This is a genomic window from Peribacillus sp. FSL M8-0224 (genome assembly GCF_038003055.1).
GTDB lineage: Bacteria > Bacillota > Bacilli > Bacillales > DSM-1321 > Peribacillus > Peribacillus frigoritolerans.
Genome location: NZ_JBBOOJ010000001.1, coordinates 1,787,820 through 1,845,490, shown reverse-complemented (window position 1 = coordinate 1,845,490; position 57,671 = coordinate 1,787,820). Strand labels below are relative to the sequence as shown.

Annotated in this window: 49 protein-coding genes and 4 pseudogenes (2 of these 53 cut by a window edge); 11 read left to right on the top strand and 42 right to left on the bottom strand. The window is 37.9% G+C overall.

The window, feature by feature from the left end:
* On the bottom strand, positions 1-518 hold the beginning of the coding sequence (locus tag MKX49_RS08920) for an alkaline phosphatase D family protein (RefSeq protein WP_340876145.1). Its footprint begins 1,225 nt before the window's first position; the window shows 518 of its 1,743 coding nt (coding positions 1-518); the start codon lies at positions 516-518; the stop codon falls past the left edge of the window.
* A 541-nt stretch (positions 519-1,059) separates the two neighbouring features.
* Between MKX49_RS08920 and MKX49_RS08915 the strand changes: the two genes are divergently transcribed.
* The 3 genes and pseudogenes from MKX49_RS08915 to MKX49_RS28400 all read left to right on the top strand — a co-directional run bounded on the left by MKX49_RS08915 (position 1,060) and on the right by MKX49_RS28400 (position 2,162).
* Positions 1,060-1,227 (top strand): aspartyl-phosphate phosphatase Spo0E family protein, encoded by a 168-nt coding sequence (locus MKX49_RS08915; RefSeq protein WP_340878506.1) that lies wholly within the window; start codon positions 1,060-1,062, stop codon positions 1,225-1,227.
* A 477-nt stretch (positions 1,228-1,704) separates the two neighbouring features.
* Positions 1,705-1,860, top strand: a pseudogene (locus MKX49_RS08910) (IS5/IS1182 family transposase); the annotation flags it as partial.
* A 5-nt stretch (positions 1,861-1,865) separates the two neighbouring features.
* Positions 1,866-2,162, top strand: a complete 297-nt coding sequence (locus MKX49_RS28400; RefSeq protein WP_445670118.1) for a Spo0E family sporulation regulatory protein-aspartic acid phosphatase — start codon at positions 1,866-1,868, stop codon at positions 2,160-2,162.
* Here MKX49_RS28400 and MKX49_RS08905 read toward each other — a convergent pair.
* The 3 genes from MKX49_RS08905 to MKX49_RS08895 all read right to left on the bottom strand — a co-directional run bounded on the left by MKX49_RS08905 (position 2,065) and on the right by MKX49_RS08895 (position 4,656).
* Positions 2,065-2,421: a hypothetical protein gene (locus tag MKX49_RS08905; RefSeq protein ID WP_340876144.1), complete on the bottom strand. Its 357-nt coding sequence runs from the start codon at positions 2,419-2,421 to the stop codon at positions 2,065-2,067. The two genes, MKX49_RS28400 and MKX49_RS08905, sit on opposite strands and share 98 nt — an antisense overlap.
* A gap of 24 nt (positions 2,422-2,445) precedes the next feature.
* Positions 2,446-3,027 (bottom strand): hypothetical protein, encoded by a 582-nt coding sequence (locus MKX49_RS08900; RefSeq protein ID WP_340876142.1) that lies wholly within the window; start codon positions 3,025-3,027, stop codon positions 2,446-2,448.
* 708 nt (positions 3,028-3,735) lie between these two features.
* On the bottom strand, positions 3,736-4,656 hold the full coding sequence (locus tag MKX49_RS08895; protein WP_340876140.1) for a patatin-like phospholipase family protein: 921 nt from the start codon (positions 4,654-4,656) through the stop codon (positions 3,736-3,738).
* A gap of 249 nt (positions 4,657-4,905) precedes the next feature.
* Between MKX49_RS08895 and MKX49_RS08890 the strand changes: the two genes are divergently transcribed.
* Positions 4,906-5,409: a DinB family protein gene (locus MKX49_RS08890; protein ID WP_340876137.1), complete on the top strand. Its 504-nt coding sequence runs from the start codon at positions 4,906-4,908 to the stop codon at positions 5,407-5,409.
* Between the two features lie 157 nt (positions 5,410-5,566).
* Here the strand turns inward: MKX49_RS08890 and MKX49_RS08885 are convergent, their stop codons facing one another.
* From MKX49_RS08885 to MKX49_RS08870, 4 genes are all read right to left on the bottom strand, one after another.
* Complete coding sequence (locus MKX49_RS08885; protein ID WP_340876136.1) at positions 5,567-7,981, bottom strand: heavy metal translocating P-type ATPase; 2,415 nt, start codon at positions 7,979-7,981, stop codon at positions 5,567-5,569.
* 75 nt (positions 7,982-8,056) lie between these two features.
* Positions 8,057-8,263: a copper chaperone CopZ gene (gene copZ / locus MKX49_RS08880; RefSeq protein WP_230156554.1), complete on the bottom strand. Its 207-nt coding sequence runs from the start codon at positions 8,261-8,263 to the stop codon at positions 8,057-8,059.
* Between the two features lie 16 nt (positions 8,264-8,279).
* Entirely contained in the window at positions 8,280-8,618 is a 339-nt protein-coding gene (locus MKX49_RS08875) for a metal-sensitive transcriptional regulator (protein ID WP_340878505.1), read from the bottom strand.
* Between the two features lie 407 nt (positions 8,619-9,025).
* Positions 9,026-9,922, bottom strand: a complete 897-nt coding sequence (locus tag MKX49_RS08870) for a LysR family transcriptional regulator (protein ID WP_340876133.1) — start codon at positions 9,920-9,922, stop codon at positions 9,026-9,028.
* Positions 9,923-10,041: 119 nt separating this feature from the next.
* Between MKX49_RS08870 and MKX49_RS08865 the strand changes: the two genes are divergently transcribed.
* Both MKX49_RS08865 and MKX49_RS08860 read left to right on the top strand, forming a co-directional pair.
* Positions 10,042-11,082 (top strand): YeiH family protein, encoded by a 1,041-nt coding sequence (locus MKX49_RS08865; RefSeq protein ID WP_445670117.1) that lies wholly within the window; start codon positions 10,042-10,044, stop codon positions 11,080-11,082.
* A gap of 383 nt (positions 11,083-11,465) precedes the next feature.
* Positions 11,466-11,642 (top strand): hypothetical protein, encoded by a 177-nt coding sequence (locus MKX49_RS08860; RefSeq protein WP_158226102.1) that lies wholly within the window; start codon positions 11,466-11,468, stop codon positions 11,640-11,642.
* A 474-nt stretch (positions 11,643-12,116) separates the two neighbouring features.
* On the opposite strand, the gene MKX49_RS08855 is transcribed toward MKX49_RS08860, so the two are convergent.
* From MKX49_RS08855 to MKX49_RS08800, 12 genes and pseudogenes are all read right to left on the bottom strand, one after another.
* A complete protein-coding gene (locus tag MKX49_RS08855; protein ID WP_340876131.1) occupies positions 12,117-13,301 on the bottom strand; it encodes an acetyl-CoA C-acetyltransferase in 1,185 nt (394 codons plus the stop codon).
* 215 nt (positions 13,302-13,516) lie between these two features.
* Positions 13,517-14,551: pseudogene (meaB, locus tag MKX49_RS08850) on the bottom strand (methylmalonyl Co-A mutase-associated GTPase MeaB).
* A 38-nt stretch (positions 14,552-14,589) separates the two neighbouring features.
* Complete coding sequence (gene scpA / locus MKX49_RS08845) at positions 14,590-16,719, bottom strand: methylmalonyl-CoA mutase (RefSeq protein WP_445670116.1); 2,130 nt, start codon at positions 16,717-16,719, stop codon at positions 14,590-14,592.
* Positions 16,716-18,797, bottom strand: coding sequence for a methylmalonyl-CoA mutase family protein (locus tag MKX49_RS08840; protein ID WP_340876129.1), 2,082 nt, complete (start codon positions 18,795-18,797; stop codon positions 16,716-16,718). The genes scpA and MKX49_RS08840 overlap by 4 nt, the downstream gene beginning before the upstream one ends.
* Before the next feature lie 158 nt (positions 18,798-18,955).
* Complete coding sequence (locus MKX49_RS08835) at positions 18,956-20,506, bottom strand: acyl-CoA carboxylase subunit beta (RefSeq protein ID WP_340876128.1); 1,551 nt, start codon at positions 20,504-20,506, stop codon at positions 18,956-18,958.
* A 38-nt stretch (positions 20,507-20,544) separates the two neighbouring features.
* Positions 20,545-21,036 (bottom strand): acetyl-CoA carboxylase biotin carboxyl carrier protein, encoded by a 492-nt coding sequence (gene accB, locus MKX49_RS08830; protein WP_340876127.1) that lies wholly within the window; start codon positions 21,034-21,036, stop codon positions 20,545-20,547.
* A gap of 175 nt (positions 21,037-21,211) precedes the next feature.
* Positions 21,212-22,567 carry an acetyl-CoA carboxylase biotin carboxylase subunit gene (accC, locus tag MKX49_RS08825; protein ID WP_340876126.1) on the bottom strand — a complete coding sequence of 452 codons (1,356 nt, stop codon included), beginning with the start codon at positions 22,565-22,567 and terminating at the stop codon, positions 21,212-21,214.
* 116 nt (positions 22,568-22,683) lie between these two features.
* A pseudogene (locus MKX49_RS08820) lies at positions 22,684-22,917 on the bottom strand (electron transfer flavoprotein subunit alpha/FixB family protein); the annotation flags it as partial.
* A gap of 490 nt (positions 22,918-23,407) precedes the next feature.
* Positions 23,408-24,550 carry an acyl-CoA dehydrogenase gene (locus MKX49_RS08815; protein ID WP_340876124.1) on the bottom strand — a complete coding sequence of 381 codons (1,143 nt, stop codon included), beginning with the start codon at positions 24,548-24,550 and terminating at the stop codon, positions 23,408-23,410.
* A gap of 128 nt (positions 24,551-24,678) precedes the next feature.
* On the bottom strand, positions 24,679-25,470 hold the full coding sequence (locus tag MKX49_RS08810; RefSeq protein ID WP_340876123.1) for an SDR family NAD(P)-dependent oxidoreductase: 792 nt from the start codon (positions 25,468-25,470) through the stop codon (positions 24,679-24,681).
* A gap of 220 nt (positions 25,471-25,690) precedes the next feature.
* On the bottom strand, positions 25,691-26,167 hold the full coding sequence (locus MKX49_RS08805) for a 2,4'-dihydroxyacetophenone dioxygenase family protein (RefSeq protein WP_340876122.1): 477 nt from the start codon (positions 26,165-26,167) through the stop codon (positions 25,691-25,693).
* Positions 26,168-26,343: 176 nt separating this feature from the next.
* Positions 26,344-27,132, bottom strand: coding sequence for an SDR family NAD(P)-dependent oxidoreductase (locus MKX49_RS08800; RefSeq protein WP_340876120.1), 789 nt, complete (start codon positions 27,130-27,132; stop codon positions 26,344-26,346).
* Positions 27,133-27,276: 144 nt separating this feature from the next.
* Here MKX49_RS08800 and MKX49_RS08795 point away from each other — a divergent pair, with 144 nt between their 5' ends.
* Positions 27,277-28,182, top strand: a complete 906-nt coding sequence (locus tag MKX49_RS08795; protein WP_340876118.1) for a LysR family transcriptional regulator — start codon at positions 27,277-27,279, stop codon at positions 28,180-28,182.
* A 212-nt stretch (positions 28,183-28,394) separates the two neighbouring features.
* On the opposite strand, the pseudogene MKX49_RS08790 reads toward MKX49_RS08795, so the two are convergent.
* The 4 genes and pseudogenes from MKX49_RS08790 to MKX49_RS08775 form a co-directional block, all read right to left on the bottom strand.
* Positions 28,395-28,522: pseudogene (locus MKX49_RS08790) on the bottom strand (succinyl-CoA--3-ketoacid-CoA transferase); the annotation flags it as partial.
* 526 nt (positions 28,523-29,048) lie between these two features.
* Complete coding sequence (locus MKX49_RS08785; protein ID WP_158226103.1) at positions 29,049-29,204, bottom strand: hypothetical protein; 156 nt, start codon at positions 29,202-29,204, stop codon at positions 29,049-29,051.
* Positions 29,205-29,241: 37 nt separating this feature from the next.
* Positions 29,242-30,525, bottom strand: coding sequence for an MFS transporter (locus MKX49_RS08780; protein ID WP_340876117.1), 1,284 nt, complete (start codon positions 30,523-30,525; stop codon positions 29,242-29,244).
* Between the two features lie 114 nt (positions 30,526-30,639).
* Positions 30,640-31,695: a TauD/TfdA family dioxygenase gene (locus tag MKX49_RS08775; RefSeq protein ID WP_340876116.1), complete on the bottom strand. Its 1,056-nt coding sequence runs from the start codon at positions 31,693-31,695 to the stop codon at positions 30,640-30,642.
* A 465-nt stretch (positions 31,696-32,160) separates the two neighbouring features.
* Between MKX49_RS08775 and MKX49_RS08770 the strand changes: the two genes are divergently transcribed.
* Positions 32,161-32,934 carry an SDR family NAD(P)-dependent oxidoreductase gene (locus tag MKX49_RS08770; RefSeq protein WP_063593137.1) on the top strand — a complete coding sequence of 258 codons (774 nt, stop codon included), beginning with the start codon at positions 32,161-32,163 and terminating at the stop codon, positions 32,932-32,934.
* A gap of 108 nt (positions 32,935-33,042) precedes the next feature.
* On the opposite strand, the gene MKX49_RS08765 is transcribed toward MKX49_RS08770, so the two are convergent.
* The 8 genes from MKX49_RS08765 to MKX49_RS08730 form a co-directional block, all read right to left on the bottom strand.
* Complete coding sequence (locus MKX49_RS08765; RefSeq protein WP_340876115.1) at positions 33,043-33,990, bottom strand: alpha/beta hydrolase; 948 nt, start codon at positions 33,988-33,990, stop codon at positions 33,043-33,045.
* A gap of 138 nt (positions 33,991-34,128) precedes the next feature.
* Complete coding sequence (locus MKX49_RS08760) at positions 34,129-35,127, bottom strand: TauD/TfdA family dioxygenase (protein ID WP_340876114.1); 999 nt, start codon at positions 35,125-35,127, stop codon at positions 34,129-34,131.
* 173 nt (positions 35,128-35,300) lie between these two features.
* On the bottom strand, positions 35,301-36,593 hold the full coding sequence (locus MKX49_RS08755) for an MFS transporter (RefSeq protein WP_340876113.1): 1,293 nt from the start codon (positions 36,591-36,593) through the stop codon (positions 35,301-35,303).
* A 91-nt stretch (positions 36,594-36,684) separates the two neighbouring features.
* Positions 36,685-37,740 (bottom strand): TauD/TfdA family dioxygenase, encoded by a 1,056-nt coding sequence (locus MKX49_RS08750; RefSeq protein ID WP_340876110.1) that lies wholly within the window; start codon positions 37,738-37,740, stop codon positions 36,685-36,687.
* 33 nt (positions 37,741-37,773) lie between these two features.
* On the bottom strand, positions 37,774-39,294 hold the full coding sequence (locus tag MKX49_RS08745; RefSeq protein ID WP_340876109.1) for a long-chain-fatty-acid--CoA ligase: 1,521 nt from the start codon (positions 39,292-39,294) through the stop codon (positions 37,774-37,776).
* 476 nt (positions 39,295-39,770) lie between these two features.
* The gene (locus tag MKX49_RS08740; protein ID WP_202187446.1) at positions 39,771-40,073 is read right to left on the bottom strand and encodes a hypothetical protein; all 303 of its coding nucleotides are present in this window, start codon (positions 40,071-40,073) and stop codon (positions 39,771-39,773) included.
* 138 nt (positions 40,074-40,211) lie between these two features.
* Complete coding sequence (locus MKX49_RS08735) at positions 40,212-41,462, bottom strand: ABC transporter permease (protein WP_340876107.1); 1,251 nt, start codon at positions 41,460-41,462, stop codon at positions 40,212-40,214.
* Complete coding sequence (locus MKX49_RS08730) at positions 41,455-42,354, bottom strand: ABC transporter ATP-binding protein (protein ID WP_264640950.1); 900 nt, start codon at positions 42,352-42,354, stop codon at positions 41,455-41,457. The genes MKX49_RS08735 and MKX49_RS08730 overlap by 8 nt, the downstream gene beginning before the upstream one ends.
* Positions 42,355-42,709: 355 nt before the next feature.
* Between MKX49_RS08730 and MKX49_RS08725 the strand changes: the two genes are divergently transcribed.
* Positions 42,710-43,468, top strand: coding sequence for a GTP cyclohydrolase II (locus MKX49_RS08725; protein ID WP_340876103.1), 759 nt, complete (start codon positions 42,710-42,712; stop codon positions 43,466-43,468).
* A gap of 1,045 nt (positions 43,469-44,513) precedes the next feature.
* The gene (locus MKX49_RS08720; RefSeq protein WP_340876101.1) at positions 44,514-45,128 is read left to right on the top strand and encodes a hypothetical protein; all 615 of its coding nucleotides are present in this window, start codon (positions 44,514-44,516) and stop codon (positions 45,126-45,128) included.
* On the opposite strand, the gene MKX49_RS08715 is transcribed toward MKX49_RS08720, so the two are convergent.
* From MKX49_RS08715 to MKX49_RS08685, 7 genes are all read right to left on the bottom strand, one after another.
* On the bottom strand, positions 45,019-46,461 hold the full coding sequence (locus tag MKX49_RS08715) for a 6-phospho-beta-glucosidase (protein ID WP_340876099.1): 1,443 nt from the start codon (positions 46,459-46,461) through the stop codon (positions 45,019-45,021). The two genes, MKX49_RS08720 and MKX49_RS08715, sit on opposite strands and share 110 nt — an antisense overlap.
* Positions 46,462-46,559: 98 nt before the next feature.
* Positions 46,560-48,434 (bottom strand): beta-glucoside-specific PTS transporter subunit IIABC, encoded by a 1,875-nt coding sequence (locus MKX49_RS08710; RefSeq protein ID WP_340876097.1) that lies wholly within the window; start codon positions 48,432-48,434, stop codon positions 46,560-46,562.
* A 117-nt stretch (positions 48,435-48,551) separates the two neighbouring features.
* Positions 48,552-49,385, bottom strand: a complete 834-nt coding sequence (licT, locus tag MKX49_RS08705; protein ID WP_340876096.1) for a BglG family transcription antiterminator LicT — start codon at positions 49,383-49,385, stop codon at positions 48,552-48,554.
* Between the two features lie 298 nt (positions 49,386-49,683).
* Positions 49,684-50,691: a zinc-dependent alcohol dehydrogenase gene (locus tag MKX49_RS08700; RefSeq protein WP_340876095.1), complete on the bottom strand. Its 1,008-nt coding sequence runs from the start codon at positions 50,689-50,691 to the stop codon at positions 49,684-49,686.
* Positions 50,692-50,711: 20 nt separating this feature from the next.
* Positions 50,712-51,452: an SDR family NAD(P)-dependent oxidoreductase gene (locus MKX49_RS08695; protein WP_340876093.1), complete on the bottom strand. Its 741-nt coding sequence runs from the start codon at positions 51,450-51,452 to the stop codon at positions 50,712-50,714.
* A 224-nt stretch (positions 51,453-51,676) separates the two neighbouring features.
* Positions 51,677-52,981: an MFS transporter gene (locus MKX49_RS08690; RefSeq protein ID WP_340876091.1), complete on the bottom strand. Its 1,305-nt coding sequence runs from the start codon at positions 52,979-52,981 to the stop codon at positions 51,677-51,679.
* A 670-nt stretch (positions 52,982-53,651) separates the two neighbouring features.
* Positions 53,652-54,143, bottom strand: a complete 492-nt coding sequence (locus MKX49_RS08685; RefSeq protein WP_340876089.1) for a 2,4'-dihydroxyacetophenone dioxygenase family protein — start codon at positions 54,141-54,143, stop codon at positions 53,652-53,654.
* A 130-nt stretch (positions 54,144-54,273) separates the two neighbouring features.
* On the opposite strand from MKX49_RS08685, the gene MKX49_RS08680 reads away from it, so the two are divergent.
* Positions 54,274-55,185: a LysR substrate-binding domain-containing protein gene (locus MKX49_RS08680; protein WP_340876087.1), complete on the top strand. Its 912-nt coding sequence runs from the start codon at positions 54,274-54,276 to the stop codon at positions 55,183-55,185.
* Between the two features lie 339 nt (positions 55,186-55,524).
* Here the strand turns inward: MKX49_RS08680 and MKX49_RS08675 are convergent, their stop codons facing one another.
* The 3 genes from MKX49_RS08675 to MKX49_RS08665 all read right to left on the bottom strand — a co-directional run.
* Positions 55,525-56,538, bottom strand: a complete 1,014-nt coding sequence (locus tag MKX49_RS08675) for a bifunctional metallophosphatase/5'-nucleotidase (RefSeq protein WP_340876085.1) — start codon at positions 56,536-56,538, stop codon at positions 55,525-55,527.
* A gap of 82 nt (positions 56,539-56,620) precedes the next feature.
* Positions 56,621-56,812, bottom strand: a complete 192-nt coding sequence (gene tatA, locus MKX49_RS08670) for a twin-arginine translocase TatA/TatE family subunit (RefSeq protein ID WP_340876083.1) — start codon at positions 56,810-56,812, stop codon at positions 56,621-56,623.
* 57 nt (positions 56,813-56,869) lie between these two features.
* Positions 56,870-57,671, bottom strand: the 3' portion of a protein-coding gene (locus MKX49_RS08665) for an alkaline phosphatase PhoX (RefSeq protein WP_340876082.1). Its footprint extends 644 nt past the window's final position; 802 of the gene's 1,446 nt are visible here — the last part of the coding sequence; its start codon lies off the right edge, out of view; its stop codon occupies positions 56,870-56,872.

Below are 57,671 nucleotides of genomic sequence, written 5' to 3'. Positions count from 1 at the left end.
GCGAATGACAAGCTCGAAACACTTGAACCTATTGGCGGAAGTGTTTTCGTTTTCCCAGTCTGACTTACTTCCCCGCCGCTTTTAAAACGGTAAAAATAGACTTTATCAGGTTTTAACCCGCTTACTTCCACATGTATGGAGTGGCCAAGTTCCGGCCTGGCTATTTCCTTGCCTTGCTGGACAATCTTTCTGAAATTCTCATCCTTTGCCACTTCCCATTTAACCGAAATGGCTTCTTTTGGCATTCCCCCTCCATTCAACGGATCCGGTGCCAACCTTGTCCATAAAACGACACTGTCCGAGAGCGGATCTCCTGAAGCAACACCGAGAGTAAATGGATAATCACTGAATTTCGGGGCAGCATTCACTTCAATACCGCCCATTGATTGGGCAAGAGCAAGACCTAATGAAAGTCCGGCAAGCTTACTCGCTCCCTGGATAAAATTTCGGCGGTCCATATTCTTACCTAATTCGCTCCAATTCTTAATTAAATCATCCATTGCTCTTTCATTATTCATTGATCTTTCCCTCCTATTATTTGAATCTGGTTCAAGTATAGAAGGCCATTTTTAAAGGTGTATGAAGATGTGTAAATCAATAAATCAATAAATTAGGAATTTTTAGGCAGGTCTTATGATACCCATTGAATACAAAAAGAGTTTTGATTCACTCATACATTTACATAGACCTACAAACTTTTACATATAACGACAGTCTTTCAGCCTAGTTCTCTTAACGAATCATTTATTTAATCGTTACAAATAACTTCCATGGGCTATTTTTACAATAAACCTTTAAAACTATAAAAGCCTAAAGAAGACAGCGAAATAATGGAATAAAAGAAAGATCGCCATTACTTGGTTGGATCCCACCGCAGTAAGGAAACCTTGATTCAAAGGAAGGTTTAGAACTCATCATAGTCATCTGTAATCGGACAATAATGCTTCAGCAATATTTTTATAAGTGAATACTCACTTTTTGTTTAAAAACATCCTAATTTATGTAATAATAGTTTCATAACAAAAAAAGAAAGCACTTGAGGATTCTGCATTGGAGAGTATGGAAGCATTATTTGAAAAAATTGAGATATTGAGGAAAGAACTAATAACCACCGGATTGATTTATGGATTTACTGCCCCAAAAACATTACATAAAAGCCAGAAACTAGATGAACTGTTGAATTTACTTACATATGAAAAAGAACCAAATGATTTAGAATATGTCTAAAAAGCGGAATAAAGCCTGATTGATTTTTCTACTAATACTTCATGGAATCATCACTATGTAGTTCATGCTTCTCTTACCTCTTATATTTTTCTTGGACTCGTGGTCTAATTTTTATGTATTATCCGTTAAATCATTAGGATAATTTTTAACATCGTCACTCTTCCTAATTAAAAAGCATCCAAAATGAATGGATGCCTCAGACTGTAGACAAACTCGAGAATTTGTCTACAATTTTTTTTGCTTGTACAAATTTGGAAGTTGATTGGAACGTAGGGCACTCTCTTTCCGTGGGCGGTCCGCCCTCGGCGCACTTGCGCCTGTGGGGTTTCCCTTGGACTCGTTATTCCCGCAGGAGTCTCTCACACCCGCTCCAATCAACTATGTTTAAAAATTTGTATAATACTCCTTTTGCCTACAGTCTTTTTTGTTTTAAAATAGATTTATTAAAACTTGAGATGATGAGTTTGCTTTCTAAAAATGATTCATTCAGCGAGATCAACTGGAATGATTTCTTTAGACCCACTGGTGCCAGCGAACCATTGAGTTCGTAAAATGGAGACTGCCATTGATTTCTCTTTCATTTATGATTTAGTGAAAGATATGTATTCAGAGAAAGGAAGTATTAATCCAGTTAGGTTTTGAGGGGATTTTTATTGAACAGTATTGGACTGCTACAAAAAAAAATAGAGACAATGAGGAAAGAAATAATAAATACGGCATTTAAACATTGGATCACTTCACCAAAAACTTTACATATAAGCCAGGAACTAGAAAAACTGTTGGAAAACTGGCTGTTTTTCGTCGGGAAATTCCCCAATTTCATAAGTCTAGCGTTTTCTAAGCATTCATTTTCCTATATCTTACGGTCATATCAACGATTGTCAATAATAAAACAAACCACAACATTGGATTATTCAAAGAGATTCCTACAGTAGATTTTCCGCCCATTACCGTTAATACACCTATTAGCACTAACATAAAAAAAATAAATACTGCTTCTCCAATTAATGAATTTTCACAATTTTTTTCAGTCTTTCGATTAATGACAATATAGACAACCGCTAATGGGACCATTCCAATTGTCAGTGCAGTTTTAGGAATGTCTTTGAGAACGAGATGAGGGAAATAATCAAAAATCATAAGAAAAGAAAATAATAAAAAGATACCTATTCTCAATAATATTTTCAAATTCATCTTATTCCCCATTTCCTCGATTTATTATTTCCCAAACCAGTAATTGCATTGGAAATATTGAACTGATTTAGGTGATGTGTAATTACTTTTGCCATAATGAACCACTGTCGCATGATAATTTCTTTTCTTTTCTACAATGCTATATGAACTTGATACCCAAGAACCAACGTAAGTTGGACTAATTTTGGACCAGCTATTTAACTTTACAAAAAGCCAATTAGCGAATACACTATCTGTCAATTTTTCAGGAATCCTTTTCATCATATATGCAAAAATTAGATTTTTGGCTTCATTTACACCGGTATTTTTGTAGGTTCTATAAATAGGAGCTATTTCAGTTTTTGTTGATCCACCTGAAATAGGTCCATATGCAGTTATACCACTAGAGTTAAGTGTATTAATACTCATAACTTCATTATATAGATTTTCAATCTCTTGCTCCGGTAAAATTGTATTACTTATTATTTCTAGTTCATTAAAAGAATAGGCATGTTCGTTTACTTCTTGTGTCGATGTCTCGTTGCTAACCTCTATACTTGCAAAGGAAGGAGCTACAAAACTAAATAAAATAATCAACGATAATGAAAAGGCATATATATATTTCATAATATTCTATTCCCCTTCTAGTAGATTTTTTCTTAACATTTTTCCTACATTTAAGAAATAAATTCTCTCATAGAAGATGCTGTTTATGGAGTGATCTAAGTAGAGACTGAAGGACAAAGGTTTAAGGCTGAAGGCTGAGGCGGGAACAGTTCCGATTTCTGTATCTGTTTATAAAATCCTCTCCTTTCCATGATTAGGTATTATCTACCACTTTATATTAACACGAGTGTGAAAATATAACTATATTTATTATATTTTTATAAAAATATATAAAAAACAGGGGTCTGAAGAATCATTATTCAAATTATCATTACCTCTTTTATAAGCTGTGGGATTTTACGAGTTCATTCAAACTTGGAATATGTCTCGGTCAAGATTTTTTTCGAAAGAAGTAGTTTTTTATGTTCGGACAATTCTTTTACTGGTTCACATAGACGTCGTAAAAGATACTATTTATTATGACTTCTAATAATTTTTAAATGTCTCATTTCCTCATCATTTAAATACTTTCATAATATTTGTTAAGCAATATCAAAATATTAATATTTTACGATATCGCAATAACGCTTATTGCTTTTAAAAAGCTCAAGACAATTATGCCTCATGTAAAATGATTGATTCGTTCATTCAATAAGAAAAAGAGCCGTTGTAACAGCTCCTTGTCCCCTCTTTCCCCCTTTTGGAACGAATGATAGAGGTATATTTCGCCTACTCATTTTTGACTCTTTGCAAGCGTTTGACCTTATATTGTTCAAAATCCCAATTCGACAAAAATTCTTTTGCAGAAGTATAGCCTGATTTATAGAGAAAGTTGATTTCTTCCTCATTCAGTTCAAAATCCGTTGCATTGATGCCGCCAACAGGAATTTGAATCGTGCGTTCAATCGTTTCTTCGTTCATATGTCGTAAATCATGGGCTTGGAGCATCGTTTTAAATATATTTTTGAAAAGGTGGATGGGCGTTGGGATAACCCCGCCTATGTTAACTTCATCTTTCACAAAATGGAATCCGAATGTTGGAAAACGAGGATTGTCGGTATCAAATATCCATATCGGGAAGTTACTAAGTAAACCACCATCTAAAATGTAGGATTTTTTCCGGTCTTTTGATTTCCAAATAACCGGACGGAAGAAAAATGGTAAGGAGGCACTCATCATAACAGCAGTTGAAACTTTTAAATCAGCAGGAGACATACCATAGCGGTCCAAATCATCTGGCAAAATAAGCATCTTTCCATTCGAAACATCAGAAGCAATGATCTTCAACTTTCCATCTGGAAGATCCGCGAATGTCTTTATCCCTTTTTCTGAAAGAAGTGAATCTACCCATGTCTCCAAATAATCGTTTTTGTAAATCCCAAGATGAACCATAAGTTCCAAAAAGAAGCCCAAAATGGGAATTCGATTCAGAATTGTCCTGCCTCGAAACTTTGAGTAATTGATTTCACTAAACCGTTCTCTAATTTCATGGCTTTTATAGCCACTAGCCAAAAGTGCAGCTATTACTGCTCCTGCTGATGTCCCAGCAAGTCTTTCCCATTCGACATTTTCCTCTTCCATTGCTTGAATTGCTCCAATAAAAGCAATTCCCCTGACCCCCCCACCTTCAAAAACGGCATCTGCTTTCATTTTTTTCCACCTCTCGATAAGAGTTATTATCATATTAACAATATTTGAAAATAATGTGAATTTTCACACTCTTTAACCCTTTGATGGCAATCTAACGTAATAACAATAGTAGGATAGCTTCTATTATCATGGTATGTAGAAAACGAAGCATTTGCATGGACAAATTATCAGATTAGGAAGCAGCCTTTGATAAAGGAATTCTTTAAATGATGTCGAAAAGGAAATGTAACAATTGAAGGGAGTGAAAAAATGGAAAATAACCGTGCCAAGAAAATGTATGATTACCATGTTTGGGCTAATCAGCAAGTGTTCCAAAAACTAAAACAATTACCGGACGGAGTTTATGGAGACACGATAAAAAGTGTCTTTCCATCCATCAAGGAAGTCCTTGTTCACCTTTACGCAACAGATATTACCTGGTTGGAGATAATGAAAGGAAGCACAGTTCAAGAAACTTTTAAAAAAGTTGAACAGCGGCGGAAAGAAGTGGAAGGAATCTCATTAAATGAACTGGAATCCTCATATGATGAACTTGCAAAGGATTATGACAATTTTCTTAATTCGCAGCCTGATCTTGAACGGACCATTGTAACCGAACATCCGAAAATGGGAGCTTGTGAGTTTGTACTTGCCGACCTCATCCATCATGTAGTGAATCATGGGACCTATCATCGCGGTAATGTATCAGCGATGCTCCATCAACAAGGTGAGAATGGGGCACCAACAGATTATGTATTTTACTGTTTAAAATAAGCGGTTTGACAACCTTTAGGAGTTGCAGTAACATTGCCGCTCATTCCAGATGAAAGCCGATGGTCCTCTTGTGAAGGAATCATCGGCTTTATTTGGATGATTAAAATTCATACGCCCGTAGTCAGTACAACTTTCTTCTATATATGTTACATGACCTTTAAAGCTTTATCCGTTGAAGGCGAAGTGCATTCAATACGACTGACACAGAACTGAAGGCCATGGCAGCACCCGCTAACCACGGGGCAAGCAGTCCGATTGCCGCAATTGGTATTCCGATTACATTATAGGCAAATGCCCAGAATAGGTTTTGTTTGATGTTTTTCATCGTCTTCCTGCTCATGAGGATGGCATCTGCAATACTGTTCAAATCACCCCGGATCAAAGTGATATCGGCAGCTTCCATGGCTATGTCCGTCCCGGTTCCTATTGCCATTCCTATATCGGCTAGTGCCAGCGCGGGCGCATCATTTATCCCATCGCCGACCATTGCCACTGTTTTACCGGCGGCCTGCAGTTTTTTCACTTCTTCCGCTTTCCCTTCAGGTAGGACTTCTGCGATTACATGGTCAATGCCAACTTGATGGCCGATGGCATTTGCTGTTCTTTGATTATCCCCGGTTATCATGATGACCTGGATATCCATTGCTTTTAACCTTTTAATCGCCGCTAGTGAGCTCTCTTTTATCGTATCCGCAACAGCAATGAGTCCTGCATATTCCCCTTCAATGCTAGCGAGCATTGCAGTCTTCCCTTGCTCTTCAAATTCTCCCATCGCTGTTAGCGCCTTAGTAATATCCACGTTATTTTGCTTCATCAATTTACGGGTTCCGATGAATATCACTTTTTGATCCGCCACAGCTCTAATCCCGTATCCAGGCATCGCTTCAAATTCCTCAACAGCTGCAAGTGAAATCTGTCTTGCTTGAATTCCTTGAACGATTGATTGAGCAAGAGGGTGTTCAGATTGTTTTTCAGCTGCACCGATTAATGATAAAAACTGTTCTTCCTCCATACCATTCTCAATGAGGACATCTGTCAACACAGGGGTACCATTCGTTACCGTTCCCGTTTTATCCAAGATGACCGTATCAATATGGTGGGTGGTTTCCAGATGTTCCCCGCCTTTAAATAAGATCCCGAATTCGGCAGCCCTTCCAGACCCTGCCATGATAGAGGTGGGAGTGGCCAGGCCTAAAGCACATGGGCAGGCTATGACTAGCACTGCAATCATCGCTTCAAAAGCAGGTGTGAATTCTCCAGGGTTAACCCAAATCATCCAAACCAGAAAAGTTAAAAGGGCGATTCCGACAACAATGGGAACGAAAACACCGGAAATTTGGTCAGCAAGCCGTTGAATCGGCGCTTTCGAACCTTGAGCATCTTCGACGACTTTAATGATTTGGGAAAGAGCTGTATCCCTTCCTATTTTAGTCGCTTTCATTTTGAGAAACCCATTCTTATTCAATGTTGAACCGATCACAGTATCCCCGTTTGTTTTATCGACCGGGATGCTCTCACCCGTTAACATGGATTCATCGACGGCAGAGTTCCCTTCGATTACCTTGCCATCGACAGGGATCTTTTCACCCGGCTTCACCAAAATCGTATCCCCTACGATGACTTCTTCAAGTGGTATTTCCCGTTCTTCCCCATTTCTTAGAACCAATGCCGTTTTGGCCTGAAGCCCCATCAATTTTTTGATGGCCTCGGAAGAACGTCCTTTTGCTTTTGCTTCAAACAGCTTACCCAAAAGTATGAGGGTGATAAGAATCGAACTTGTTTCGAAATAAAGTTGTGCCGTATTGTGATGGGAACCCATCGAGATGATCGCCTGATAAACACTGTAAAAATAGGCAGCGGATGTTCCCATCGCGACTAATACATCCATATTGGCACTTTTATTTCTCAAGGCTTTATAAGCTCCAACATAGAACTGCTTTCCAATCAAAAATTGCACCGGGGTTGCGAATGCCATCTGCACCCAAGGATTCATGAGGAAATCAGGCATATAGATAAACGAAGTAAAACTAAAATGGCTTACCATCGCCCATAACAATGGGAATGATAAAATGACTGAAAAGATGAATGTATTCTTTTGTTTTTGTATTTCTTTTTGCCGGAAATTCACGGATTCCATTTTATCTTCCTTAATGATCGCCCCATAACCCAGCTTCTCCACCCGTTGAATGATGTCAATTGGGGAGGCTTGGGAAGGATCATATTCGACGGTCGCATTTTCAAGCGCTAGATTGACATTAGCCATGCTCACCCCATCCATCTTATTTAACCCTTTTTCTATTCGGTTTGCACAGGCAGCGCAGGTCATGCCAGTAATCGTAAATTCCTTTTTCTCTTTTACTACATCATAGCCAAGATCCTGAATTTTCTTTTCGAGGTCCTGGTTGCTTACTTTTTCCGAATCATATTTAATAACCGATTTCTCAAGAGCCAAATTAACGGTGGCTTCCTCAACGCCTTCCATTTTGTTTAACCCTTTTTCAATTCGGTTTGCACAGGCAGCGCAAGTCATTCCTGAAATCTGTAAACTTGTTTCTTTTATTTGGCTGCTCACTTCATCCCGCCTCCCTATACCGCTATGGGGTATATTTCTTTGTAAAAAAGAAGTGCTTAACAGCACTCTCATAACTTACTCGACATCGTAGCCTTGATCATCGATTGTTTCTTTTATTTTCTCAAGTGATACTTTTTCCTTGTCAAACGCTACATCTACTTTTCCTGCATCCAAATGCACCTTTACGCTTTCAACACCCGAAAGTTTTCCTACATTCCCTTCAACTGCATTCACACAATGACCACAAGACATTCCACTTACATTCAATGTTACATTTTCCATTTTATCCACTGCTCCTTTATTTTTTCATTAATTTTTGTATCGTTACAAGCACTTCATCTATAACCTCTGTATCTCCTTCATTCAGGCGTTCAACCACACAATTCCTTAGATGCCCTTCCAATAAAATCTTGGCCACACTATTCATCGCGCTTTGTGTAGCTGCTATTTGGGTGATCACATCATCACAGTACGTATCTTTTTCAATAAGACCCTTTATACCGCGGATTTGACCTTCAATTCGATTTAACCGGGTCGTTAAGTTCTTTTTTACTGCTTCTGAGTGATGACTCTTTCGGCCGTGGGAAGAGGTCGTACAGCATTCTTCTTCATTAATCGCATCTTGCCCATTCATCATTTCATCCATTGCCCATCCCTCCTCAAAAATTAATATACCATACCCTCCTACCCTATGCAAAGAGAAAGATTTATGTGCATCATTTATTACTATCCGTATTTTAACATTTTCTATTCTTAAGCTAAGAAGCGCACATTTTGTGAGTTGAACAATCCAGATCCTTGCCCGCCAAGAACCTTTTTAAGAATACAATTAGTTAACACAAAACACTGCGATACTAATGTACCCTCAGCCAGACTGAAGACAAACTTAAAGAAAAAATTCAGTATATATATTCTTATTCATAGAAACCCTCCGTCCATTCTCATTACACTTATTGAAACATAAAAAACCCCGGATAAGGGACACTTTTTTATGTTTGTCCCTTATCCGGGGTTTTTATATTTTTGTTAATATATCAAATAGTTCTATTGCAATAATTGGTTCTCTAGATATTTTTCTATTAATTCAATAAATAAGTTCATAGATTTCGTATGCAATTCCTCAGATTCTGTTATAACTGAAAAATTTCTTTTTATCGGTGTCCCTTTTACATTTAATACTTGAATGGTACCAAGCATTCTTTCTTTTTTTACAGTAAGTTCAGATAAGTAACTAATTCCAAGCCCGGCTTCAACTGCTTCTTTTATAAGTTGTGTGCTGCCGAACTCCATTAGCTTGGAAGGACATATTTGTAAAGATTGAAATAATGTTTCTGTTGCCTCTCTTGTACCAGAACCTTCTTCTCGGACAATCCAATTCTCTTGTTCCACCTGTCTCCTTGTAACTTCCTTATTGAAATAAATTGGATATTTCCCCCCTGCCACGATATACATTTTGTCGGTGGAAACCGATTTTATATATATATTTCGAAGAGAAATTTCCCCCTCTACAATTCCTACATCAATCTCATGACTTGTGATTGCCTTGGCTATATCCCTTGTGTTGCCAATCTGTACCGAAGGGAAGATATTAGGAAATAGGTTTTTCATTCTTGCAAGTATATGTGGTAATACATACTCTCCAAAGGTATAGCTGGCACCAATTTTTAATGATCCTGTTGGCTCGTTATTTAATTCATTCACTAACATTGACATTCGTTTATATAAACCTGTTATTTCTTTAGCATGTAAATAGACTATTTCTCCTGCTTTAGTTAGCTGGACAGATTTGTTTGTTCGCAGAAGTAATTTTGCCCCTACATGTTTTTCCAACTGTTGAATTTGCTGGCTGACTGCAGGCTGAGTCAAATGAAGCTCTTCCGCTGCTCTGGAAAAGTTTCTTTTATCAGCTACAGATATAAATACAGATAATAGTTGATCCATATGTTCCCCTTCTCACTATCGTATTTACTTATTATAACTATAATAATCATTTATTTTCCTTATTGTAAAACATTAGTTACGATAAATTATAAATAATCCAACTAAGGGGTTGAAAAAGATTGGAACAAAAAGCGTTAATAACTCCCAGTCCAAATAAGCAAAAAAAAGCGAAAAAAAAGCTAAATGTTTCTTTGATTTCTGGAATTGGTTTTACATTGATCATAGCTGTGTTAGGTTTTATTTTGGCAGCGTTGCCAGGTCTAAATCATATTGGTCCTCTTGCGTGTGCCATTTTACTAGCTGTGGTTTACAGACAGGTTTTTGGATATCCACAAAAATTACGTACTGGTATTCAATTTTCATCAAAAATACTATTGAGATTTGCCATCATACTTTATGGTTTAAAGCTTAACATGATTGTGATATTTCATCAGGGTTTCCCCCTATTGCTAAGAGGGACAATAACGATCATTTTTTCAATTGCTGTTCTTATGATCATTGCAAAATGGCTGAAGGCAGATTTTAATCTTTCTTTATTATTAAGTCTCGGCACAGGCATTTGTGGTGCGGCTGCCATCGCGGCCGTATCGCCAATTATAAAAGCAAAAGATGAAGATACGGCTATGGGAGTAGGCATCATCGCATTAGTCGGCACAGTGTTTTCAATAATCTATACGTTAATATATCCTTTTTTATCAATTGGTCCTATTAACTACGGAAATTGGGTTGGAATCAGCCTGCACGAGATAGGCCATGTTGCATTAGCTGCTGCCCCGGCAGGACAGGATGCTCTTGCTCACGCATTACTTGCCAAACTTACACGAGTATTCCTATTAATTCCGGTTTGCTTTATCCTCATGCTTTGGATGAAAAAGAAAGGAAAAATGGAAGGGGAGGCAAGATTCGAGTTTCCATGGTTTTTAATTGGCTTTATCGTTATGAGTTTCGTGGGAAGCTATATCATTGGTAATAAGGTATTAGTATCACAAAAAGTGATGTCTTATATATCAGACTTCACATCTTTTATGTTAACAATGTCAATGACTGGATTAGGATTAAATATTTGCTTGAAAGAATTACGGACAAAAGCAATACGTCCACTTATTGCCATTATTATTACATCAGTTCTTTTATCATGGTTATCGTATATTAGTCTTTAACAAGGAATAAAAGTGTGAATTTTTACACACTGCAATACATATACGTCAGAAAATGTTCAAACCGAATATTTTTTTCTTTATTTAACTCATTAAAGATTCATGGATCATAGCAATATCGTAATTTTCCTTATTGGAATTTTGAATAATATCTGTATGGTTTTGCCCAACTAACTCAAATTTAAATGCTATTTCACTATTTTTGGAATTAAAATTTACCATGATTTCTTGAAGTATACCTTAGATAATGGGAGTAACTCCTTGTTTGTTGCATACAAGGTCTTAACAGGTCATTTCACCGCATCCCGTCGTCATATTTTTTAGCATAAAATTAAAATATTTAGTGAATTAATAATTTCGTTAATCTGATAAAAAAGGAGATGATTATGAGTATGATTGAAAACCCATTGAATAAAGAGAATGGTGAAACCTCTGTAGAGTCAGTTGAAGGTGAAGCTGCTATCAACTCTCCTAATGAGCGATACGACGCCCCTCCAACAACTCAGTCAAAAGATCCTGAATTCGATCTTTTCGGCACAGGTTTAAATGGGTATCTGTTTTAATTCAAAAAAAAATCACTAAATTAATTATTAGTAAGACAAGTTTTATCAACTTACTATAGATGACATATCTAAGTAATATAAGTAAGGCTACTCAGGATGAGTCGTTATCTTATGTCGAACTCTTCCAAAAAAAATCAATTATATGATTTTAAAGATGCTTATCCATACTTGTTTGACAAAAGACCTATAAAAACTCACAAATGCGGAATCAAACTAATAGCCTAAATCTATTTGTAAGGATAATGTGAGTATAAATCATCAACTTTGATTATTAAAAGCTTAAAGGACCATCTGAGATGGTCCTTTAAGCTTTTAGGCCTACCATTAGATCCTGGTGCAAATATGACCTGTTAGAAACATAGAATCTCATTATCCTTTCATCTAAGAATTATGAGGCTGCTCCAAATAATTTATTTCTGAATTGTAGCTGTAAACTATTCATAACCATCACCTCGTTTTATTTTATTCACATGTTCATAGAGCCTCAATGATTACTGAGATTCCTTGTCCTCCTCCGATACAGAGGGAGGCTAGTCCAAATTTCTTTCCTCGATTCCTTAACTCTTGGGCCAATGAATATATAATTCTAGCTCCACTGGCCCCGACTGGATGACCTAATGCGATTGCTCCGCCATTGACGTTTACTTTTTCCCGTTTCAATCCAAGCTCTCTCTCTACTGCAAGATACTGGGCAGAGAATGCTTCATTGATTTCGAACAAATCGATATCTTCAATATTGAGTCCTACTTTCCGTAAAGCTAATTGACTAGCAGGAACTGGTCCAATGCCCATAATATTTGGGTCTACCCCCGCAATCCCCCAGGATATGATTCTTGCCAGTGGTTTCACATTGTGATTTTTTTGTAGGAAGGATTCACTTCCAAGTATTAAGGCAGCTGCCCCATCATTTATACCACTTGCATTACCTGCCGTTACGGTCCCATCCTTTTTAAAGGCTGGTTTCAGTTTCGCTAATGCTTCAATTGAAGCATTATGGCGAATATGTTCATCTTCTAAAATGGTTATTTCCTTTCCTTTTTTGGTGAATATCGTGACAGGGGAAATCTCTTGTTGAAATCGCCCCGTCAGCTGGGCCTTTGCTGATTTTTGGTGTGATTGGACAGCCAAACTATCTTGATCGTCTCGGGTTAGTTCATATTTTTCAGCAAGAGTTTCCGCTGTTACTCCCATCCCACACCCTATATATTCATCGCTCAAAGTCTCCCAAAGCATGTCGTCCATTTGTGGAGCCTGTAAACCCGTACCAAAGCGGACATCTCGTAATACGTGAGGAGATTGGCTCATATTTTCGGTGCCCAGTGCTAGGGCGACATCAGCATCCTTTAAAATAATCGACTGAGCTGCCGATACGACCGCTTGCAATCCAGAACCGCATAAACGATTGAGAGTTAAAGCGGGGCTCTCGATTGGAACCCCAGCTTTCAAAGCAATATGCCTGGATAGATAGGAGGCATTTTTCGAAGTATGTATCACATTCCCTGCAAAAACATGCTCAACCTCATCAACTGAAATATTACTTTTTTCAATGGCTCCTTTACTTGCGATAACTCCAAGATTGATGGCAGAAACATCCTTTAATACCCCTCCAAAACTCCCGAATGGCGTCCTGGCTCCACCTAAAATATAAACATGACTCATAATTCATTCTCCTTTATTGAAGGTTGTTTGATTCGATTTGATGGACCGAATACATCTTTTCCATTTTTATTTTACCTTCTGACTTTATACCATTGTTCGGACATGATATTAATCAACGGTATATTGTATATTTTAAATGTTCCGTTAATTAACTTTAACCGTCAAAATAAATGTTGCAGGAGTACAATTGATTGCGTACCCATTCCTTCTTTTTCCTAGCCATTTTCATCATAAATGTTGAATAATTGTTGGACTGCGAGTGTGGGAGAAGTATGGCCGTTAAAAAGCAATTCTTCCATTTTAGTCATGTTTTTTTTCATCGATGGATTACCATAAAATCTCGCCTTTAATTGGTCTTCTATCATAGAATGAACCCAGTCAATCATTTGTTCTTTTCTTCTTTTTCCAAAGAATCCATTCCTACTGGTAACTTGTTTATATTTCTGAATGACCTTCCAAATGTGAGATACGCCTTCCCCTGTTAAGGCAGATACAGTAAATGCTTTGGTTTCCCAACCCTTGGTAATTGGCTGTAAGAAATGAAGGAGGCGATTGTATTCCACCTTTGCATTCATGGCAGCTTGTTTGTTTTCGCCATCCGCTTTATTAATGAAAATAGCATCAGCTAATTCCATCACCCCTTTTTTCATTCCTTGTAGCTCATCCCCTGCACCAGTCAGCATAATAACTAGGAAAAAATCCACCATGGACCGGACGGTTATTTCACTTTGGCCGACTCCGATGGTTTCGACGATTATTACGTCTTACCCTGCTGCCTCACAAATAAGAAGGGTTTCACGGCTTTTTCTAGTGACCCCTCCTAAAGTCCCGCTTGACGGTGACGGTCGAACATATGCATGTGGGTGGCGAGAAAGATGTTCCATTCTTGTTTTGTCACCTAGAATACTTCCTTTAAATACACTGCTAGTTGGGTCAACGGCTAAAACCGCTACACGGTGATTTTGCTCACAGAGCATCATACCAAAGGATTCAATTAACGTGCTCTTACCAGCCCCAGGAACGCCTGTAAAGCCGATTCGAATTGATTTCCCTGTATATGGAATCAGTTCTTTCAGCACTTTTTGTGCCATTTCCATGTGTTTGGGTAAATTGCTTTCAACTAAGGTGATCGCTTGAGCAATAATTGCACGATTTCCATTCATCACACCCTGCACATAATCATCAACCGTAAGGTGGATTCGTCTTGACGGTAAGAGTTGTTTGGATTGAATGCTTTCTTTTTCTGTCATTTAAGTAACCAATCCGAGGCGACGATTTAATTCTTCTATCACCTGTTGTTAACCGTTCCTGGTCCAAATATGGCAACTGCTCCTTTTTCTATTAAGTAACTGTAATCTTGAGCAGGAATAACACCGCCAATCACGACGGCAATATCTTCACGGCCTAAACGCTTCAGCTCTTCCACGACTTGAGGAAGTAATGTTTTATGACCAGCAGCAAGAGAGCTCATCCCTAGAACATGTACATCATTTTCCACGGCCTGTAAGGCTGCTTCCTCTGGGATTTGGAATAAGGGACCAATATCAACATCAAAACCAAGGTCTGCAAATGCAGTCGAAATCACTTTAGCTCCACGGTCATGTCCGTCCTGTCCCATCTTTGCAATCATAATCCGGGGGCGCCGGCCTTCATTCTCTTCAAATTGATCGGACATTTCACGGGCAATTTTCACTTGTTCCTCTTCCCCAAAGTCTGCACTGTACACTCCGCTAATAGAACGAATAATTGCTTTATGTCTCCCTACTACTTGTTCGTATGCATTCGAAATTTCTCCTAGGCTCGCTCTAGCGCGAGCTGCATTTACCGCTAGCTCTAAGAGGTTGCCTTCTCCAGTTTCAGCCGCTTTTGTAATCGCTTGAAGTGCTGCCTCTACCTTTGCTTTATCTCTTTCCGCCCGGAGCTGTTCTAAGCGGCGAATTTGCGCTTCACGGACAGCAGTATTATCAATATCTAATATCTCAAGCGGATCCTCTTTTTCTAAACGGTATTTATTCACTCCAATGATCGATTCTTTACCAGAATCAATATGCGCCTGTCTTCTAGCAGCTGCTTCTTCAATTCTCATCTTTGGCAGGCCTGTTTCAATAGCTTTTGCCATTCCGCCAAGTGCTTCGATTTCTTCAATATGTTCCCAGGCTTTTTCAAGTAATTCAGCCGTAAGTGACTCTACGTAATAGGAGCCGCCCCATGGGTCCAATACGTTGGTTAACCCCGTTTCATCCTGAAGGTATAATTGGGTATTTCGAGCTATTCGGGCAGAAAAATCGGTTGGTAAGGCAATCGCCTCATCCAGTGCGTTCGTATGCAGGGATTGTGTATGACCAAGAGCAGCAGCCATCGCTTCAATACAGGTACGTGAAACATTATTGAATGGGTCTTGCTCTGTTAAACTCCATCCAGATGTTTGCGAATGGGTTCGAAGTGCTAACGACTTTTCATTTTTCGGGTAAAACCTTTTCATTAGCTTCGCCCAAATTAAACGAGCTGCGCGCATTTTAGCCACTTCCATATAGTAATTCATTCCGATTGCCCAGAAGAAGGAAAGACGTGGAGCAAATCGATCAATATCAATCCCTGCTTTTAAACCTGTTTTGACATACTCTAATCCATCTGCAAGGGTATAGCCCAACTCTATATCGGCCGTAGCCCCCGCTTCTTGCATATGATAACCGGAGATGCTAATTGAATTAAATTTCGGCACATGCTTGGATGTGTATTCAAAGATATCTGCTATAATTTTCATTGACGGTTCTGGAGGATAAATGTACGTATTACGAACCATATATTCTTTTAATATATCATTTTGTATTGTTCCAGAAAGCTTCTCTTGGGGTACTCCTTGTTCTTCAGCAGCCACGATGTAAAAAGCCATGATTGGCAGGACAGCTCCGTTCATCGTCATTGAAACAGACATTTGGTCTAATGGAATTCCATCAAACAAAATCTTCATGTCTAGTATGGAATCAACGGCAACGCCGGCTTTACCCACATCGCCAACGACTCTAGGATGATCCGAATCATACCCACGATGTGTAGCTAAATCAAAGGCGATCGAAAGCCCTTTTTGTCCTGCAGCTAAGTTTCTGCGGTAAAACGCATTACTTTCTTCCGCCGTAGAAAAGCCAGCATATTGACGAACCGTCCAAGGTTGTGATTTATACATAGCTAGGTAGGGACCTCGAAAGAATGGTGCGATCCCTGCCATATAATCCAAATGATTCATTCCTATTGTGTCCATATTTGTGTAAAGAGGTTTAACATCAATTTTTTCATAAGTCGGAAAAGCTAAATTATCAAAATGCATATCAGAAATTTTCTCGGCATGTTTACTCCACTCGCTAAATTCTCCTTCTATTTCATCTGTATATGCTACTTGGGTAAAATCTGGTTTTGTCATGAAACAGCCACACCTTTCTTCTGTAGAAGTTGACTTAATATGTCATAGCAATTGGAGCCAACATGAACAAATTCAGTTATTCCAGCCTCTTTAAATCTGACTTCATCTACTTCGCTAGGCTTTCCTGCTAATAATACGGTTATTTGTGCATCTGTTTTTTTTATAGACATTGCAAGTGGAATGGCAGCTTGTTGATAGTCTTCATCTTTTCCACAAATGATTACAAAATCTGCCATGGACGCAACGACTGCCTCGGCTGCTTCTTTTATAGAACCAAATCCATTGTTTTGAATAACATCGAAACCACCTACTTCAAAAAATCCTGCAGCAAAATCTGCTCGCACTTTATGATCTGAAATAGGTCCTAAGTTTGCTAGAAATATAATCGGTCGTTTTCCAGTTTTCTGTGCCATTTCATCAATGGATTGACGAAGTTCTTCAAACTGAAGTGTACCTCTGGTTGGCTTGATTGCTTTAACACAAACCGCAGCTTCTGACTTCCTACCTGTTGCTTTGGCTATTTCACCTAACGATGCACCTTGTTTTGCTGCTCGGATCGCGGTCTCTGTTTTATTTGAGCTTACGGATAAACTTCCTACCGATATATGTGCTCGGCCAACTACTTGATTAATATGATCATTAATTTGGGGCGTTTCATTTAACGCTATCCAATCTACCTCTTTTTCTGCCAAATTCACATACATATTGGTGCCAACGAAAATATCTTTTCGGTGAGCGATGTTCCTCACTCGCTTTGAAGCTGTTTGTTGAACCACATTTTGTGGGAATTCTTTTATTAATGTCTGGATAATCCCACCTTTTCGCTCTGTTTCCTGGAAAAGTTCCCATGCCTTTTTGGCCACCTCATTTGTCAGTACTTCTACGTACCAAGAGCCACCGGCTGGATCGATTGTCTGCGCAATATGAGCTTCTTCTTTTAAAATAATGGAGGCATTCCGTGCAATTCGTCGCGAAAAAGCGGTAGACTTTTGAATCGCTTCATCAAAGCAACTAACATGAATGCTGTCAGCTCCACCGACTGCTGCAGAAAATGCTTCTGTTGTAGCACGCAGCATATTCACATAGGGATCAAAAACAGTTTTTGTCCATGCAGATGTTCGGGCATGCATCGTCATCTTCTGGGCTTCTTCATTCCCACCAAACGTTTCTACAATTCTGGCCCAAAGAGTCCTTGCGGCCCGAAGTTTGGCAATTTCCATAAAATAACCGGATCCGATTGAGAACGAAAAACGAATACTGCTGGCGGCTTTATTTATATCAATTCCTTGGGAAGTTAGTGCTTGTAAATATCCAACACCTGTTGATAAGGAAAAAGCTAATTCTTCAACCGCACTACTTCCACCGTCATGATAGACATTTCCATGGATTAGAACTGTTTGTAAATGGGGGGTATTCTCATTTGCCCATTTTGTTATGTCTGCCATCAATATATAACAATCTTCCAACTCGTAAGCCAATGTTCCACTTGCTACCAGTTCCGAGATTGGATCCATTCCTATACACCCATGTAAATCCTCCACTTGTCGTCCGGACTGTTCTAGATGAGCGATAATCAAAGCAAGGATTGGCAATGAATTTGCCCCAGCACCTACGTGAATAGGAACTATACTTAAGTCAATATCTTTTAGTGCATCGGCTATATCGGTTACCCCTGAAATCGATAGTCCTGCTTTCCCTACTTCTGAAGTAGCTTCACTCGCATTTATTCCACGTTTCGTTGGTGTATCAAGGACAATATTTAATGAGGTTTGACCCTTGCTAAGGTCATGCCGTGCTACTTTATTAAAAGAAGTAGGTATTCCAACATTGATTTCCTGATTGATTTCCCATCCATCTATAAGCGTTTTAGTGCCGCGAGTAAAAGGAGCCATATCTGGCAAAGACTGCAGAAAGGGAAGATTGGCGGCATCCTCCTTTCGATACATCGGCTGAAGTAAAATTCCTTCATATGTTTCTGTAATGAGTCTTTTTTCAAAAGAAGCTCCTTTTAAAGATTTTTCTGTTAGGTCACGCCACTGTTCATAACTTGGGATCTCAAATTCTGAAAATTGGTCCACTAATTTTTTATCCATTTTAAGTTGCGGTAAGCATCAATCACCATGCTATCGCTCTCTCCCTTCTAAACCATTTAACGGTAGGCGTTTTTTTCATTTGTCGTCTTTACACGTTTTTCTTCTATTAATATAGGTAGTTCATAACCTATTAAAGAAAAGATTTATAAAGGGATATTTCCATGCCTTTTCTTAGGTAATGCTTTCTTCTTGTTTTTTAGCATTTCCAATGCACTAGCGATACTTTTTCTCGTATCCCTCGGGTCAATTACATCATCAACAATGCCATTAGCTGATGCGACGTAAGGATTGGCAAAGCGTTCGCGATATTCATTTATTTTTTCTTGCCTAAAGGCCTCCGGATCTATACTTTCACTAATCTCTTTTGCAAAAATGATATTGGCCGCTCCAGCTGGTCCCATAACCGCAATTTCTGCATTAGGCCAAGCAAATACTAAGTCTGCCCCGATTGCTTTACTGTTTAAGGCAACGTAAGCCCCACCATATGCTTTTCGAAGAATCACGGTAATTTTGGGAACCATAGCTTCCGAATAGGCATATAAAATTTTCGCTCCATGCCGGATTATCCCGCCATGCTCTTGTTGAATTCCTGGGATAAACCCACTCACGTCTTCAAATGTAATTAGAGGAATCTTAAAGCAATCACAGAATCGGATAAAGCGAGCACATTTGTCAGATGAATCAATATCAAGTCCACCAGCCATCATCTTCGGATTATTTGCGATAATACCGACTGTATCGCCGTTTATACGGCCAAAGCCAACGACAATGTTTTTAGCGAATTTCGGCTGAACTTCCATGAAATTTTGATCATCGACAATTAAATGAATCACCTTACGCACGTCATAAACCTTCGTTCCATCAATCGGGACAACATCAAGTAGTTCATCGATTCTTTCAGCTAAAGGAATTTTATTTACTGGCTCTTTGTAAGGTGGCTTTTCTTCATAGTTTGATGGCAAGTAGCCAATTAATCTCCTGACTTGGTTTAATACATCTTCTTCTGTTGGTCCAGTAAAATGGGCATTTCCACTTATTGTGGAATGAACGGACGCGCCACCTAGATCCTCACTATTAATTTTTGCTCCCGTTACCGACTCAATTACCTTTGGACCTGTAATAAACATTTGACTTGTTTTTTCTACCATGAAAACGAAATCTGTAATCGCAGGAGAATAAACAGCCCCCCCGGCACAGGGTCCCATAATCACGGATATTTGTGGGATTACGCCTGAATAAATGGAGTTTCGATAGAAAATGTGTCCATATCCGTCTAGTGATAAAACACCTTCTTGAATTCGTGCTCCACCTGAGTCATTTAACCCGACTATAGGTGCTCCATTTTCTGCTGCTAAATCCATGATTTTGGTAATCTTCGTCGCATGCATTTCGCCAAGGGCTCCACCGAAAACAGTAAAATCTTGAGCAAAAAGGAAAATGAGGCACCCACCAACCTTACCGTATCCTGTAACAACCCCTTCTCCAGGAGCCTCACTTGATCCATATTCAAGGCCGCGATTTTCTATGAATGGGTTTATTTCAACAAATGTTCCTTCATCCACTAATATTTCGATACGCTCTCTAGCAGTAAGCTTCCCGCGTTCATGCTGGGCATCAATCCGTGTATAACCGCCCCCCAGCTTCACTTTTTCCCGTCGCTCTTCCATAATCTCGATTTTATCGAACATATCCATGCTGTGAGTCCTCTCCTATCATGTTTAAATTTTATTGCTTATGCTGTTTTTACGAGGAACAAGGGCTGACCATATTCAACAACCTGACCGCTTTCCACAAAGATTTCAACAATTTCACCACTAACTTCCGCTTCCAGCTCATTCATAAGCTTCATGGCTTCCACAATACATAGCACTGTGTCTTCCTTTATTTGATCTCCCACTCTTACATAGACATCAGAATCAGGTGATGGAGCCGCATAAAATGTTCCCACCATTGGGGAAATAATTTTATGAACCGATGTTTCCTCAGTAGTTGTCGATGGTGTTTGTATTCCTTCCTGCTTTTGAATGGGGGCGGCTTCAACTTTCACAGGTGCAACAGGAATAGTCGCTGGGACTTGTGTTTCTTCGATAAGCGTTACTTGTCCGACATTCACTTGTTTACTAATCGATATTTGCTGCTCATTTTCACCTTTAATCGTTAATTCTCCAATTGAAGAACGGTCCACTGCCCGAATTAATTCTTTAATGTCATTCATTTTAAACATAATAAAAACTCCTTCTATAATTTATTTTCTGTTATTTTTTCTTACTCATTTCAGATTTCTCAGTCCCGATTATCCGGTCATTCTCATCAACAATTCCCAAAAATTGTTTTTCCACCATTACCTCTTCACTTTACTAAATAATCTAGTGCTACTGAATACTTCAAATCACCTCTAGTTACTTAGTGGAAGCCGTTAAATCATTCATCTCTAAAAATTCCGTGTTAAAATTACCAGCTTTAAAATCCCGATGTTCTAATAAGCGAAGGTGGAAAGCGATTGTTGTATCAATTCCTTCAATTACGAACTCGCTTAAGGCTCGCTTCATCCTTGCAATTGCTTCTTCCCGATTCTTTCCATGTACGATTAATTTGGCAATCATCGAATCATAAAATGGTGAAATCGTATATTCTGGATAAACTGCGCTATCGACTCGGATTCCAAATCCACCTGGAGGTAGGTATAATCGAATTTTCCCAGGGGATGGCATAAAGTTTTTATCAGGATTTTCTGCATTAATCCGGCATTCGATGGCCCAGCCATTGATATGAATATCTTCTTGTTTGACAGATAGCCTATGACCTGAAGCAACTAGTAATTGTTCTTTGATTAGGTCTACTCCTGTTATAAGTTCTGTAACTGGGTGTTCAACTTGAATACGGGTATTCATTTCCATAAAGTAAAAGTTTTTATGTTTATCTAGTAAAAATTCAATCGTCCCTGCACCTGAATATTGTACGGCCTTCGCGGCTTTTAATGCCGCCTCACCCATTTTCGTCCTTAGTTCTTCATCAAGTGCAGGGGATGGCGCTTCTTCAATTAGCTTTTGATGACGTCTCTGGATTGAGCAATCACGTTCACCTAAATGCACGACATTGCCAAAGGAATCACCCATAATTTGGATTTCAATGTGTCGAGGCTCTTCAATGTACTTTTCTAAATAAACACCTGCATTACCAAAAGCAGTAGCTGCTTCTTGCTGTGCCATTGAAATTGCTTTTTTTAATTCTTCCTCGCATTCAGCGACTCGCATCCCTTTTCCACCACCACCAGCAGTGGCTTTAACAATAACGGGATACCCGATACTTCTTGCAATAAACTCAGCTTCCTCAATGTCTTCAATAATCCCATCCGTACCTGGAACAATTGGTACGCCAGCGGCTTCCATCGTTTCCCTCGCTACCGCTTTCGCCCCCATCTTACTGATTGCCTCAGGTGATGGTCCAATAAAAATGATATCGTTTTCAATACATATATTGGCAAACTCCGCACTTTCTGCTAAAAATCCGTAGCCAGGATGGATAGCATCTGCATGTGATACTTGAGCAACTATTAACAAATTTGTCATATTCAAGTAGCTCTTGGATGAAAGGTGTGGTCCAATGCAATAGGCTTCATCTGCTAGACGTACATGCAAAGCTTCACGATCTGCTTCAGAATATACAGCGACCGTAGATATCCCCATTTCCTTACACGCCCTAATGACACGGACAGCAATTTCTCCTCGATTAGCAATAAGAACCTTTTTAAACATATCCAGTTTCCTTTCCAAAAGTGTTGTCTATCAATTATTCCATTGATAGCAGAATTTTTATTGAGAAGAGATTCACTTATTAATCAGGAGTAATACATGTTCTATTCCAGATCTGTTTAAGAATTTACTAATACTTTTCTAATTTCTCTCGTTAGAAGCGGAATCAACTCAAACAAATCCCCCACAATACCGCAGTCCGCTACTTGTAAAATTTAGGCTTCGGGATCTTTGTTAATCGCAGCGAGAACTTTAGAGTTAGATACCACGGCTAAATGCTGAGTGGCACCTGAATTTCCGTAAGCAATGGACAAATCAAGGATTACGACTTTTCAAGTCTGTCCGATTTGAAGTTAATAATCTCAATATTCAGCACCTGCACATCCCCCAATTCCTCAAGCGGTTGTGTTCTATCAATTAGGGTCGGCAACGAGCTATAAGGTTGGATTTACAAATCGCTTCATGGCAAAACCGCTTCAAAAATTCCAAAGACTTTTATGTCACCTTCACTGTTTTATACCTGTACTTCACCCACAACTACTTTATCAGCCCTTTTTCTCTACCACTTTGCCAACAAACCTCCATTTTTCTTCAAATCATAACTGCCATGGTAATAAATGATTTGCAAGAAAGTGAGCGGAACAGGAGTACCATCATAACCGGCATCCTTAGCTGACTCCAAGCTGCAGAAAAATGGGGTTTTCATCCCCTATTGCAATCATCAATTTTTTTATTTTTCCTTTTTACACTGCCATGCTGCAAGGCTCTAACTCGAGCACAAGTAAATCTTTCACGTTTGCAAGCCCATTTGCCGGTTTTTAATTGGTTAATTTTGAGCTTTTTCTATGCTTTAAGCAGATTTCCGGCAATAACTAGACGCTGAATCTCTTGAGTCCCTTCATAGATTTGGGTGATTTTAGCATCTCTCATAAATCGTTCTACAGGGTATTCCCTTGTGTATCCATATCCGCCGAATACTTGAACAGCCTCCACCGCAACTTCCATGGCGGTGTCTCCAGCAAAAAGTTTGGACATGGCAGAGTGAAGTCCGTAAGGAATTCCTTGATCCTCACGCCATGCTGCCTGATACGTCAATAAACGGGCAGCTTCGATTTTTGTGGCCATATCGGCTAATTTGAATTGAATAGCCTGAAGTGAGCTAATCGGTTTTCCGAATTGGACGCGATCCTTTGCAAATGCGACAGCATTATCAAATGCTCCTTGAGCGATTCCAACAGCTTGGGAAGCAATTCCGTTCCGACCGCCGTCGAGAGTCATCATGGCAATCTGGAACCCTTCACCCACTTGGCCCAAAAGATTGTCCATTGGAACGCGGCAGTCCTCAAAAATGACCTCTGTCGTGGAGGAAGAGCGAATGCCTAGCTTTTTTTCCTTCTTTCCTACCGAGAAACCTGGGAAGCCCTTTTCCACAATAAACGCAGAAATGCCTTTATGCTTTAGTGCCGAGTTGGTCTGTGCGAAAACGATGTAAGTGTCGGCATAGCCTCCGTTGGTGATAAAGATCTTCGATCCGTTCAAGACCCATTCATCTCCGTCTAGAACGGCTGTTGTTCTCATTCCACTGGCATCAGATCCGGATCCAGATTCCGTCAAGCAATACGCACCAATGTTTTTTCCTTCCGCCATTGCCCGTAAATATTTTTGCTTTTGATGTTCCGTTCCAAACTTGTAAACCGGCCATCCAGCTAACGATGTATGTGCGGAAAGTGCGGTCCCAATTGAAGCGTCAACTCGAGACAATTCCTCCACCGAGATCACATAACTCAAGTAATCGGCACCTGCACCGCCGTACTCTTCTGGCCAAGGAATGCCGCATAAACCAAGTTCCGCCATCTTGTGCCAAATCTTGATATCAAAGTATTCCTCTTCATCACGTTGAGCAGCAGTAGGTTCACATTCGTTTAGAGCAAACTCTCGCACCATTTTTTGCATCATCTGATGTTCCTTAGATAATAAAAAATTCATTATTAGCCCCCTTTTTTGATTTTTATTATTCCAAACATGATATCTTTTGAAAAACTTTGTAAGCCATTTGCCATCGTAAGTCTAAAGATAATACTTTTTAAAACTCCAACCCTTTCTAGGATAGGGCTTTAATGTTGTTTAACTTTTTGTTCGATAAGCTTCCGGGAATAGATGGTTACCCATTTCCTTGGCAGCAATCCCACAGATTTAGCCATGAGTTTATTTTTAAAGCCTGGAATGATCACAGTTTTATTCTTCATTAACCCATCATATCCGCACTTGGCAACAACTTGAGGTTCTATTAAGTTCTTAATGAAAATTTTTGTTCTTGTTGAAGCCAACCCTTGCGTAAGCGGCGTTTTGGTTGAAGGGGGACATAATACAGAAGCTTGAACTCCGGTTCCTTTAAGTTCTTCCGCAATTGCTTCCGTAAAGAATAAGACGTAAGATTTGCTGGCCCCATACATCGACATCCGTGGGGTTGGCTGAAAAGCTGCTGTTGAAGCCACGTTTAAAATTTTACCTTGCTTTCGTTTCACCATGTCATCCGCAATAAGTCTAGTCAAATACGAGAGAGAGATCATGTTGAGCTGCAGGTATTCCATTTCTTTTTTAATATCCAATTCCGTCATCAACCCTAATCCGCCAGCTCCAGCATTATTAATCAAAATATCAATGTCGATTCCTTCGCTTTTCAAGTATCGATACAAGCCCTCTACCGCTGTATAACTGCTCAAATCGCCGGCAAAAGTATTCACTTGCACGCCATATTCCTTTTTTAAACTCTCGGCTTGTTGGTCCAACAACACCGAATCTCTGGCAACTAATACCAAGTTGTAACATTGCTCTGCAAAAACTTTTGTGAATTCATATCCAATCCCTTTTGTAGCACCAGTAATCAAAACCGTCTCTGCTGTCATTATCATTATTCCTCCTAACTGAATTATCTGTTAAATAAGAATATTGGGAATTTTTAAATATTATTACGTTAATGATTATACTTATAAGTTTTAATTAAATAAAATTAAAAATATTAATGTATAAATTATTATTATTAATATTTAAAGAAAAAGCCTAGAAAAGGAGAAGCCTCTTCGTCATGTGGACGCCGGGCTTCTCCTTTTTTTAAAAATCCAACTATCAAAATTTAGTCACATCAATAGGTTCAATTGCTTCAGCCGCGCAATGTTCATAGTATCTTTTCAGGAATGTTTCCCAATTGTCTCTGGCAACAATTTCTCCTTCTTCACCCAAATAGTCTAATGTTCCTTCTACAATATTGAAGGTGATAACATCTTCATCCCCTACTGCTATCGGCGTATGTTTGGAGCCTGCAGGCTCATAAACCATGTCACCAGGTTTGGAGATCCAAGGCTCCTCGAGATATCTCCAAGTCCCTTGGACGGTATAAACAATGACTGTTCCAGGATGGAAATGGGCCGGAAGCTGCATTTTCGCAGGAACACTTAATAACGTAACCGTCTGTCCTGTAACAGGGTTGGCTTTTAGCAATTTAAATTTCGCATCTCCAAAATATGGAATCCAAGGCAATTCATCTACGCTAACATTACCTGCATGAAATACTTCTACTTCTTTTACATCTTTTAAATTACTCACTTAAAATCCCCTCTTTCAATTAATATTTATTAAATTCGCTTATTGTTTTCGCTTTCATTAACAAGCAAATTAAATAGTCCAAGATTATTGAATTCAGTATAATCATAATTGCGAATTAAGTAAAATCGTTATTTTTTAATCGCAATTAAGTATGGTTAATTTACGCAACCAAATGTTTACTTAGCCCCAAGTCCACCATCAAGAGTCAAAATATGTCCAGTACAATAATCAGATGCTGCTGAAGCAAAGTATAGGAGTGCACCTACCAAATCATTGTCACTGCCTAATCTTCTAACAGGAACTTGTGAGGCAATGAAAGGACCTGCTTTGTGTACAAGTGTTCCCGGTATTTCTGGGTTATTCATTCCTGTAGTGAAAACTCCAGGAGCAATTGAATTTACATACACCCCATGCCGGCCCCACTTAACTGCTAGATCCTTCGTTAAAGTCATGACTGCACCCTTACTGGTTGTATATCCAACAGAATCCACAGCTTCCGGGTCAACTCCTTTAAAGCCGATACTTGAAGAAATATTAATGATTTTACCGTATTCGTTATTAATCATATGTTTTCCAACTGCCTGACACATCAAGAATGTTCCTGTCACATTTGTATCCAGCATAGCTTGCCATTGTTCTAAAGGCATATCCGTAGCAGGAGACTCAAAAACTGTTCCGCTGTTGTTGACTAAAATTTCGATTTTCCCAAAATGAGAAATCGCTTTCTCTACACCTTGAACGACAGATTCCCGATCCGTGACATCCAATGATAGACCAAGTGCCTGTCTTCCTAACGCCTCGATTTCCTTTACAACTGCTTCGCAAACCTCTAAACGCCGTGAACATACAACAACGTTTGCTCCGGCTTCTGCCAAAGCCAGTGCCATTACACGACCTAATCCGCTGCCGCCTCCGGTCACGATTGCTGTCTTACCATTTAAATCAAACAATTGGTTCAATGACATTCTAGTTCTCCTCCTGTTTTTTGAATATTCAAAGATTTTAAAATATTATTGATATTGATTATACTAATAAATTATAATTAAATAAAATTAAAGATTTTAATGTGGTAAGTAAGTATTACTAATATTTAAAAAAGGAGAACAGTCATGAATATTGAACAATTACTATATATCGTAGAAGTCGCAAAATACAATTCTCTGTCTATCGCAGCACAGAATCTACATGTGACTCAATCCAACATCAGCCAGTCCATAACTAACTTGGAAAAGGAGTTGGGGATTAAAGTTCTTAAGCGGTCACGGGGACACGGCGCTGTCCCAACCGATGAAGGAAGAATCATTCTGAAACTCGCATATGAAGTACAAAAAAAACTTGAGGAAATAAAAGAGACTGCTAACTTATTGAATTCCACGGAAGTGGGGGAACTAAAAATTTCGTCATTACCTGGATTGATGACGTTCCTGGTAAAAGCGATAGCATCGTTTAGACATGATTATCCGTACGTAAATTTGGAGGTTTCCGATAAAAGTGGATCTGCTGTAATTAAAGATGTTCGACAGCACAAGACTGACATTGGACTGATTACGTATTCAAGTGATTTGAACATAAACATGGAAGGAATAGCTTTTGAAGCATTAATTGAAGGGAAGCAGAAAGTATATGTTTCTAAGCATTCTCCCTTAGCCATCCTTGGTACTATAACTCCGCATGATATACTTGATCAAACTCTCGTGACATATAAGGGTGAATTTATGCAGTATTTTGTACAAGAATTCTTTCATAAATATAAGCCCTTGAAAATCTTATTTACTTCAAATAATATGGATGGAGTTCTCCAAGCAGTCAATGAAAATTTGGCAATTACATTTGCTCCTGATTTCGTAATGAAAAACTATCCCCTTATCATTAATGGCGATATCGTTCCAATTGATTTGGTGTATCACCCGACTGTAAATATTTCTTTAGGATTAGTTCGTTCAGAGAATAAACATTTGTCCAGTTTTGCCAACAAATATATTCATTATTTAAAATCAGAAATCATTAAGAATTAAAAAAGAAAAAAAGAGAAGGCTCTTCGTCTCAAGGTGGCGAAAAGCTTCTCTTTTTTAATATCTATCTCTACCTAACAGAAATTAGCAGTGTTATCTCTTTACCTTTTAATAGAAGCCTTTTGGCGATCCCCTTCACCACATGTCTTTTCCATCACTTCATCAAGTGAAACACCTTCTTGCGTTTCAGCAAGAAACATTCCCTCAGTAAAATCAACAAGCTCTACTTCCAATTCTCCACTTAAAAATTGCTTTTCAAAGAACTTGTTCTCACCTACTATATTCTTAATCTTTTTATTGGTAAGCAGTGACCCCATTCCCAATCATCCACCCCACAATTGTTTCTGCCCGCCTTTCTAACTCTTCCAGTTTTTTAGAAACTCATTTTCTGCTTCAAGGAATTTGATTCACGCTTCGGCATTCTTAAATTAACCCTCTACAAACAGTGGCTTGGAAGAAGGGCGTCTTATACTTCCTTTTCCACTGTGTTCCGTAAGAAAAGCCTTCCTCACCAAACCCTTTCAAAGGTATCATACCAGCGATGTAGACAACGCTTAGGTTGTTCCTTACCAATTATTTCGAAATTAAATCCATGTTCCAAGAAAATTTGAGAGGGGGATTTCCCCTTATTATATTCCTTAACAGCTTTTATTTTAAATTCATGATTTTAGGAGTTAGGCCGCTCTGAAGCACTTATGATAGTAGGATTCTTTTTAAGTTCGTTAATCTGAAATTCAGAGTCTCATGGAAATCCTCCTTCCATACTCTTTAAACCTATTGAACAAAGAAAACCCGATAAGGGACACTTTTTTATGTGTGTCCGTTATCCGGGGTATAGTTCAAATCCTGTTACGAAACTACTGAATTATTTAATCCTCCACTTCAATATGATCATCAGCGTAAGTCTCGGTTATCTTATCCTGACAACTCCAGCACTTGCTGCGATTTCGCTCCATAATAGCTAATTCTTCACGACACAATACACAACAGTCCATCTCAGAAACGGCCTTTTCATTTTTACACATAGTTTATTTCCCTCCTTGATTCACCTATTAATGATTTTTATACAATAACTTGTTCCTCAGGTTTTATCTGATTTTGGTTCACAGGACGGACAATGGCCCAAAACAATAATCCGATTACGAACATAACCAAAGAAGTTACTTGGAAGCCATAACCATATCCAATTGCCTCTGTTCCTGCATACTGGATAAAATACCCGAATATTAGTGGAGCAATAATGCTTGTTGAACTTGATAGAGCCACATAGGTCCCTTGAGCCTTTCCAATGTTTTTGGGTGAAAATAATTCCATTAATATGGCGGGTGCAAGTGAAAGAATAACAATCGCAAAACCCGGAGCAAGGATGAAGAATAGAATGGAAATAGAACTAGAATTAAAGGCATTTGCAAGAAATAAACAAATAGCGGATAGCACCATCGTAATCCCTGCAACATTTATTCGTGCTTTACGAATATCTCCTGTTTTGCGATAAAGCCAATCCGATAACAAGGCAAAGACAATTTGGCAAAGGGCTGCAAAAAGAAAAGGTAAAGACACTGCAAGTTTTAACATTTCCCCATCAAAACGTTTAATTTCGGTAAAATATGCAGGAAACCATACAGCTTGAACGGACAATAACCAATAGGCACAGCCTGCACACAAAACGATAAAAATAAAATTTTTAGATAATAGATACGGAAGAAACTGACGCCAAGAAACATTAGAAGAAATTATTGAGTGCTTATCTTCTTGATCAAAAGTATACGAACCGACTTCTTTTGGGCTTTCTTTTCCAAGAATCAACCATAAAACTAGCACCATTAGTCCAACAATTCCCATTGCTATAAAAGCAGATCTCCATCCATATCCATTGATCAAGGAGATTAATAATGGCGAAGCAATCGCGGGCCCGATTGTTGCTCCAAAGAGAACAGCACCAAAGCCTATACCATGTCTATGTTTAGGAAACCACTTTCCTATTATTGAAGTTGATATAGCAACTGCAGGACCTTCTCCTGCTCCCAAGACCATTCTTGTTAAAACTAGCAAAGACAGACTGGACACAAAAGGAGTGGTAAATTGAACAATTAACCAGATAAACGAGATCCAAGTAAACATTTTTTTCGTATTTCTTGAATCGGCCATTCCCCCTAGAATGAAAGATGAAAAGGTAAAGAACCAAAAAAACGAACTCCCGACAATTCCCCATTGTGAAGGACTTAAATGTAACTCTTCCATTAGAGGAACAGAAACCAAACCAATGATAATTTTATCAACCTGGTTGATCATACCTGAAGCTACAAGAATTAATAATATGATCCAAGAATATTTAGGTGTTTTCAAATTAATAATCTCCCCTTCTATTCCGTTAACATGAATCAATGGTGTTTTAAAAGTTTTTAAAGGTAAATCTTCCGTGTTTAACCTTGTCGAAACTCTTTATATTTATTAATCCCATTACCTCATTTTATCTACAATACCTCCAGCTGTTTTGTCGCGTACCGGAATACCACCGCGACCCGCTTTACCAGTTTTCTCATCAATGAACATCGCGAAGTCTGGCGCAATTTCTCGCCCATTTGGCATCGTGAGCCATAATCTTAATAAATGACGTTTGCGTTCAGGTTCTTCATAGTCTTCGTATACAGTACGTGAATGAAGAACAGTATAATTATTAACAAATTGCATATCACCCGGTTCCATCATCATATCAATATGCATGTTTTCATCATAAAGGAGGGAATCCATCAAGTCATATGCTTCAGTTTCAACTTTTGACAAATATTTTCCTGTTTTCACTTGTGCCGATTCGACATATCCGCGGTTATATCTGCAGCTTAATTTACCTTCGTAATAACTAAAGACTGGTGACGAATAAACAGGAGATTCACCTGGTGTTTCCTCACCACGACGATCCAAGAAATATGGAAGATAGAGAATTCCAAGATACTCTGGGTACCTATCCAGAATTTCATTGTAAACCGCGATGGAACTTACGATACTACTGTAACCACCAGCTTTAGCTTTTCGAAGACTTAATAATCCGACTACGTCAGATCCATCTACGTGAAAGGGAAGATGAGCATTCGTTTGGTAACCACGTACATTTGAATCATTAATGTCGAGACCTTGGTCAACAACATGCCCTAATAGATCACCTTTTGCGTTTTGCGTTACCGGGATGCCCAGGTGAACTCCGAGACCCCAGTATATGATGCTTGCTTCTTCATCTGTATACTTTTCTATTGGTAAGCCACGAATTAATAGAAAACCTCTCCCATTTTCCAGCTCATTTATAAAATAGGCTATTTCGTAAGAGAGATCCGGAATTGGAAAGTCCTCCTTGTTAAAATCAGGTGCCTTTAACCCTTTTTGTTTTACATAAAATAAAGCGCTTTCAAGATTTGCAATCGTTTTCTCTGACAAATAATAAATCCATGAATCATTTTTTGTTAAATCAATACCTTTCCAAGCTACTGGTCCATGAATTTTCCCATTTAAAATAGACGGCAACGAGACCCCTCCTTCGTTTTGCAATTTTAACTAATGAAAAAGTTTGGGCTGTTTTCCTACTTCAACAGCGACTGCCACAAACTTTCAGACCCTTATTCAAACAATTATTGCTTAATAAATGATGTTCCTTGTTCCACCCTTCACCTCCATGGAAGCGCTCTAAAAAACTTCTGACTGTTATAATTGTTATTTCGTTAATTATATTCATAATTTTCAGTAAAATAAAATTAAAAAATTTAATCTGCAAATCACATTTACTAATAAATGGAAAATACAATATCCTTGTACATGGAAATCGTACAATGCATATCATAATATTAATAAAACTTAACTGCAATTTAAAATTTTTAATTTTATATAATTATCATTTATAGGTAGAATCAAAGATAGAAATGATTAACTATTCTAATAAATAACTTTCAAGCAGAGTCTAATACAAGTTAATTCGAAACAGGAGGTTGAACTATGGACTTAAAATTATCTGGAAAAAAAGCACTTATCGTTGGAGGAAGCAGGGGTATTGGCAAAGCTATTGCCCGTCAGTTGGCTTTGGAAGGCGTAGATTGTACGATTTGTTCAAGAAACGAATCTTCACTAAAGAATGCAGCAGACGAATTGGCCAAAGAAACCAACAGAAGTATTTATCCAATCGTGGCAGATACTAATGATCCTGACTCTATCCTAAATTTAGTTGAAAAATCAGCAGCAGAAATGGGAAGCATTGATATTTTAATCAATAGTGGAGCCCGTGTTGGAGGCCATGAACCAGAGGAATTTAACAGCATTAAAGATGAACTTATCCTGAAAGATTTTGAGGAAAAGTATTTGGGCTATTTTCGTTGTATCCGGGCTGTTGCTCCTTATATGATTCAAAATAATTGGGGACGTATTATCAATATAAGTGGTCTGGCAGCTAGAATAGGCGGTAATTATTTTAGTTCCGGACCTCGTAATGCGTCTGTTGTCCATATGACAAAATCCGCATCATTAGAATTAGGAAAGCACGAAATTACTGTCAATGCTGTTTATCCAGGGATTGTCGATACTGAAACGTTTAGAGGCCGTGTCACTAATGAGGAAGCTATACGCCAGGCAGCATCAATGAATGCCCTCGGCCGCTTGATTACACCAGAGGAAATTGCTTATGTCGTTACCTTCCTAGCCTCACCTTTGGCGGCATCGATAACTGGCGATGTCATTTCGGTAACCGGTGGAATTGGAAATACCGTTTATTACTAAATGCCTAGTGTTACGATTGTTACTGTTTCGTTTGTAAAATTAAATAGGTTATTTTAAAAAGCGAGCCTCACTAAATTCTGAGGCTCGCTTCATTTAAAACATTTTCTTTCAATCTGTCCCAATTGTATATTTTAAGGAACTCAAGAACTTCTCGATCCTAGAAACAGTCAATTCTATGTTCTTTGAGAAAATATCCATTTGTACAAAAAATCCGTGGACCATCCCGGGTTCACATTCATATTCAACTTGAACACCAAAATCTTTCAGACGTTCAGCATAGGCCATTCCTTCATCCCGAAGCACATCATTTTCCGCTGTAATAATAATTGCTGGCGGGAGACCACTTAAATCTTGAGCTACCAAGGGGGAAGCATACTCATTACACCTGTCCTCACTATTCCTTAAATAATGATCACGGAACCAAATCAACTGTTCGCGATCAAGACCAAATCCTTTTGCAAAGGTTCGATGGGATTCCGTATTGAACTCAAGATTTGTCGCAGGATAGACTAAGACCTGTGCAGCGATGTTTGGACCTTTTTTGTTTCTAGCCATCATCGTAATTACAGTCGCTAGATTTCCACCTACGCTATCCCCTCCAACTACCAATCGAGAAACTTCTCCGTTAAATGAAGGCCCATTTTCAAAAACCCATTGCAATGCGGAATATGCGTCTTCTACTGGAGTCGGGAACTTATACTCTGGAGAAAGACGATAGTTTACGGATACAACAATACTTTCCGTTCGATTCGCTATCATTCGGCAGCTAGCATCCGATGATTCAATGTCTCCTAGAACCCATCCTCCACCATGGTAGTAAATAAATAGAGGGAAAGGACCTTGCCCTTCCGGTATATATACCCTGCATTTGATTGTTTCATCCTGGCTTACCGGAATCATGAATTCCTCAACTTTTGAAAGCGGTTCCGTTTTTGCGGCAGAACGCGGTGCTTTAGAAAGCATCTCTCTTACTGACTTATGATCCATCGTATGAATAGATGGCAGCCGATTAAATGCTTGTAAATATTTTTCTGCTTGCGGATCTAAATTTTCCAAAAAACATCATCCTCACTTCAGTTTTTTTAAAAAAATTAAACCAGTTATAGAAACATAAAATGGTGATTTTATTCATTATTTTCGTTGAATAAAATCACCATACAAGAAATATTGGTGATTATTATTACCACCGGTTTTTTATCTAATTACAGGTGCTCCTCCTATATAAAACTCGAAACCTGGAGCGATTTTTCGGCCATTTGGCATCATGAGCCACAATCTTAATAAATGACGTTTGCGGTCATCTTCTTCATAGTCTACAAATAGTGTACGTGAATGAAAAACGGTATAATTATTAACGAATTGCATATCACCCGGTTCCATCATCATATCAATATGAAAGTTTTTATCAGCAGTAAGGGAATCTATAAAATTAAATGCTTCGATTTCCTCTTTCGACAAAGAGATACCTGTTTTCATTTGTGCTGATTCTACATATTGACGCATATATCTGCAGCTTAATTTACCATCGTAATAGCTAAAGACCGGTGATGGAACTACTGGAGATTGACCTGGTGCTTCTTCCCCACGAAGATCGTGGGCGAAAGGACGATAGAGAATTTCAAGGTACTCTGGGTGTTTATCCAGCACTTCATTATAGATAGACATCGCACTAGCGATGCTGCTCAAACCGCCCGATCTCGCTTTACGAAGACATAGTAATCCGACAACATCAGCGAGATCTGTGTGATAGTCAAGACGTACATTCGTTTGGTAACCTCTAACTGTTGTATTATCATTGAAGTCTTTACCCATATTTTTGATATGCCCTAAGAGGTCACCCTTTTTTCCTTGAATGATCGGTAGGCCCAAGTGTAGTCCAAAACCCCAGTAAATGATACTAGCTTCATCGTCGGTATATTGATCCATTGGTAATCCACGAATCAATAGAAATCCCCTCCCATTCTCCAGCTCGTCAACAAAATAAGCAATTTCATCAGTGAGATCAGGAATAGGGAAATCCTCCTTGTTAAAATTGGGGGCCTTTAACCCTTTTTGTTGAACGTGTAATACAGCCTTGTCTAGAGCTGCAAGGGTTTTCTCTGACAAATAATAAATCCATGAATCATCTTTTTCCAGTTCGATACCTTTCCACGCTGAACGCCCTTGAATTTTTTCCTTTAAAATAACTGACATACATATTCCTCCTTTATATTTGTTATACCACTTTAATAGATCGAATATTTTGAATTTAATATTTATGGTACACTTATTAATTTTTCATTAAATGAAATTATCATTTGTAACTTATAAATAAGTTAGATCAATATAATCTTACTAAGAATCTTTCAATCTACGTTTTATATCTCTTAAATGCTCACATGCTCATCTGTTTCATTTATTGTGTGGCTTTCCTTTGCGGGACGTACACCGATCCAAAACAATAATCCGATTATGAGCATCCCTAAAGAAGAGGCTTGAAATGCGTATCCATATCCGATAGCTTCAGTCTCCGCATTTTGAATAAAATAGCCAAATACGAGTGGAGCGATAATACTTGTAGTACTCGCAAGTGCAATGAACGTCCCTTGTGCCTTTCCAATATTCTGAGGAGAATAAAACTCCATCAATATTGCGGGTGCGAGTGAAAGAATGACATACGCAAAACCCGGAGCAAGGGTGAAGAACAATATGGACATCGCCGTGGAATTCGCGGCATTTGCTAGGTATAAGCATAAAGCGGATAACATCATCGTTATGCCGGCAAGATTTATTCGTGCTTTACGAATATCTCCGGTTTTACGATAGAGCCGATCTGATAGAATGGCAAATCCTAATTGGAAAAAGGCTGCAAAAAGAAAAGGTAAAGACACGGCTAATTTTAATGTTTGACCATTAAAATGTTGAATTTTGGTGAAATAGGCCGGAAGCCATACCGCTTGTACGGACAATAACCAATAGGCACACCCCCCGCACAGAACGATCAGAATAAAATTTTTAGATATCAGATGCGGAAGAAACTGACTCCAAGAAACATTAGAGAGGCTGGATGATTGCTGCTCCTTATGCTGTATCGACGGACAGCCGATTTCTTGAGGACTTTCTTTACCGAAAATCATCCATAAAACCAGCACAATCAGTCCCAGAATACCCATCGCTATAAATGCAGATCTCCATCCATAATGATCAATCAAGGAGATTAATAATGGTGAAGCGATCGCAGATCCTCCAGTCGTTCCTAATAGAACCGCACCAAAGCCGATGCCGTGCCTATGTTTCGGAAACCATTTTCCCATGATTGCCGTGGATAGAGCGGGGGCAGGACCTTCACCAGCTCCCAAAATCATTCTGGTTAACAAAAGCATAGACAAACTGCTAACGAAAGGGGTAACAAGTTGAACTATCAACCAAATCAAGGACATCCAAGTTAACATTTTTTTCGTGTTTTTTGAATCTGCCATGCCGCCTAGAATAATAGATGAGAAGGTAAAGAACCAAAAGAAAGAACTTCCTACGACTCCCCATTGCGTTGGACTTAAATGTAACTCTTTCATTAAAGGAACTGAAACCAAGCCAATAATTATTTTATCCACTTGGTTGATCATCCCGCTAAGAACAAGAAATAATAAGATAATCCAAGAATATTTTGGAGTGCTTGTCATGTAAATCCCCCACGTTTTACTATATAAGGAACACCTTTTTCTGAGTTCTAAAAGGTGTTCCCACTCGTTCTTACTAAACGTTTTATAAAAATCACTTCAGGGTTTCTACAATACCACCAGATGTTGTTTTACGTTGCGGTACGCCGCCGCGACCTGGTTTACCCGTATTCTCATCAATAAACATCGCGAATTCAGGGGAAATTTCCCGACCATTTGGCATTGTGAGCCACAATCTTAAAAGATGACGTTTGCGTTCCGGCTCCTCATAGTCTTCGTATTGAGTACGTGAGTGCAGAATCGTATAATTATTGACGAACTGCATATCCCCCGGCTCCAACATCATGTTATAATGCAAATTCTCATCATGAAGGAGGGAATCCAGTAAGTCTAATGCTTCAATTTCCACTTTTGACAATTGGATGCCAGTCTTTGCTTGTGCTGATTCGATAAATAACCGGACATATCTACAGCTCAGTTTACCATCATAATAATTAAAGATTGATGATTTAAATACTGGAGGTTCTCCCGGAGCTTCCTCTCCACGGCGATCAAAGAAAAATGGACGACAGAGAACTCCAAGATATTCCGGGTTCTTCTCCAAAATTTCATTGTAAACAGTCATCGAACTTATGATACTGCTGTGCCCTCCAGATTTCCCTTTTCGCAGGCTTAATAATCCAACAACATCAGATCCATCAGCATGAAATGGAAGATGCAGTTTCGTTTGGTAACCACGTACATTAGAATTTTCTAAGCTAAAACCTTGATCTTTGACGTGCCCTAAGAGGTCACCATTCGCGTTTTGCGATACCGGAATGCCCATGTGAAGTCCCAGACCCCAGTAAATGATGCTTACATCTTCATCTGTATACCTTTCAATAGGTAATCCACGAATTAATAGGAACCCTTTCCCATTCTCCAGCTCTTCAACAAAGTAAACGATTTCTTCATATAAATCAGGAATCGGAAAATCCTCTTTGCTAAAATCAGGTGCTTTTAAACCCTTTTGTTTAACATGAATTAAAGCGTTCTCAAGAGAGGCAATCGTTTTTTCAGACAAATAATAAACCCATGAATCATCTTTAGCCAGATCAGTGCCTTTCCACGCTACTTGCCCTTTTACTTTTTCCTTTAAAATGGTTGACATAATTAATCCCCCTTTAATAAGTTGGTTCTTTTCTTACTTCACTTCTGTCAATTCTCTTAACTCTCTGCGCAAAATCTTCCCTGTTGAATTCTTAGGCAGTTCTTTAAAAAATTCTACTCGTTTAGGAAGTTTGTACTTCACCAGTCTATCCTGACAGAATTGAATAATGTCATTCATGGTGATACGTTCATCCTTAACTACGACAAAAGCTTTAACACTTTCACCGTATTCCCCATCTGGAACTCCGATTACGGCAGCCTCTACTACAGCAGGATGTTGATACAGGACTTCCTCCACTTCACGAGGATATACATTGTAGCCTCCAACAATAATAATGTCCTTCTTGCGGTCAACAATGTAGATGTATCCTTCTTCATCCATTGTTGCGAGATCACCAGTGTAAAACCACCCGTCATTAAAAGCAGCTGAAGTAGTTTCCGGCATCCCCAAATATCCCTTCATTACATTTGGCCCTTGAACAACTAATTCTCCGACTTCTCCTCTCGGCAATTCTTTTCCGAACTCACCTACAACTTTGCTTTGGACAGCTGGAATATTCAAGCCGATAGAACCTGGCTTGCGAGTTCCTTTTAATGGATTAATAGCGACTAGAGGAGCAGTTTCCGAAAGCCCATATCCTTCCAAGATAGAAACATTAAACTTGTTTTCAAATTTATGCAGCAGCTCTGCCGAAATCGAGGCACCTCCAGAGATACACATGCGAATAGATTGGCAATCCTCCGCAATCGCTTCAGGCAATTGATAGATAAAACTGTACATCGTTGGTACTCCAGCAAACACGGTTGCCTTTTTTTCTCGAATGGTGCTGACCACGTCATGAGGGCTGAATTTAGGCTGGATAAGGACTGTTGCCCCACAAGCAATTGGCGCATTCAGACAAACTGTCATACAGAATACATGGAACATAGGCAGAACAGCTACTACACGATCTTTATCATCGAATTCTAATAATTTTGAAATGGAGTCCGCATTTGAAACCAAGTTCCGATGCGTTAACATTGCACCCTTTGGTTTCCCGGTTGTTCCTGATGTGTATAGAATGACTGCAAGATCTTCATCATCAATGTAAGGGCTTCCACAAGCATTAATACTTGTGCTTGTTTCCATGAGACGCTCCCATGTCGATTCCTGATCCTCGGCTTCGATATAAACCACAAGCTTCAAATTTTCCAATTGCTTTTTTACTTCAGATAACTTCGGTTTTACAGATACATGAGTAATGACCGCTTTGGCTTGACAATTGTCTAATAAGTATTTGATTTCCCCTTGGGTATAAAAAGGATTGATCGGAACAACAAATGCACCAAGCCGTAAAATACCGTAGTACGCAATGAGAAATTCAGGGCTATTTCCTAAAATAAGAGCCACTCCATCTCCCTTCCTGATTCCTTGTACATACAGACCAGCAGCCAATTGATCCACCTTCTGATTTAGTTCTTGATAAGTAACACTTTTATCTCCATAGATATAAGCGATACTTTCTGGGAAATTACTTGCGCTTCGTATTAGATTTTCGTTTAAGTTATAACTCATTAAATGAATTCCACCCCTTTTCTCACATAGAAGGCTTTGAATTGCCAACTATTTTGAATATTTAAACTATTATTACATTTTTAGTATACTCATAAATTATAGTTAAATAAAATTAAATATTTTAATTTGTATATAAGTATTAATAATATTAAAAAGGAACTTCAGGATTACAGAAGGGCTACTTAGATGATCTCTCCTTCTACTTCAAAAAAAAGACACTGCCTCATTAAAATGAACTATGCCCCTTTTTCGGACAGTATAACAAGGCGCCTATGCGGCTAATAGGTGGTCCCAGTTTTGTACCGGTGCCATTTCTTTAGTCCCAATCGATAACGAGACTCATTTCTCATTACACCTATTGAAACATAAAAAAACCCGGATAAGGGACATTTTTGATGTGTGTCCGTTATTCGGGGTATAGTTTATGTTTCTTCAGCGTTATTATTTTCTTTTAGTTTAAGATTCCAATGTGATTATCACAGTTCTTTTGAAATATTATTATTCCTTTTCTTTTTCACTAAAAGAATGATGCCAATGATAAAAGCAACTGCGCTGTATAACCAGGTGTACATAAAGGCAAGGCCCAGTCCGATATTTGCGTCCATATAATCGTTTTTCACATGATCTATGGCTAAATATAAAAGCGGAGCAGCTCCAATGATGAACAGGATGACCCAGAGAACATTTCTTTTCGGATTCTTGGTTGATAAAATAATAATGATGAAGGACAACAAGAGAAACGCTTCTGAAACTATCGTCAACGTTACCAGATTGCTCATAATAATTCACTCCTAATCGTGGTTGCATATAGGGAATTTATTTTATGTTCCCTTATATCTATGCTACTTTTCGTTCCTATATTATTAACGTATAAAACCTGAACCCTTCCAACAGGAATGAAGGATCCAGGTTTCATGTTAATTTTTCTTGGATAATTGCAAGGCATTCTTGATGCTTTTCAGTGATTTTGAGCTACCGTACATCAAGACTCCACCACGATAGATTTTTGCTCCGATTATTCCAAGTAAAACAATCGTTAAGATCAACACTCCTATGCTGATGGCGATTTCCCAGAATGGAACCTCAAGCATCCCTACGCGCAAGAACATGATCATCGGCGTGAAAAATGGAATGAATGATGTAATCGTAATATAACTGGCTGACGGATTCCCCAGTCCAAACATTGCAATCATGAAGGCGATGACAACTAACATGGTCATCGGTGAAATCATTTGCTGGACATCTTCAATTTTGCTGACAACGGATCCAAGGCATGCTGCAAGAGTCGCGTACAGAAAATACCCAAGCAAAGCGAAGATGATTGCATAAATGATCGTTGAGATATCTGTGCTGCCGAAACCGAAAAATGAAAAGAATCCTTCATCCATACCTGTCAAGTTTTGTTTAATCGAGAAATAGCCCACCCCAAAAAATAAAATCATTTGAGTAAGACTAAGTAAAGCAACACCCATTATTTTGGCAAACATCTGTGTGACTGGCGGGACACTTGAAATCAGGATTTCCATGACTCGTGATGTTTTCTCAGTAGCCACTTCCATTGCAATCATCGTTGCATACATCAACACACCGAAGTAAATCACAAATAGGAGCACATACACGAGACCGCGTGCTTGATTGAGATCCTCTTCCGTTTTTGCATTTTTCTGAAGAGCAATCGTATCAAATGCTGGGGGCGTATTCAATTGAGCGATTTGTTGCTCTGTCAAATTCAATTCCTTCGCCGTTATTTGACCCTTCAATTGAGTAAGCGCTAATAGTAAATCATTACTTACCGCAGAATCTGAAATTTGATTCGCTTTGTACGTTCCCTTGAAGCCGAGAGTTTTATCCTTTTGGATTAATAAATACCCAACGATTTCTTCCGCGCTGACCATTTCCTCCGCTTCCTTTTCATCCTGGGCGGATATTATCGATAGGTCATCGTTCACACCTGCTACCGCTTTTTTATAAGAATCAAATAAACCGCCTTCAGTCTGATCGATTACGGCAACCTTTTCCTGTTCATCACTGTCGAATTTATCAATAAGATTCGAAAGATTCGAAAGAAGGAGAATCAGTGCCATCATAATGATTGTAGAAATGATAAAGGATTTCGTCTTTAATTTTGATAGGTATGTATGGGAAAGGACAATCCAAAATTTATTCATAGACGGCACCTACTTTTTCAATGAAAATATCCGTTAGCGATGGTTCTTCCAATTCGAATTTCCGGACGAAACCTCTTGGAACAAGATCACGTAGCATGCTCTCAGCCACATCTTCACCAGTTACTTGAAGAATTTTCCCTTCCATCGTGTTCTTGACTTTTGTTACACCTGAATAATTATCCAAGAAAGATAGATCAAAATCTGCTTTAATTGAGACATTCTTTTTACCAAAAGAACGCTTGATTTCTTTTAACTTTCCAGCCACAACAGGTGAACCTTTATGCATGATGCAAAGATGCTCACACATCTCCTCGACATGCTCCATGCGATGGCTCGAGAAAACGATCGTCGTGCCGCTGTCCCTTAAGTCAATGACCGCTTTCTTCAGAATTTCCACATTCACTGGATCCAGTCCGCTGAAGGGTTCGTCAAGGATAAGTAATTCAGGTTTATGGATCATGGATGCGATCAGCTGGATTTTTTGTTGATTTCCCTTTGAAAGCTCTTCAACTCGCTTATCGATATACTCGGGCACCATAAAGCGGTCCAGCCAATACTCCAATTCTTTCAAAGCATCCCGTTTGTTCATCCCTCTTAATCTAGCCAAATAAACAATTTGATCGCGCACCTTCAGTTTTGGATATAGTCCGCGTTCCTCAGGAAGATAGCCAATCATTGAACTTGTCGTATAATCGATTTTCTTACCATCCCAGACAACTTCCCCTTCAGTAGGGTCAAGCAGGCCAAGTATCATTCGGAACGTGGTCGTTTTCCCCGCTCCATTCCCGCCTAAAAAGCCGAACATTTCTTTTTCGGGAATAGTTAAATCAAGCTTGTTGACTGCTGTGAAATCCCCGAATTTTTTCGTAACTTCTTTAATGTGTAAAACCAATGCGCAACCTCCTATTATATGATTCTAATTATATGTTAACGGAAAGGTTTTCCAATTTCAACTATCACCAAGAACCAAATAACACCCTTTCTCCTTCGATTATATGCAAATTCAATAAACAAATTTCACTATCTAACCCTTGAAAATAAATTAAATGTAAAATAGTGGGTGAAAACAATAATTTTGCGTTATTGAGGTTGTTCTTGTTAAATTTTGGATTATACTGAAATCAAGTTTTTCATCACTAAAAAAGGACTTTTACGCCTTTCTTTTGCATTGGTAAATTTGTGGACTTTTTTGGGTACAATATGAAATGAACTAGTAAACGTTATCTTAGTTTCGGGAGGAAGTTTATATGATTAATGAAAAAGTGGCTTTAATATTAGAAGATAAAATTAACGTTATTAAAAGTGATGAAACATCCATTTATTTAGTCGGCCCAATCAAATTACCCGTAAACTTAGAGGGCGAAACAATTATATTCCAGTGGTATTGCTGGTTACGATGTGAGAATATGGCTGGTCATTTTTGTGGTGATGGCACTTATAATATAGATAAGATCATTGAAACTTTAGCCTCTTCCAACTTAGCGGAAATGCAGCAATCAAGTGTGTTACTGTATGGAGATTTTCAAAGCTCCTCCGATGCCCTTATCCGGATGCATAGTATATGTCATACTGGAGATATATTTGGCAGCAAACGCTGTGATTGTGGCTTTCAATTAAAGCGGGCTATGAAAATGATTGCAACTCAAGGATCCGGGGCTTTATTTTATTTAGCCAATCACGAAGGAAGAGGCATCGGATTATTTAGTAAAGCCATGGCTTATGTTCTGCAAGAAAAAGGATTGGATACGGTGGAAGCTAATTTGGAGCTTGGATTTGTGGATGATGCACGCAACTATGATGACGCCATTCGGGTGTTAAAAAAACTGCGCTCTAATCCAGTGACCCTTATCACCAACAATCCGAGAAAATTAGAAGCCCTTCAAAACTCAGGTGCCAATGTTGCAGGAAGAGTTCCGTTATGGGGAGACATTTCCGAGTTTAATGAAAAATATTTAAAAACTAAAGTGGTACGTTCCGGTCATTTAAAAGATAGTAAAAATGAATGAATTATTTGTTTTATATGAAATTGTTTCTACCCCTAAATAGGTTTGAAGTGAAATAAATCAACTTGTTACCGTATGCTTTTCCTTATTAAGTTCTTTGATTTATAACATCACAGGTTACCGTAAAATGAAAACACATACGAGTATAAGGATATAAATAAAATTGCTCACGTCTGGATAATAAGAAAATACATAAAAACAGGATGCAACGGAAAGTTGCACCCTGCCTGAAAAAGGGGTTTGCTTCATTTCGAATCAGCATAAATTCTCTGCGATAAACACCTCATCTACATTAGAGTAAGAACTGGTATCTGACTAGAGTTTACCATCCAAAGCAACCATCCCCTATATCTTAAAAGTTTCATCAACTTTCAAAGCATAAATGACAATTATTGAATGAGTTTTCTGCTTTTACGTGCAAGAGAACCATCTCCTTGCTCGAATCGATTTTTTAATGAAGCTATCAGTAGTTAAGTTAAACGTCTTTAACTAACACCTCATTTACTATATGATGTGAATCATACGTAATCAGTAGCCCCTTCTTCTTTATTTATAATGACCATCAGCGGCTAAAAAATAACTGGTTGTTTATGGATATCAAGAGTTCTTTCAAACGATTTCCAGCAAACAAAAAGGAATTTAATGGGATTCCAAACGAAAATCTTCGCAATCTCAATGGCATAACAAATGCTTTGTTCCCTAACGATCCTTTTTAGCACATTAATTAGTGGAATTAAGCTAAACTAAACGATAAACTCTACACTAAGTTCAACTCCCGTCAGTGGAAATGGCGGGTGAGCAAAAATAAAAAAGGCGCCAGTCAGTTAGTTTTCAACGACTTGTACACCCTCTTCCAGTATTTACTTTATCATTAATTTAGAAAGGACAAAGCGAATAACCTCGCTTTGTCCCTCCCTCATAGCACTATGAAGAGTTTATTATTGCGCTATGATTATTACCATATTATTGCCAAACTATGAAAGATAACCTTGCCAATCCCTGATAGTTCAATGTTACCAATACAGGAGTAGAAGAAGAGTTTGGTTCTTTGTTTGGCTGGGACTTACCTGAAGACACAATCTTTTATGATGAAATTTTCTATACGGAAACGATAACTAGACTTGCAACAGAAATGTTGAAGAATAATGAAGAAAAAATTATTAAAGCTGCTTTAGTCGGGAATCCAGATGTGTTAGATGAAAATATAAGTGAATATTACATTGCTGATAGTGTCATTTACGATGATGAATCTTATTTCGTCGGTAAAATGTATGATTTTGCATTCAACAAAGCATCCTATCTAGCAAAACCTGATTTCTCCGCATATCTAGATCTTAACACGCTAGCTAAGAAGGTTCGACCTAAAAAACAAGGCTTTAAATACGCAGCTACATTAGCTGCTAGAAGAGCCGATGTTCAATCTGCGCATAAATTACCTAACAACAGTAAAAAAAGCATTGCTTTAACAGCAACGCTTTTTTTACTACTTGATATTAAAGCCAACACCAACAACAAAATTAGCTTTAAATTAGACCCTATACTTTGTAAATCCCCTATAAAATTCCTCCATTGCTTGCAATTACATTTTTATACCAGTCAAAAGATTTCTTCTTGCTTCTCTTTAATGTTCCATTACCATCATTATCTTTATCTACATAGATAAAACCATAACGTTTTTTCATTTCACCAGTTGTAAAGGAAACCAAGTCAATGCATCCCCAGGGAGTATACCCCATTAAGTCTACACCGTCTAAATCTATTGCCTTTTTCATTTCTTTAATATGAGATGCAAGATATTCAATTCGATAATCATCATTACAACTTCCATCTGCTTCTTTTACATCGATAGCACCAAAACCGTTTTCTACGATAAACAATGGCAATTCATATCTCTCATAGAGAGAAGCTAAAGCATACCTTAATCCAACTGGATCGATCTGCCATCCCCAGTCACTTGCCTTAACATATGGGTTTGGTACTGAATATTGATTTCCACCGTCTACTAGCTTACTAGTATCTGTATTTGTTTCTGCTTTAACCACTCTTGACATGTAATAACTAAACCCAATATAATCAACCGTTCCTTCTGCCAAGATTTTGCTATCTTCCGGTTCCATTTTTATATCATATCCTTTTCTCTTCCATTCACTTAATGCATAGCTAGGATAATGACCTCTTACATGCACATCTGCAAAGAAGAAACGGTCATGCATACTTTCCAACGCAAGAATCATATCATTTGGATTACATGAGTAAGGATACAGTGGCACAAAGGCACACATACAACCAATTTTCAAATTAGGGTTGATCTCATGTCCTTTCTTCACCACTAAGGCACTAGCCACTAATTCATGATGAACAGCTTGATACATGCTTTCCTCAGGGTTCTTGCATTCGGAATACTTCACTCCAGAACAGGTCCATCCAAAAATATCATTAGAGATATTTTTTTGATTATTAATTTCATTAAAAGTCATCCAGTATTTCACCTTATCTTTGTAGCGTTCCATTACAGTAGTAGAAAAACGTACGAAGAAATCAATGACCTTTCTGTTTCTCCAACCGCCATATTCTTTTGCCAAATGATAAGGCATTTCAAAATGGCTCAATGTAATAACTGGTTCAATCCCATGTTTCAACAATTCATCAAACATGTCATCATAAAATTGCAATCCCTGTTCATTCGGTTCGCTTTCATCTCCATTAGGGAAAATACGTGTCCATGCGATGCTGGTTCTAAAACATTTAAAGCCCATTTCTGCAAATAAAGCGATATCTTCTTTATATTGGCTGTAAAAATCAATAGCCTCAAGATTAGGATAATTTCCCCCCTCAATAATACCGTCTGTAATTTCCCTTGGTACCCCGTTGGCACCAGCAGTCATGATATCGGCAACACTTAATCCTTTTCCACCTTTATTCCAGCCACCTTCCAATTGATGGGCGGATACTGCTCCACCCCATAAGAAACCATCTGGAAATGTTAGTTTAGTCATTTTCATTCTCCTTTTTAATTATTTATTAATAACTCTTGTAAGCATCTTCTAAACGGAGTTGTCAGTTTGAAACTACATCTCTAACGTTTCAACAAAATTTAACTAATGTGTCTCTGATCCTGCTTTTTAATTAGTGTTAATACTTCTTGAGTATTAGAAAGAGTATGCGGAATAACATCGAGATAATGATCTGTATTTGTGACAATAATTGGTGTTGTTAAGTCAAAACCTGCCTCTCTAATTTTCTCTATATCAAATTCAACTAATTTATCTCCCACTTGGACGAAATCACCTGTTTTTATAATTGGATTGAAGTATTTTCCTTGAAGGTTCACTGTGTTTAAACCGACATGAATTAATACTTCAGCACCGCTGGCAGATGTAATGCCAATAGCATGCCCTGTCGGGAATACAGTTGTAACAACACCGTTAACTGGTGAAGTGACCATCCCTTCAATTGGTTCAATAGCAATTCCTTTCCCTATAGCACCTGAAGAAAAAACTTCATCATTGACATCCGTTAAAGGTACTCTTTTACCTTGAACAGGCAAATAAATTGTTTCATTTGAATTATCGTTGACCTCATTTTTCAAATCAGAAATATTTTCTGTTGTTTGATGTTTATTTACAGTAGCTTTACTTTCATATCCAAAGAAATAAGTAAGAGCAAGCGCAATAATGAAACTGGCCGAGACACTCAGTACATGCATGCTAATTGGTGCAAAAGCCGGGATACTTAACATGCTATAGAACGAATACGTTTTTAGTTCAACACCTAAAGACGCACCTAAAGCACCGCCAATAGCACCGGAAATTACAATATAAGGAATTGTTCTTCTGTATTTCAAAACGATACCATATAGAATTGGTTCGGTAACACCGGCCATCATCCCTGTAATAGCTGCTGGGCCGGCAATTGCCTTTAATTTTTTGTCTTTTGTTTTTAGAAAGACCCCTGCTGCAACGCCCATTTGAGCAAATGTAGGTCCTGCTTTCATCGGACCAAGCGGGTCGCCTCCATTTTGTAAATTTTGTAATGTAATCGGTACAATCCCCCAGTGAAGTCCAAAGATTACTAAGAACATATACCCACTACCAAGTACAGCACCTGTTAATATGGGACTGAAACTTAATAATACTTCTATTCCATTTGCAATACCTGCGCCCAAATAAGTTCCGAATGGACCAAATGCTAGAAAGCTTAAAGGTACGATAACAACTAATGAAACTAATGGAACTAAAAGGAATTGCAAATCTTTCAAAATAATTTTCTTTAATAATTTTTCTAAAAATGAGAAAGCTATGACTGCAATAAAAATAGGAAAGACAGAATTTGCATAGCTGACAGGAATAACTGGAATGCCAAAAATATCAACTACCGAGGCTCCTTTTACCAAAAGGTTTGTATAGTTCGGCTCAAGTAGGGCAGCGCCAATTACAGCACCAATATATCCATTTGCATTTAATTTATTAGCAAGCGTGAATCCTACAAAAACCGGCAAGAAATAGAATATAGCATTACCGGTTGCCGAAAGTGAGATATAAAGACCACTTTCTTTCACCATCCATCCAAATGTAATACATAATGTTAATAAAGCTTTAAGCAATCCGCACCCCGCTAATAATGGAATCAGCGGGCTGAATGTTCCGGAGATGATATCAAAGACTTTGGATATTACCCCAACCTTTTCCTGGCTTTTGTCCGCTGATGCCGATGCCACTTGTGATAAGTTTGTTTGCCTCATTATTTCCTGATACACATCCGCAACTTTTCCACCAATGACCACTTGAAATTGTCCACCGCTTTCAACGACAGCTAAAACATCATCATTCCTTTGCAGCGCTTCTTTGTTTACTTCAGAACGATCTTTCAACGTAAATCTCAAACGAGTGGCACAATGGACTACTTTAATGACATTTTCTTCCGAGCCGACATTCTCTATTACAAATATCGCTAACTCTTTTGTGTTCATTTTTTTATTCTCCTTTTCTTCTTTTTTATTAGAAAAAATAAAAACCTGATAAAAAAGACTCTTTTGTCTCTTTTACCAGGTTTTGCCTACCGAAAGTCACAATCCTTTTAATTTAACTTATCTTGAAGTAACTCGCTGAATATGAATCATAAAATAAGTGAGTTCTTCTTTAGATAATTCCGTATGATATTTAATTTTTAAATACTCGTTTATTTTGAGAGCACATTGATATGCAAGTGGATAGTTTTCTTTCACTTGCATAAATAACTTCTCATCTTCCTGAGAAACTGGGTCACGGTTTTGGATGCGATAGGATAAATATCGCAAGTGAGTGACAAATCGATGATAATTCATGGAATCTTCGTCTAAAGTTGTTTTATAAAACAATTGAACGATATTAATAATTGCTTGAATCATTTTCGTGAATTCAACGGTTCGGCTCATATTTAGACTATCTTGTTGGGCGTTTAAGAAATGCAATGCAATAAATCCAGCTTCGTCTTCAGGTAAATTTATTCCTAATTTTTCATTGATAACTAATATCCCGTAAAGTCCTACTTTATATTCCTTCGGGTACAATTTTTTTATTTCAAATATCAATGTGTTTTTTATATCTTGTCCTTTTTTATGTCTATCAATGGCGAAATTTAAATGATCCATTAAACCAATATATATCGATTTACTTAACTCTGCATTGATTTCTTTTTTACCATATTGAATAATATCATCAGCGATCTCAAGGTATGTCGGCGGAATACCGCTTAATAACTCAGTCATTTTATGAACATTTTCTTCTGATTCCAATAAAAAACGTTTATCAATCAAACTTTCATTAATAAGATCACTAACCTTTTTTTGGAAGGAGATTCCTTTCCCCATAGCAATCATTTCTTTTTGATTTTCATCTTCAGTTAACACCACATTATTATTAAAAATCTTTTTGATGATCAATTTGCTCACCTACCTCTCATCGACCTTCAAACAAAAAAACCTAGATAAGCACGTCTCTTGCATAAACAAGAAACTTTACCTATTTAGGTTTTGCCTGTTTTACCAGTCACAATCCCAAATAATTTATTCGATAGATACTTATTTATAAAGCATCAATAACACGCTTGCAATATTTTATATATATGGCTGTCACACCTCTTTTAATATATTTTGTGTAATCCAACAATCTAATTTCTCCTTAAATTGTTGTCAACAAATTCATTGTTATTTTTTCCGAATTTGCATCAGAACATTTTTTCTATATTTCCTGATTATAAATTATAGCCTTTAAAACTTTTTGATTTAAACTTTCTGTAAACGCTTGTTCAGCTTCAACCATAGGAAAAAATGAAACTATTTCTCTTAATTGATCTTTATATTCAATTAAAAGTTTACTAGCGTCATTATAATCTACTGGATCACTCCCATAACTTGTTAGTAAGGACCACTCATTACGAACTAAGTCCGTTAAAAACAAAGGGGTTTCTTGTTCATAAAGAGCTACCACAACAATTTCTCCCCCTTTCTTTAAAGCATTAAAACCTGTTTTTAGTGCCGCAGAGGACCCAGAACATTCAAATATATAGTCAATAGGCACTTCTAGTTTTTGTTTATCAGCGATTAATGCAGTCATACCAAAGTTATTAACTTTTGATAGTCTGTATTCATAGTCTTTTTCTAATCCAGATAGAATGACATTTGCCTTTTTATGTGCACATATTAGACCAATAAAGAATCCTATAATGCCAGGACCTTGTACTAAAATAGTATCTTCAGCACCTATATTTTTAATTTTTTTAACAGCATGAACTGCGATTGACATAGGCTCTATAAGTGCTGCGATATCTAATGGCAAATTTTTATCGGTTTCTTTAACGAAATTTACATTTATTTTTACAAATTGAGCCATACCACCGTCAAAATGAAGACCAATGACTTGGTTGTTATAGCATATGGAATACCTTTCCCGTTTACAGTTTTCACATTCATTGCAATAATACATAGACTCAACTATCACATTTTTATTAATTAAGTGCCTATTCTCTTCATTAAATACTTCTACGACTATACCGGATATTTCATGACCGAGAGTCGTATTTATTTTCACAAATTCGTATCCCCTAGAATGATTAAAAGCATGGAGATCGCTTCCACAAACTCCACAATAAGCAACTTCAACAAGTATTTCACCGTCATTTAAAAGGGGTAAAGATCTTTCTTGTAAATCTATTTTTTGTGGTGAATTTGATTTAACAACGGCTTTCATGATATCTCTCCCTTATTGATTTATGATGCAGTCCAACCACCATCTACATATATTGTCTGTCCTGTAATATAGTCAGAAGCAGAGGAAACAAGCAAAACAGCCAATCCATTTAAATCTTCAGGTTTTCCTGTTCTTCCGGTTGGTATTTTTGAAAGAATACTATCAGCCCACTCCTTATCTTGGAATAAAGGAGCAGTCAATTCTGTATGAAAATATCCAGGAGCGATGGCATTCACTTGAATATATGGAGCCCATTCTATGGCCATAGCTTTAGTTAATTGATTAATACCGCCTTTCGATGCACAATATGGTCCCATGTTTGGCAACCCTATGTGACTGCTTAATGAAGCTAAGTTAATAATCTTTCCCCTTTTTCTTTCTAACATTTTTTTTGCTACTATTTTTGAAGTGAAAAATGCTCCCTTCAAGTTAACATCTATTACATTGTCCCAATCTTGTTCACTTATATTGAGTATTGGTTGACGAGCATTGATTCCAGCAGAGTTAATTAATATATCGATAGTAGAATATTTATTGACTACTTCTTCTATATTTTTGATCATTGTGATGTCAAGGTGATCATAAATTACATGTATATTCTCTTTTGAAAACTCATCTTTGATAGAAACCACTTTTTGCTCGTTTTCTATTCCAGTAATGACCACTTTCGCTCCTGCACGACCAAGAGCTTTCGCTATACTTTTCCCTAGAGTACCTGTACCCCCAGTAATTAAAGCCGTCTTATCAGATAGATTGAACATTTACACTACTCCTATATAATCATTTGAATAACAATTAACTTACAATTTAGAAATTAAGACGACTTCACCCCATTTCACTAAAAAAATCAGCTTCAAAAAGAAAAAGAATCATTGTATACGATATACAGATAATAATTTTCTTTTTCTTCACTAAATTGTGAAGAATTTTCGTTGCCAGCGACTTTTTCAGTATCCTTTTTCACTTCGGGTTACTTTTTAAATACTCAATCTTCTTTACGTAATTTAACAAACAAAACTAAAATAGAACCAATAAGATAACAGAATGATAAGAAACCTACCCCTGTTAATTTGTTGCCTCCTGCCATTAGCACACCAACAACAAATGGTCCGACGAATCCACCTACATTTCCGATCGAATTCCAAAGACCTGTCATTCCACCAAGTATATTTTTCGGGAATACGTCCGCAATTAATGTCAAAAATACAGAAGAAGAAGCCATCCCACCAACAATGGTAATACTAATCAAGGAAATAGCTAACCATATGTTAGACTCAAGAACAAGAATCGCGGAAAGTAAAGAAATCCCCGCAATGACATTTAATAAAAACAATAATACTCGTTTATTTCTAAATTTATCATTAATAACCCCTACCGAAACCATCCCAACGGTACCAATCAACCACGGAATTGCCGAAATGAACCCAACTGCGGTATAGCCAAAATTCGAAAACTCTTTAAGAATTACTGGTAACCAAATAATAATTCCATAGTTTCCAATTCCCCCGGCCATAAAGTAAGCAAGTGACACAAAGATAAAATTACGATTCAATGCCGCCTTCCAATAGGATTTTTCCTGAATCGCTTTAGGCTTACTTGCTTCAATCTCTTGTTGTTTTAGCAAAAAATTACGTTCTTGAGCACTGATTCTCGATGATTTGGACGGATGATCTGGAACTAAATAGTAGAACAGTAAAGAGAAAAGTAAGACCGGAATCCCTTGTGTAATAAACACCCATCGCCAACTATCCAACCCAAACCAATGAATATTCGAAATAATGTATCCTGAAACCGGCGACATAATCAAAGGAGCAACTGTAATATATAAGTAGAAAGAACTTGTAGCTCGCCCACGTTCATTTTGAGGAAACCAATTCGCTATTAACACACCCATTGCTGGATAAATTCCGCCTTCTACGAGCCCTAACAAGAAACGAATAAAAATGAGCATTTCAACACTATTAACCAAGCCCTGTAGACTCGAAAAAACACCTGTTAATAACCCTAAAATTAAAACAATGTTGCGCGCACTTTTTCGGCTCGCAAAATGACCCATTGGTGCCATTAATAAGATATATCCACAAAAAAATACGCCTGCGATAAACCCACTTACCGTTGATGTAATAGCAAATGTTTTTTGCATCTCAGTCAACGCAAACGAAATATTGGTTCTGTCGATATATGCCATTAAATACATGACAAATATCATTGGAATGATCACTTTCCAGCGATAACTGCCCTTTATTGTAGGATCTAATTCTTCTTGCTTTAAAATCGCCTTTGCTTCCATCCTTTCACCTCTGTCCTATTATTTATCAAATATAAACCTTTCGAAAAACTTATTAGTGCAGCATTTCCTTTCTTACTACTGGCAAATCTTTCTTAAGTAATTTCTCAACGTTCCCAAATACATAAATCCATTTAGCCCTTCACATTTGAAAACCCTTTCATAATAATGAATAAAGCCCAATACAAACTGCCACTATCCTGTATTTAAATAAAGATGTCCTAAACATTCTTTGATTTAGGAGATATTCATACTTATTGGTAGAAACCCGCACTTTCTCCAGGTATCTCCCTCGGCCTTTATATGTGTATGGAAAAACTATCTGCATGTATGACAACGTTTTCTTTACTTTGCAATGAATTTGTAGATATAAACTTCATCAGTATAAAAGAATCCTTAAAAGGTTTTTACAAAAAAGACAAAACCAACATAGTGTTTGATTTTGTCTAATTTCATACTTAATACAGAAAATATTATCTGTTAGTATAGTAGACATTCCTTAAAGATTACTAATTACTAAATATATTTATTATTAGTAATAAATTTCTTTTTCTTGTTCTACTACTGTTAAATTAAGATTATTCTGTTATTTTAGTAGTAAAGTTTTTTATCATTTAAAATCTAGATACCTACCAGTATCTTTAATTAACAAAAATTTCAAAAAGCTGTTGTATTAAAACGTTAAATCTTTCACAGGGATATTGTATTTCTCACAGTAGTCTAAATACTTTTTCATTCTATAAAAAACATCATCCTGTTTTACAACATTTCCTTCCTCATCGAAATATTCAATGACTCCGCTTAAATAAAACAGTGTAATCATATCTTCTTCTCCATCAACCACTAAAGTATGTACATCGCCCGGTGGTTCGTAGATAAATGTACCTGGTTTTGCTACCCAATCTCGCTCCAAATATCTCCATGACCCTTGAAGTGTATAAGCTAAAACTGTACCCCCAGTATGTCTATGTCTAGCATTTCCTTTTTTAGCTTCAAATTTTGAAATGTGTATCCAACTTCCTGATGTTAAATCAAATCGAATTGGCTTAAACCACACTCCATCGTCTTCCCCATGAGTTGGAATCCAAGGTATATCATTCACATCGATAGCTTGGTCTGGTAAATTATACTTTTCTGTAAATCGTAGTAAGTCTAGTTCTGGCATTTTATCTCCCCCTCTTATTGGTAAGCGATTCATCATCACAAATTCATTTTATAATAAGTCTATTGATATATCTAATATACATTTATATAATAATTAATATATAAAAAATATTAATTGTGAGGTGAACAAATTGGAGTTGCGCCATCTTAGATATTTCAAAACTGTTGCCGAGGAGTTACATTTCGGTAAGGCTGCTGCCCGTTTAAATATGGAACAGCCACCATTAAGTATTCAAATTCGTCAATTAGAAGAAGAAATTGGTGTTCAGCTTTTCCACCGAACGAAAAGAAGTGTAAATTTAACTCAAGAAGGAGAAGTATTTTTGGATAGAGTTTATCAATTATTTGATAATTTAGAGGATTCCATCAATACAATCCAAATGATTAATCGTGGGGAGATTGGCAAAATTATTATTGGTTTCATTGCTACAGCTTCCTTTGATATTCTTCCCACCATAATTAAACAATATAGAAAAGAGTATCCAGCTGTTCAAGTAATTTTGAAGCAACTCACATCTGCAGAACAAATTGAAGCATTACAAAAAGGAAACATCCATGTAGGTATTGTAAGTGAACCCCTTGAGAATGATGAGTTTTCTTTTCAAATATTAAGGCAAGAACCGTTAATTATTGCCTTGCCGAAGGAACATCCTTTAGCCACTGAAACTTCTTCAATCGACTTAATCAATTTCGCCAATGATTCATTTATTATGACGAGCAGAATGGCTAATCAAGTTCATTACGATGGATTAATTAACTGTTGTTTCCAAGCAGGATTTAGCCCCAAAATAGTACAAGAAACAGATGAGGTGTCTACTGTTATATCATTAGTTTCTGCTGGCATAGGTGTAGCTTTAGTAGCATCTTCTATAAAATTTCTTTTGCAAAATGAAGTTGTATATCGTGAAGTGAAAAATCCCCCTTTTTCTACCGTCACAGCTCTAATTTGGAAAAGTGAAATAAAAAATTCAATAAACAAAGCGTTTATTGAATTTGTTAAAGGTTCATACATTCCAAAAACCCATGAGATCAGTTCTAATTAGAACTGATCTTATGGCTTACTTTCACTATTCTACTTGTGATAACCATTGATAGATCCTCTCATTATTTTATGGTTAATTCACAATAACCCTCCAAAAAAATATCATGATTTGTGTTAGGGGGAGTACCAGCGAAGGTGTTACCACCAGTAATAAGAAAACTTAATCTGCGTATTTAGTTGGCATACTTTAATTAAGACAACTACGAAATATCGGTCTTATATAGAAATTTGCCTAACAAAAGAAAATAAGCCTGAACCAGAATAAATGGTTCAGGCTTATTTTTATACCAAAATATTTTTGGTAGCATATCGTTGCCAAACGGCAATTATATGGTAATAGTCATAGCGCTTTCAAATCTGCACGATAATCGTCTATAATCGCTTGTATCTCCGGATCAGCCGGAACATTTGTGACGTCGTAGAGGAATCCATCGGATTCGACCAAAGTCATTTTGGCGTCAACGACTTCAAAAGTCAAATTAAGACGGCCCAAATAATGTTCTTGTTCTCCGCCAGCTTGAGTAATTGGCACCATCACCTCTCCGTTGAATTCATATTCGGGAGTTTCGATGACCTTGTGTGTATCTGCCCCGATTACCGCCGAAACTCCGGGAACCTGAGCCAGCTTGTGGTCTTCGGGATTTCCAGCATGCGAAAGGACAATGTTTACGTCTGACTTCTCACTCACTTCAGGAAGCAACGCATTCAACGCTTCAACCGGTTCGATGAAATCGAGGTCTGCAACATCATCCCAACCTCGAATTTCCGGCTTCATCGAAGTAAGGCCAATCATGCCGACTTTAACGCCTGTGAAAGTAAAACTCTTCCAAGGTTTTACATTCTGTATGTACTTTCCTGTTTCCCTGTCAATTACATTTCCAGTAAGGATGGGGAAATTCACGTTGCGGTGGTAATTCTTTAACTGTTCATAACGGCTGTCCGGCGTGCCCTCCCCGGCAGGGTAAACGCGGAAGTCGTTGTTTCCTAGAGCCATCGCATCATAGTCCAAAGCTTTCAAAAGAGACGTCTCCAACTCTCCTTTACCCTCCTGAAACTCGCCGCGCAGGAAGACATCCCCGCCATCGACGAGAAGCACATTCTCCTCTTCATTGCGCACATTTTCAATGATGGTGGCGTACTTTGCAATAGAATTGTGATGAACGGTTCCATCATCCAGCGTGACGATGTCATCCAGATGACCATGAAAGTCATTTGTCTGGAGAATGGTGAGTTTAAACTTCTCTCCTTCCTTGAGCTTTTCCTCCGCAACTGCCGTAACGGGCTTTGCGACAAAAGCGGAAGCCATCGCCAGCGAAAAGCAGCCCGTCAAAAATAACTTCCCCATTTTTTTCATACTATTTCCTCCAAGCAATTACTCTATTAAATTGTAAAACAAGTTATTTAGTTACCAGTCTTTTCGGATTTCTCAAGAGCAACTAGTTTATTTTTTCTTCAGAGTTAGTATTTTCTTCTTTATCATTACTGATCAAATCATTTGTCGCTTTTTTAAATTCTTTTAAAGTGTTTCCAAAAGCCCTTCCGATTTCGGGTAATTTAGAAGGACCAAAAATGATTAGCGCTATGACTAGAATGAGAATTAGACCTGGGATGCCGATACTGGATAACAAACGTCTCACCTCCTATACCATGATCGTTTGTTAGTTCTCAAAAAATGCGATCATTACTTATAAAATTGGCATGCCATGACGCTCTAAAGCTGCTGCTTCTAATAAAGACATGCCTTGTTCTTCAGCGAATGCAGCAAGTTTATCCGAAACAACAGGAGCAAGACTTGCTGGCGGCAAAGCCTGGTTCATAGCTCGTCTACGGGTAGAATTTCTGCGTGCAAATGGTCCCCAAATCGCAAAGGTGATACCTGGTGTTTGCATATTCACAAAGAAAGTATTGCCATCTGGAGAAAATGTAGGGCCAGCAAATTCAGAACCGTTCATCATATTCTCAGCGAAAGTATAAATATTTCCTTCAGGAGTTAATCCGACGATACGGTCATTGCCTCCACCATCTTCGGCGATCCAAAGATCTCCCCAAGGAGTGATCGTAATGTTATCCGGTGCTTCTAAATCATTTTTATCAGTAGACTCATAGAATAGTTCTAAGTTGTTTGTCGCTGGCGTGTAGCGATAAACACGGCCAAGGCGTGATGAACCTGCACTTGTATCATCAAACCATAAAGTACCTTCAGAAAAATAAGCCCCTTCTAAGCGGCTAAACTGAATACAGCCTTTATCCTTAGCATCTTGCTGTGCGATTTCAGGATTTAATTTTTTCCAAACAATCCCGAATTTTTGTCTAGTACTAAATTGACTTGCTGCTGCAGCCGGCAATTCATCAATCGCTGCCGCTTCAAGGATACCGCCCTTTTGCAGAGAACCTAGCTTTTGACTACGGTCATGTGGTGTAAAACGGTACAAGAAGCTTGGACTTGCGTCTTCGGTTAAATACCAAATTCCTGTTGAAGGGTCAACA

Bases quoted from the DNA above. Each gene is read 5' to 3' on its own strand.
- MKX49_RS08710 (WP_340876097.1), bottom strand. From the start codon at position 48,434: ATGAACACAAAAGAGTTAGCGATATTTGTAATAGAGAATGTCGGCTCG.
- MKX49_RS08785 (WP_158226103.1), bottom strand. From the start codon at position 29,204: ATGTGTAAAAATGAAAAGGCCGTTTCTGAGATGGACTGTTGTGTATTG.
- MKX49_RS08700 (WP_340876095.1), bottom strand. From the start codon at position 50,691: ATGAAAGCCGTTGTTAAATCAAATTCACCACAAAAAATAGATTTACAA.
- MKX49_RS08675 (WP_340876085.1), bottom strand. From the start codon at position 56,538: ATGAAAAAAATGGGGAAGTTATTTTTGACGGGCTGCTTTTCGCTGGCG.
- MKX49_RS08895 (WP_340876140.1), bottom strand. From the start codon at position 4,656: ATGAAAGCAGATGCCGTTTTTGAAGGTGGGGGGGTCAGGGGAATTGCT.
- copZ (WP_230156554.1), bottom strand. From the start codon at position 8,263: ATGGAAAATGTAACATTGAATGTAAGTGGAATGTCTTGTGGTCATTGT.
- MKX49_RS08725 (WP_340876103.1), top strand. From the start codon at position 42,710: ATGATTAATGAAAAAGTGGCTTTAATATTAGAAGATAAAATTAACGTT.
- MKX49_RS08695 (WP_340876093.1), bottom strand. From the start codon at position 51,452: ATGTTCAATCTATCTGATAAGACGGCTTTAATTACTGGGGGTACAGGT.
- MKX49_RS08905 (WP_340876144.1), bottom strand. From the start codon at position 2,421: ATGAATTTGAAAATATTATTGAGAATAGGTATCTTTTTATTATTTTCT.
- MKX49_RS08915 (WP_340878506.1), top strand. From the start codon at position 1,060: ATGGAAGCATTATTTGAAAAAATTGAGATATTGAGGAAAGAACTAATA.
- scpA (WP_445670116.1), bottom strand. From the start codon at position 16,719: ATGACAAAACCAGATTTTACCCAAGTAGCATATACAGATGAAATAGAA.
- MKX49_RS08750 (WP_340876110.1), bottom strand. From the start codon at position 37,740: ATGTCAACCATTTTAAAGGAAAAAGTAAAAGGGCAAGTAGCGTGGAAA.
- MKX49_RS08755 (WP_340876113.1), bottom strand. From the start codon at position 36,593: ATGACAAGCACTCCAAAATATTCTTGGATTATCTTATTATTTCTTGTT.
- accC (WP_340876126.1), bottom strand. From the start codon at position 22,567: ATGTTTAAAAAGGTTCTTATTGCTAATCGAGGAGAAATTGCTGTCCGT.
- MKX49_RS08770 (WP_063593137.1), top strand. From the start codon at position 32,161: ATGGACTTAAAATTATCTGGAAAAAAAGCACTTATCGTTGGAGGAAGC.
- MKX49_RS08875 (WP_340878505.1), bottom strand. From the start codon at position 8,618: ATGATGAATGGGCAAGATGCGATTAATGAAGAAGAATGCTGTACGACC.
- MKX49_RS08900 (WP_340876142.1), bottom strand. From the start codon at position 3,027: ATGAAATATATATATGCCTTTTCATTATCGTTGATTATTTTATTTAGT.
- accB (WP_340876127.1), bottom strand. From the start codon at position 21,036: ATGTTTAAAATGAATGACATTAAAGAATTAATTCGGGCAGTGGACCGT.
- MKX49_RS08760 (WP_340876114.1), bottom strand. From the start codon at position 35,127: ATGTCAGTTATTTTAAAGGAAAAAATTCAAGGGCGTTCAGCGTGGAAA.
- MKX49_RS08860 (WP_158226102.1), top strand. From the start codon at position 11,466: ATGAGTATGATTGAAAACCCATTGAATAAAGAGAATGGTGAAACCTCT.
- MKX49_RS08855 (WP_340876131.1), bottom strand. From the start codon at position 13,301: ATGAGTCATGTTTATATTTTAGGTGGAGCCAGGACGCCATTCGGGAGT.
- MKX49_RS08810 (WP_340876123.1), bottom strand. From the start codon at position 25,470: ATGACAGCAGAGACGGTTTTGATTACTGGTGCTACAAAAGGGATTGGA.
- MKX49_RS08800 (WP_340876120.1), bottom strand. From the start codon at position 27,132: ATGTCATTGAACCAATTGTTTGATTTAAATGGTAAGACAGCAATCGTG.
- MKX49_RS08690 (WP_340876091.1), bottom strand. From the start codon at position 52,981: ATGGAAGCAAAGGCGATTTTAAAGCAAGAAGAATTAGATCCTACAATA.
- MKX49_RS08795 (WP_340876118.1), top strand. From the start codon at position 27,277: ATGAATATTGAACAATTACTATATATCGTAGAAGTCGCAAAATACAAT.
- MKX49_RS08890 (WP_340876137.1), top strand. From the start codon at position 4,906: ATGGAAAATAACCGTGCCAAGAAAATGTATGATTACCATGTTTGGGCT.
- MKX49_RS08745 (WP_340876109.1), bottom strand. From the start codon at position 39,294: ATGAGTTATAACTTAAACGAAAATCTAATACGAAGCGCAAGTAATTTC.
- MKX49_RS08835 (WP_340876128.1), bottom strand. From the start codon at position 20,506: ATGGATATGTTCGATAAAATCGAGATTATGGAAGAGCGACGGGAAAAA.
- MKX49_RS08740 (WP_202187446.1), bottom strand. From the start codon at position 40,073: ATGAGCAATCTGGTAACGTTGACGATAGTTTCAGAAGCGTTTCTCTTG.
- MKX49_RS08685 (WP_340876089.1), bottom strand. From the start codon at position 54,143: ATGCCAGAACTAGACTTACTACGATTTACAGAAAAGTATAATTTACCA.
- MKX49_RS08715 (WP_340876099.1), bottom strand. From the start codon at position 46,461: ATGACTAAACTAACATTTCCAGATGGTTTCTTATGGGGTGGAGCAGTA.
- MKX49_RS08815 (WP_340876124.1), bottom strand. From the start codon at position 24,550: ATGAATTTTTTATTATCTAAGGAACATCAGATGATGCAAAAAATGGTG.
- MKX49_RS08735 (WP_340876107.1), bottom strand. From the start codon at position 41,462: ATGAATAAATTTTGGATTGTCCTTTCCCATACATACCTATCAAAATTA.
- MKX49_RS08870 (WP_340876133.1), bottom strand. From the start codon at position 9,922: ATGGATCAACTATTATCTGTATTTATATCTGTAGCTGATAAAAGAAAC.